General features: G+C 53.2%; 53 protein-coding genes, 1 tRNA gene and 2 pseudogenes (2 of these 56 only partly in view). 25 read left to right on the top strand and 31 right to left on the bottom strand.

Going from position 1 to position 57,038, the window contains the following annotated elements:
• From AB1A64_RS00635 to AB1A64_RS00620, 4 genes are all read right to left on the bottom strand, one after another.
• A protein-coding gene (locus AB1A64_RS00635; protein WP_366549616.1) for a hypothetical protein crosses the window boundary here: on the bottom strand, window positions 1-1,007 show its 5' portion. Its footprint begins 28 nt before the window's first position; 1,007 of the gene's 1,035 nt are visible here — the first part of the coding sequence; its start codon is at window positions 1,005-1,007; its stop codon lies off the left edge, out of view.
• Between the two features lie 567 nt (window positions 1,008-1,574).
• Window positions 1,575-2,204, bottom strand: a complete 630-nt coding sequence (locus tag AB1A64_RS00630; RefSeq protein ID WP_366549615.1) for a polysaccharide biosynthesis/export family protein — start codon at window positions 2,202-2,204, stop codon at window positions 1,575-1,577.
• Window positions 2,205-2,303: 99 nt separating this feature from the next.
• On the bottom strand, window positions 2,304-4,712 hold the full coding sequence (locus AB1A64_RS00625; RefSeq protein ID WP_366549614.1) for a tetratricopeptide repeat protein: 2,409 nt from the start codon (window positions 4,710-4,712) through the stop codon (window positions 2,304-2,306).
• A gap of 87 nt (window positions 4,713-4,799) precedes the next feature.
• A complete protein-coding gene (locus tag AB1A64_RS00620) occupies window positions 4,800-5,483 on the bottom strand; it encodes a sugar transferase (protein ID WP_366549613.1) in 684 nt (227 codons plus the stop codon).
• A gap of 766 nt (window positions 5,484-6,249) precedes the next feature.
• On the opposite strand from AB1A64_RS00620, the gene AB1A64_RS00615 reads away from it, so the two are divergent.
• From AB1A64_RS00615 to AB1A64_RS00600, 4 genes are all read left to right on the top strand, one after another.
• Window positions 6,250-7,026, top strand: a complete 777-nt coding sequence (locus AB1A64_RS00615) for an AAA family ATPase (RefSeq protein ID WP_366549612.1) — start codon at window positions 6,250-6,252, stop codon at window positions 7,024-7,026.
• 130 nt (window positions 7,027-7,156) lie between these two features.
• Window positions 7,157-8,569 carry a lipopolysaccharide biosynthesis gene (locus AB1A64_RS00610; protein ID WP_366549611.1) on the top strand — a complete coding sequence of 471 codons (1,413 nt, stop codon included), beginning with the start codon at window positions 7,157-7,159 and terminating at the stop codon, window positions 8,567-8,569.
• A gap of 31 nt (window positions 8,570-8,600) precedes the next feature.
• Window positions 8,601-9,425 carry a CpsD/CapB family tyrosine-protein kinase gene (locus AB1A64_RS00605; RefSeq protein ID WP_366549610.1) on the top strand — a complete coding sequence of 275 codons (825 nt, stop codon included), beginning with the start codon at window positions 8,601-8,603 and terminating at the stop codon, window positions 9,423-9,425.
• On the top strand, window positions 9,406-10,290 hold the full coding sequence (locus AB1A64_RS00600) for a glycosyltransferase (RefSeq protein ID WP_366549609.1): 885 nt from the start codon (window positions 9,406-9,408) through the stop codon (window positions 10,288-10,290). Before AB1A64_RS00605 ends, AB1A64_RS00600 begins: the two co-directional genes overlap by 20 nt.
• Window positions 10,291-10,430: 140 nt before the next feature.
• Here AB1A64_RS00600 and AB1A64_RS00595 read toward each other — a convergent pair whose 3' ends face one another.
• Complete coding sequence (locus AB1A64_RS00595; protein ID WP_366549608.1) at window positions 10,431-11,129, bottom strand: histidine phosphatase family protein; 699 nt, start codon at window positions 11,127-11,129, stop codon at window positions 10,431-10,433.
• A gap of 210 nt (window positions 11,130-11,339) precedes the next feature.
• On the opposite strand from AB1A64_RS00595, the gene AB1A64_RS00590 reads away from it, so the two are divergent.
• Window positions 11,340-12,653, top strand: coding sequence for an MFS transporter (locus AB1A64_RS00590; RefSeq protein ID WP_366549607.1), 1,314 nt, complete (start codon window positions 11,340-11,342; stop codon window positions 12,651-12,653).
• 190 nt (window positions 12,654-12,843) lie between these two features.
• On the opposite strand, the gene AB1A64_RS00585 is transcribed toward AB1A64_RS00590, so the two are convergent.
• Window positions 12,844-13,026: an SH3 domain-containing protein gene (locus AB1A64_RS00585; protein ID WP_366550238.1), complete on the bottom strand. Its 183-nt coding sequence runs from the start codon at window positions 13,024-13,026 to the stop codon at window positions 12,844-12,846.
• A gap of 273 nt (window positions 13,027-13,299) precedes the next feature.
• On the opposite strand from AB1A64_RS00585, the gene AB1A64_RS00580 reads away from it, so the two are divergent.
• Window positions 13,300-14,031: a sulfotransferase gene (locus tag AB1A64_RS00580; RefSeq protein WP_366550237.1), complete on the top strand. Its 732-nt coding sequence runs from the start codon at window positions 13,300-13,302 to the stop codon at window positions 14,029-14,031.
• Between the two features lie 145 nt (window positions 14,032-14,176).
• Window positions 14,177-14,720 (top strand): annotated as a pseudogene (locus AB1A64_RS00575) (tyrosine-type recombinase/integrase); the annotation flags it as partial.
• Between the two features lie 179 nt (window positions 14,721-14,899).
• Here AB1A64_RS00575 and AB1A64_RS00570 read toward each other — a convergent pair.
• Window positions 14,900-16,207: an aminotransferase class I/II-fold pyridoxal phosphate-dependent enzyme gene (locus tag AB1A64_RS00570; protein ID WP_366549606.1), complete on the bottom strand. Its 1,308-nt coding sequence runs from the start codon at window positions 16,205-16,207 to the stop codon at window positions 14,900-14,902.
• 141 nt (window positions 16,208-16,348) lie between these two features.
• Between AB1A64_RS00570 and AB1A64_RS00565 the strand changes: the two genes are divergently transcribed.
• From AB1A64_RS00565 to AB1A64_RS00555, 3 genes are all read left to right on the top strand, one after another.
• Complete coding sequence (locus AB1A64_RS00565; protein WP_366549605.1) at window positions 16,349-17,188, top strand: LysR family transcriptional regulator; 840 nt, start codon at window positions 16,349-16,351, stop codon at window positions 17,186-17,188.
• 189 nt (window positions 17,189-17,377) lie between these two features.
• The gene (locus AB1A64_RS00560) at window positions 17,378-18,853 is read left to right on the top strand and encodes a D-aminoacylase (RefSeq protein WP_366549604.1); all 1,476 of its coding nucleotides are present in this window, start codon (window positions 17,378-17,380) and stop codon (window positions 18,851-18,853) included.
• Between the two features lie 11 nt (window positions 18,854-18,864).
• Window positions 18,865-19,719 (top strand): D-amino acid aminotransferase, encoded by an 855-nt coding sequence (locus tag AB1A64_RS00555; protein ID WP_366549603.1) that lies wholly within the window; start codon window positions 18,865-18,867, stop codon window positions 19,717-19,719.
• A gap of 499 nt (window positions 19,720-20,218) precedes the next feature.
• Here AB1A64_RS00555 and acdA read toward each other — a convergent pair whose 3' ends face one another.
• Complete coding sequence (gene acdA, locus AB1A64_RS00550; RefSeq protein WP_366549602.1) at window positions 20,219-21,424, bottom strand: 3-sulfinopropanoyl-CoA desulfinase; 1,206 nt, start codon at window positions 21,422-21,424, stop codon at window positions 20,219-20,221.
• Between acdA and AB1A64_RS00545 the strand changes: the two genes are divergently transcribed.
• Window positions 21,406-22,407, top strand: coding sequence for a LysR family transcriptional regulator (locus tag AB1A64_RS00545; RefSeq protein WP_366549601.1), 1,002 nt, complete (start codon window positions 21,406-21,408; stop codon window positions 22,405-22,407). The two genes, acdA and AB1A64_RS00545, sit on opposite strands and share 19 nt — an antisense overlap.
• A gap of 152 nt (window positions 22,408-22,559) precedes the next feature.
• Entirely contained in the window at window positions 22,560-24,023 is a 1,464-nt protein-coding gene (locus tag AB1A64_RS00540) for a DASS family sodium-coupled anion symporter (RefSeq protein ID WP_366549600.1), read from the top strand.
• A gap of 66 nt (window positions 24,024-24,089) precedes the next feature.
• Here AB1A64_RS00540 and AB1A64_RS00535 read toward each other — a convergent pair whose 3' ends face one another.
• Together AB1A64_RS00535 and AB1A64_RS00530 are read right to left on the bottom strand one after the other, a co-directional pair.
• Window positions 24,090-25,640 (bottom strand): class I adenylate-forming enzyme family protein, encoded by a 1,551-nt coding sequence (locus AB1A64_RS00535; RefSeq protein ID WP_366549599.1) that lies wholly within the window; start codon window positions 25,638-25,640, stop codon window positions 24,090-24,092.
• 739 nt (window positions 25,641-26,379) lie between these two features.
• A complete protein-coding gene (locus AB1A64_RS00530) occupies window positions 26,380-26,535 on the bottom strand; it encodes a DDE-type integrase/transposase/recombinase (RefSeq protein WP_366550236.1) in 156 nt (51 codons plus the stop codon).
• Between the two features lie 325 nt (window positions 26,536-26,860).
• Here AB1A64_RS00530 and AB1A64_RS00525 point away from each other — a divergent pair, with 325 nt between their 5' ends.
• Complete coding sequence (locus AB1A64_RS00525; RefSeq protein WP_366549598.1) at window positions 26,861-27,070, top strand: DUF1127 domain-containing protein; 210 nt, start codon at window positions 26,861-26,863, stop codon at window positions 27,068-27,070.
• A gap of 443 nt (window positions 27,071-27,513) precedes the next feature.
• On the opposite strand, the gene AB1A64_RS00520 is transcribed toward AB1A64_RS00525, so the two are convergent.
• From AB1A64_RS00520 to AB1A64_RS00505, 4 genes are all read right to left on the bottom strand, one after another.
• The gene (locus AB1A64_RS00520; protein ID WP_366549597.1) at window positions 27,514-29,112 is read right to left on the bottom strand and encodes a GMC family oxidoreductase; all 1,599 of its coding nucleotides are present in this window, start codon (window positions 29,110-29,112) and stop codon (window positions 27,514-27,516) included.
• A gap of 55 nt (window positions 29,113-29,167) precedes the next feature.
• Window positions 29,168-29,575: a sugar dehydrogenase complex small subunit gene (locus AB1A64_RS00515; RefSeq protein WP_366549596.1), complete on the bottom strand. Its 408-nt coding sequence runs from the start codon at window positions 29,573-29,575 to the stop codon at window positions 29,168-29,170.
• Window positions 29,576-29,794: 219 nt separating this feature from the next.
• On the bottom strand, window positions 29,795-31,342 hold the full coding sequence (locus AB1A64_RS00510) for an amidohydrolase family protein (RefSeq protein ID WP_366549595.1): 1,548 nt from the start codon (window positions 31,340-31,342) through the stop codon (window positions 29,795-29,797).
• Between the two features lie 157 nt (window positions 31,343-31,499).
• Window positions 31,500-32,102, bottom strand: a complete 603-nt coding sequence (locus AB1A64_RS00505; RefSeq protein WP_366549594.1) for a TetR/AcrR family transcriptional regulator C-terminal domain-containing protein — start codon at window positions 32,100-32,102, stop codon at window positions 31,500-31,502.
• 117 nt (window positions 32,103-32,219) lie between these two features.
• Between AB1A64_RS00505 and AB1A64_RS00500 the strand changes: the two genes are divergently transcribed.
• Window positions 32,220-33,206, top strand: a complete 987-nt coding sequence (locus tag AB1A64_RS00500) for an alpha/beta hydrolase (RefSeq protein ID WP_366549593.1) — start codon at window positions 32,220-32,222, stop codon at window positions 33,204-33,206.
• A 136-nt stretch (window positions 33,207-33,342) separates the two neighbouring features.
• A complete protein-coding gene (locus AB1A64_RS00495) occupies window positions 33,343-33,822 on the top strand; it encodes a hypothetical protein (RefSeq protein ID WP_366549592.1) in 480 nt (159 codons plus the stop codon).
• A gap of 126 nt (window positions 33,823-33,948) precedes the next feature.
• Here AB1A64_RS00495 and AB1A64_RS00490 read toward each other — a convergent pair whose 3' ends face one another.
• Window positions 33,949-34,431 (bottom strand): luciferase family protein, encoded by a 483-nt coding sequence (locus AB1A64_RS00490; protein WP_366549591.1) that lies wholly within the window; start codon window positions 34,429-34,431, stop codon window positions 33,949-33,951.
• 83 nt (window positions 34,432-34,514) lie between these two features.
• Here AB1A64_RS00490 and AB1A64_RS00485 point away from each other — a divergent pair, with 83 nt between their 5' ends.
• The gene (locus AB1A64_RS00485) at window positions 34,515-35,417 is read left to right on the top strand and encodes a LysR family transcriptional regulator (protein WP_366549590.1); all 903 of its coding nucleotides are present in this window, start codon (window positions 34,515-34,517) and stop codon (window positions 35,415-35,417) included.
• Window positions 35,418-35,528: 111 nt separating this feature from the next.
• Complete coding sequence (locus AB1A64_RS00480) at window positions 35,529-36,614, top strand: ABC transporter substrate-binding protein (protein WP_366549589.1); 1,086 nt, start codon at window positions 35,529-35,531, stop codon at window positions 36,612-36,614.
• A 303-nt stretch (window positions 36,615-36,917) separates the two neighbouring features.
• Here AB1A64_RS00480 and AB1A64_RS00475 read toward each other — a convergent pair whose 3' ends face one another.
• Window positions 36,918-37,901, bottom strand: coding sequence for an NADPH:quinone reductase (locus AB1A64_RS00475; RefSeq protein ID WP_366549588.1), 984 nt, complete (start codon window positions 37,899-37,901; stop codon window positions 36,918-36,920).
• 103 nt (window positions 37,902-38,004) lie between these two features.
• Entirely contained in the window at window positions 38,005-38,424 is a 420-nt protein-coding gene (locus AB1A64_RS00470; protein WP_366549587.1) for a nuclear transport factor 2 family protein, read from the bottom strand.
• Between the two features lie 162 nt (window positions 38,425-38,586).
• On the opposite strand from AB1A64_RS00470, the gene AB1A64_RS00465 reads away from it, so the two are divergent.
• Window positions 38,587-38,919: a helix-turn-helix domain-containing protein gene (locus tag AB1A64_RS00465; protein WP_366549586.1), complete on the top strand. Its 333-nt coding sequence runs from the start codon at window positions 38,587-38,589 to the stop codon at window positions 38,917-38,919.
• Here the strand turns inward: AB1A64_RS00465 and AB1A64_RS00460 are convergent.
• The 4 genes from AB1A64_RS00460 to AB1A64_RS00445 all read right to left on the bottom strand — a co-directional run bounded on the left by AB1A64_RS00460 (window position 38,908) and on the right by AB1A64_RS00445 (window position 41,117).
• Window positions 38,908-39,252 (bottom strand): TfoX/Sxy family protein, encoded by a 345-nt coding sequence (locus tag AB1A64_RS00460; protein WP_366549585.1) that lies wholly within the window; start codon window positions 39,250-39,252, stop codon window positions 38,908-38,910. The genes AB1A64_RS00465 and AB1A64_RS00460 overlap by 12 nt on opposite strands.
• A gap of 86 nt (window positions 39,253-39,338) precedes the next feature.
• A complete protein-coding gene (locus AB1A64_RS00455) occupies window positions 39,339-39,959 on the bottom strand; it encodes an NAD(P)H-dependent oxidoreductase (RefSeq protein WP_366549584.1) in 621 nt (206 codons plus the stop codon).
• A 101-nt stretch (window positions 39,960-40,060) separates the two neighbouring features.
• On the bottom strand, window positions 40,061-40,564 hold the full coding sequence (locus tag AB1A64_RS00450; protein WP_366549583.1) for a nuclear transport factor 2 family protein: 504 nt from the start codon (window positions 40,562-40,564) through the stop codon (window positions 40,061-40,063).
• 154 nt (window positions 40,565-40,718) lie between these two features.
• Window positions 40,719-41,117, bottom strand: coding sequence for a nuclear transport factor 2 family protein (locus AB1A64_RS00445; protein ID WP_366549582.1), 399 nt, complete (start codon window positions 41,115-41,117; stop codon window positions 40,719-40,721).
• A 145-nt stretch (window positions 41,118-41,262) separates the two neighbouring features.
• Here AB1A64_RS00445 and AB1A64_RS00440 point away from each other — a divergent pair, with 145 nt between their 5' ends.
• Window positions 41,263-41,604 carry a helix-turn-helix domain-containing protein gene (locus AB1A64_RS00440; RefSeq protein WP_366549581.1) on the top strand — a complete coding sequence of 114 codons (342 nt, stop codon included), beginning with the start codon at window positions 41,263-41,265 and terminating at the stop codon, window positions 41,602-41,604.
• Between the two features lie 332 nt (window positions 41,605-41,936).
• Here the strand turns inward: AB1A64_RS00440 and AB1A64_RS00435 are convergent, their stop codons facing one another.
• The 3 genes from AB1A64_RS00435 to AB1A64_RS00425 all read right to left on the bottom strand — a co-directional run bounded on the left by AB1A64_RS00435 (window position 41,937) and on the right by AB1A64_RS00425 (window position 44,619).
• Window positions 41,937-42,749, bottom strand: a complete 813-nt coding sequence (locus AB1A64_RS00435; protein ID WP_366549580.1) for a nucleotidyltransferase domain-containing protein — start codon at window positions 42,747-42,749, stop codon at window positions 41,937-41,939.
• A gap of 548 nt (window positions 42,750-43,297) precedes the next feature.
• The gene (locus AB1A64_RS00430; protein WP_366549579.1) at window positions 43,298-43,729 is read right to left on the bottom strand and encodes a hypothetical protein; all 432 of its coding nucleotides are present in this window, start codon (window positions 43,727-43,729) and stop codon (window positions 43,298-43,300) included.
• Window positions 43,684-44,619: a hypothetical protein gene (locus tag AB1A64_RS00425; RefSeq protein ID WP_366549578.1), complete on the bottom strand. Its 936-nt coding sequence runs from the start codon at window positions 44,617-44,619 to the stop codon at window positions 43,684-43,686. The genes AB1A64_RS00430 and AB1A64_RS00425 overlap by 46 nt, the downstream gene beginning before the upstream one ends.
• A gap of 930 nt (window positions 44,620-45,549) precedes the next feature.
• Between AB1A64_RS00425 and AB1A64_RS00420 the strand changes: the two genes are divergently transcribed.
• A complete protein-coding gene (locus AB1A64_RS00420) occupies window positions 45,550-46,254 on the top strand; it encodes a hypothetical protein (protein WP_366549577.1) in 705 nt (234 codons plus the stop codon).
• A gap of 164 nt (window positions 46,255-46,418) precedes the next feature.
• Here AB1A64_RS00420 and AB1A64_RS00415 read toward each other — a convergent pair whose 3' ends face one another.
• The 3 genes from AB1A64_RS00415 to AB1A64_RS00405 all read right to left on the bottom strand — a co-directional run bounded on the left by AB1A64_RS00415 (window position 46,419) and on the right by AB1A64_RS00405 (window position 49,662).
• A complete protein-coding gene (locus AB1A64_RS00415; protein ID WP_366549576.1) occupies window positions 46,419-47,063 on the bottom strand; it encodes an RloB family protein in 645 nt (214 codons plus the stop codon).
• 15 nt (window positions 47,064-47,078) lie between these two features.
• Complete coding sequence (locus AB1A64_RS00410; RefSeq protein WP_366549575.1) at window positions 47,079-48,341, bottom strand: ATP-binding protein; 1,263 nt, start codon at window positions 48,339-48,341, stop codon at window positions 47,079-47,081.
• 577 nt (window positions 48,342-48,918) lie between these two features.
• Complete coding sequence (locus tag AB1A64_RS00405) at window positions 48,919-49,662, bottom strand: hypothetical protein (protein ID WP_366549574.1); 744 nt, start codon at window positions 49,660-49,662, stop codon at window positions 48,919-48,921.
• 422 nt (window positions 49,663-50,084) lie between these two features.
• On the opposite strand from AB1A64_RS00405, the pseudogene AB1A64_RS00400 reads away from it, so the two are divergent.
• From AB1A64_RS00400 to AB1A64_RS00390, 3 genes and pseudogenes are all read left to right on the top strand, one after another.
• Window positions 50,085-50,677: pseudogene (locus tag AB1A64_RS00400) on the top strand (recombinase family protein).
• A 243-nt stretch (window positions 50,678-50,920) separates the two neighbouring features.
• The gene (locus AB1A64_RS00395) at window positions 50,921-51,178 is read left to right on the top strand and encodes a hypothetical protein (protein ID WP_170787592.1); all 258 of its coding nucleotides are present in this window, start codon (window positions 50,921-50,923) and stop codon (window positions 51,176-51,178) included.
• Window positions 51,179-51,490: 312 nt separating this feature from the next.
• Entirely contained in the window at window positions 51,491-52,444 is a 954-nt protein-coding gene (locus AB1A64_RS00390) for a tyrosine-type recombinase/integrase (protein WP_366549573.1), read from the top strand.
• 100 nt (window positions 52,445-52,544) lie between these two features.
• Here AB1A64_RS00390 and AB1A64_RS00385 read toward each other — a convergent pair.
• The 4 genes from AB1A64_RS00385 to AB1A64_RS00370 form a co-directional block, all read right to left on the bottom strand.
• A tRNA-Arg gene (locus AB1A64_RS00385) sits at window positions 52,545-52,621 on the bottom strand.
• 65 nt (window positions 52,622-52,686) lie between these two features.
• Window positions 52,687-54,072: a HAMP domain-containing sensor histidine kinase gene (locus AB1A64_RS00380; protein WP_366550235.1), complete on the bottom strand. Its 1,386-nt coding sequence runs from the start codon at window positions 54,070-54,072 to the stop codon at window positions 52,687-52,689.
• A 15-nt stretch (window positions 54,073-54,087) separates the two neighbouring features.
• Window positions 54,088-55,506, bottom strand: coding sequence for an FAD-dependent oxidoreductase (locus AB1A64_RS00375; RefSeq protein WP_366549572.1), 1,419 nt, complete (start codon window positions 55,504-55,506; stop codon window positions 54,088-54,090).
• A 4-nt stretch (window positions 55,507-55,510) separates the two neighbouring features.
• Window positions 55,511-56,242, bottom strand: a complete 732-nt coding sequence (locus AB1A64_RS00370) for a TVP38/TMEM64 family protein (protein WP_366549571.1) — start codon at window positions 56,240-56,242, stop codon at window positions 55,511-55,513.
• Between the two features lie 297 nt (window positions 56,243-56,539).
• Between AB1A64_RS00370 and rpmH the strand changes: the two genes are divergently transcribed.
• On the top strand, window positions 56,540-56,674 hold the full coding sequence (gene rpmH, locus AB1A64_RS00365) for a 50S ribosomal protein L34 (protein ID WP_005980833.1): 135 nt from the start codon (window positions 56,540-56,542) through the stop codon (window positions 56,672-56,674).
• 25 nt (window positions 56,675-56,699) lie between these two features.
• Window positions 56,700-57,038 carry the 5' portion of a ribonuclease P protein component gene (gene rnpA / locus AB1A64_RS00360; RefSeq protein ID WP_366549570.1) on the top strand. It continues 87 nt past the right edge of the window, so the window shows 339 of its 426 coding nt (coding positions 1-339); its start codon is at window positions 56,700-56,702; its stop codon lies off the right edge, out of view.

Genomic DNA, 57,038 nt, shown 5'->3' with positions numbered 1-57,038 from the left:
AGGGTCAAAAAGGCCGAGCTTGAACTTCCGGTAAAGCCGCTCCGCTCATCCCTTTCGTATTGATACCCAATGTTCATCGCCCAATCCCTTGTGATTGCGCGGCTATAAGAGGCGCTGAACGTCCCCCGGGTACGTGGGTTGGATGAGGTTGAGCCTTCTGTTTCCTGATCAACGACGTCGACGCTGAACGACAGGGCCGAGATGGGATTGATGAAATAGTCATAAGTCAGAAAGGCCAATGTCTGGCGTGTTTCCTGGCTGTCGGTACTGGTGCCAACCCGGCGTTGGATTGTCGCTCCGATCCGTGAACTGGGCAAGCGGTACGAATAGTTGATCTGACCGATCGGAGTTATCTCGTCAAATGGTCCACGGGTAAAACCGACATCCACACTCAGCGTCCCGTTGGTCCGCTGGAAGAAACGTCCGGCAGTTGCGTTTAGCCTGGAACCGTTTACTCCGAATATTTGATTGATCCGTACATCGGCGTTTCCGTCTGACAGAGCTTTGTCCCAAGTAAAATTCCAGACGAAGTCTTCGGTGACGTTGTTCGTATTTGTCGCGCGTTGCGTATCGTCGACCTGACTGTAACCAACATCTAACGATACTGATGTGGTGGAAGAGAGGGTATAGGCTCCACCCGCTGAAACGGTTGTGGTCTGCGTTTCTGTTCGCGCGTTGTCTTCCGCCTTAAAATCTTCGTAATTGACGCTCAGATTTCCATCTAAAACCGGAGAAATCCTGAACAGCAGGGCTGCACCGAAAATATCTGAGCTATTCTCGATCAGGCCCGGGTCGAACGCGTCCTTATAGCGGCGTTCCCGGTGGCTGTAGTCGAACTGGAATCCCACGGGGGCGTTCAAACCCACAGCCCAGTTCAGATTCGCACGGGTGCTGATCTGATCTCCGGCGGTGCCGATCACGTCGGCAGAATCGATGATACCGTCCAGATTGGTGTCTGTCAGAGACCGGTTAAAGGCCAAATCCCGTTCGGCATAATCCAGGAGCACGTTAAGGTTGCTGTTCAAGCGGGAGCGGTCATACAACAATCTTGCGGTTGGATCGGAAAATGACGATTCAGTCCCAATGATCGGTTCGTTGGCAATCCGGTATAGACCCGACAAATCGATAGCCAAAGTGGAATCGTTTGCCTGCTTAAGGATGTTCAGGGCAAGTGTGTTTTCCCACCAGGTCGTTGACCCAAGCGATGGGTCCGTCAGTCTTAGATTGTTGTCATGCCGCAGCGAGGACAGATAATCCAGCGTAATTGTTAAGTCGGTCCCAGTAGCGCCCGTTTGGGTAATCGTAGGTGTACCAACCTGTCGGGCTGGGTTCTGCAGGGCCTGCTGTGTAATCAGCTGTTGGCTGGGCGTTTGTTGAACAACTGTTGATTGGATGGTCGTCTGCTGCGGCGCTGTCTGCGCTGCAGCAGTTGTCTGTACCGTCGTTTGCTGTATCGGCGGTGGTGGAAGTGGGTTTTGTTGACCGACCGCTGGCGTCAATGATGCACCAAAAGCTACCCCGCACCCCAGCGTAGCGGTCAGCTTGTTCCTAAATTTTCCCACCTGTATCAGCCCCTATTCGAACAAGCGGCGTGCTGGAACAACAACAACGTCTCCGGGTTTGAGCAAAGTATTCCCCTGGATGCCACCGCCCGAGCCTTTATAGTTGTAGGTATATCTGTTCATCACGCCTGTTTTAGTGTCGGGCCGACGCAATTCGATGCGTTTTCTGGCCGCGAAATTGGTCAAGCCGCCAGCCTGAGCCAAAATCTGAAGAATGGTTGTACCCTCTGTTGCAATATGTTTCCCGGGTGCATTGACCTCACCCATTATGAAAACGTCGATCGTCGGCCCAGTTGGGACCAGCGCGCCCTGCAATGGAGGCGGTGCCAGCGATGCCACCGAGATAAATACGGTCGGCGGCGTGTTAAAGTTAGAAGACAGCGCCGACGAGAGAGACGAGCTTAGCCCATTGGTGGATTGCCCGGCTGCGCGAAGCGAGCCAACAAGTGGGAAGTTAATGGAGCCGTCCGGCAGAACCAAAATGGTTCGGTTCAACGTGGGATCTTCCAGTACTTCGACCTGAAGCGCATCACCTGGTTGGATTTGATACGAGCCTTGCGCCCACGATGCTGATGCCGCGACCATGGCGAAGACTAGAGTAATCAATGCTCTAATAACTGTTCGCATATGAAAATCTTTCACTTTTCCCTCCCTTTTTACCTTTACGTTATTTGCAAAACAATCTGTCGGGTATTTGATAGGGGCATAGTGCGGCAGAAATGCAGCGCTTCCGCCCCTGCGTTATTGTCCAGCGATATTTGCTGCGTTCAATTGCTTTATTTCATCCTCCAGCGTTGGAAATATATCTAATGAAACCCCGGTTTCTTGTGCGGCCCTAAAGGCACGCAACGCGTCTTGTGGCCGGTCAATTGCGGCATAAGTCTTGCCCAGATGGTAAAGTACCAAGGGTTGATCTGGCAAAGCTCTGGCTGCTGGTTCAAGGTATATGAGCGCCTCTTGATAGCGGCCCAGTTGATAGGCAACCCAGCCATAGGTATCCTGAAATTCGGGTATTCTTGTCCCGAGCAGCCGTCGCGCCAGATGCGCCGCTTGTTGCAGGCTTTCGTCGTCATTGCGGTGACTCGTCAGCAGGCTTGCCAATTTGTTGGCCACGATCTGAGACTGGTTGCTGAGAGGGTACAGCTTTTCATAAACCGCAATCGCCAGGTCCAGTTCCCCAGCCCGTTCATGTTCTTTCGCTCGCAGCAACAACAGATCCGGGTTCTGTGGCGCAGATGCCAATGCTTCATTCAATATGGCTTGGGCCTGTTCAGGCTGAGTTTGAAGTGCAATCAGGCTGACCCAGACACTGGCTGCATCCGGGTGATCTTTGAGGATCGCGCGGTGGAGTTGCCGGGCTTCGTCAAGCTTGTTTTCTCCGGCCAGAACGCGAGCTTTCATAAAGCGCAGGTACAGCGATCCGGGGTTTTCTACCAGCAATTCATCAAGGCGGTTGGTGGCGCCGATCACGTCGCCCTGTATTAACATCGTGCGAATGAGTGCAATGTCTGCTGAAAAGCCAAATTCAGGATCATTTGCCAATTCGTTTAGAAAAGCCGCCAGCTCATCCATGCGATGCTGAGTCGACAGCATTTGCGCTCTGAGGTCGTCTAACCTTTGACGTACGGCGGGGTCGTCCAGATTGAGAAGTGTGTTCACTACCACTTCGAGCCGTTCCCAGTTTTGCAGTTTGAAATACACACTGGCCAGAGCCAGCAATAATTCTGAGTTCTCGGGGGTATGGTAAAGAGCGTCGATCAATACGCGTTCTGCAACTTTTAGGTTTTTCTCCTCAATCAAGTGCCAGGCATAGTTCAGAGTTTCTTCCGGTGCGTTCCGGGACACTTCCGTCGCAAGTGCCAGCATTTTACCCATCAGTTCCCGATCATCGTTGCGCTCATGCGCGCGGGCCATCAAGGTCATAAGTTGCGAATCCCGAGGCGTGACATCCAGCGTTTTGCGCAACAGCACGATTGTGTCGTTGATTTTATCTTCTTCTATCAACCACGCTGCCTTCAATTTTACAGCTTCAGTGTGTGTTGGGTCTTCGACAAGGGCGCGCTCAATCAAAGCTCGGCCTTCCTTGGTCTCGCCGACATCCAATAGCATCCGGGCGAACTCCACTTCGCTGTTGCGGGTTTGCGTGGTCCGCTTTGCATTCGCAAGCAACTCCCGCATCTCGCCAAGTGCGGTTTGCGTGTCCCCGATCTGGAATTTCAGCACTGCCCGCATGGTTTTGAATCGCGGCGTATCGATTGTGTCCAAAGTAATGATCTGATCCAGCTCGGCAATTGCCACGTCAGGGCCGCGGTACTCTGCCAGAAACGCGATGAGTTTTTGCGTCGAAAGGGGGTCCTGCGCCTCCTGCTTTGTTTGTTCACGCAGAAAGCCTTCGGCGGCATCCAGTTTCTTTTGGCTGATATAATGTTCGAAAAGACTTTGCTGAATGCTTGTGTCCTCGGGGAAGACTTGCTGCATCTGCATCAGCTGTTTTTCGATTTCCTCGGGCTTTTGTAGTTCCTGCAACGCGCCGAGCCGTATGGCATGCAACTTGGCCTGCTGTGGCGCAAAGCTTAGGGCAATATCGGTTTCGCTTAACACAGTTTCCCAATCCTGAGAGCGGACCAGATCGTCGATGACGATCTGTCGAGCGGATAACAGGTCGGGGCGGTCCTTGAGGATGTCATGGGCGATGGCGACGGTGAGTTCTGCCTCGGCTGTTTTCTTGGTGTTGACGGCCTCGGTATAGGTCAGCGAGTTGTTGAGGGATTTGATCTCGATGTCATCGGGGGCAAGTTCCTTTGCAACCCCGGCATAGCGGCGCAGATCTTCCCAGTTCTCGGTTTCCAAAGCCATCTCAGCCAACGCGCGATGTCCTTCGAGGTTGTCCGGGTATTGCTCGACCAGTAACAGAAACTGGCTGTAAGCGATCGAGGTATTGCCGCGTTCACGTTCCAGCCGGGCAAAGATCAGGCGGGCTTCTTTGTGTTTGCTATTCAGTTTAAAGACGTTTTTGAATTCGTTCAGCGCGCTCTCGACATCATCCTTTTCAAGGAAGGCTAGACCAGCCTGAAAGTGTGCCTCGGCCCGTTCTTCGGCCGTGTCACATGCGCTCAGCATCAGAGCCACGGCCAAAAGTACAGCCGCCAATCTGTTGCCAAAGGATAAAAAGGTTACACGCAACGCTGTACTCCCGCAGAATCTACGAAAGGTACCCACCGTGTGGCGTGCCCTGCCTCAGCAGCCAGTGCCGCGCAAAACAACGGAAACCGTCCTGATCAGGATGGAGAGATCAGTGCCGAACGACATACTCTTCCAATACTCAGTATCATGAAATGCACGCTCGGCAAAAGTAGACTGGTTGCGTTTGGAAACCTGCCACGGCCCAGAGATGCCCGGTCGCATGGAATTGTAGAAATCGCCGGGATACAGTTTTTGCTGGTTTACCATCATAGGGCGAGGGCCGACCATGGACATCTCGCCTGTGAAAACGTTCCAGAACTGCGGTAGTTCATCCATCGAGGATTTGCGCAGAAACGAACCGAACTTGATGATGCGCGGATCATTGAGGAGCTTTTGATTGCGATCCCACTCTTCCCGTGCGCCTGGGTTGTTTTCCAGATGCTTTTTGAGAACTGTCTCGGCGTCATGCACCATGGTGCGCAGCTTAAGCATTTTGAAAATCTTGCCGTCTTTGCCGACCCGTTCCTGCCGATAAAAAGGCGTCACACCCTGGCAGGCCAGAAATACGGCCAAGATCAAAACCATGGGCACAACAAACGGCGCTGCAAGCAGCACAAAGACGATATCAAAGGTGCGTTTTCCTACACTTCTGTAAATCCCCGGGTAGGTCGCCAGGGCAGGTGCAACAGAAATATTAGAGTAGCCAGTATCGGCTACGTCCTTCGAATGACTTGTCACTATTTAAACCCCCAGCACAAACAAAAAACCAAGAACCACTTACCCAACTCAGAATCTGACTACGCTCAACCTCGTCACGTATTAAAGAAATATTGTTTTATTATGTTTCAGAGCATTGCCGTTTACATACACGATACCAGCTTGCTCTACCACGATACCAGCTTGCTCTACTCGCAAAGGTTAACAAATTCTGGTCATCTTGCAAAACATTAATCCTTATAGCTTTGTGCGTGGAACCTGAAAAGAGGGGGTATTTCAGCACAGTTTGCAGTTTGGACGTGCCAGAACTGATCAGGGGCATTGTGAAAACTGTACCCAATACTGCAACAATTTATGCAAAAATTGGTTTTTGGTGCCCAATCTTGTATTGTAGGGCGGCGCGGAAATTTTCTTTGCATGGCAATTCTTTGGTCTCTTTGCCGCTTTTCTGCACAGTCTTCTCAAGTGTTTGATGGGCATTGCGACAGATTCCACCTGGGATTGAGGTGAGCGAGCGCCAAATCCCCAAGTGTGAAATTTAGTGCTGATTGCTATTGTGATTTTGTGGCAGAGTAGTCCCCAACTGCATTTGATTTATGTAATATGTATATCGTGTAAGAGGTTTCTGGTGGTTCAGGGTATGAGTGTGGGTAATCTCCGGGGGGCCAGTACGAGGTTTGACAAGGCGGAAGGCAACCGTGGTGCAATGGCGTCCAGTAACGGGTTTTATTTAGAATTCTTCGGGCTGGATCGGCGCCCCTTCACGCTGCTTCCGGACCCTGGGTTTATGTATTGGTCACCGCTGCACAAACGCGGTTATTCGGTCCTGCAGTTCGGGATCATGAGCTGCGCGCCGATCACGCTGCTGACCGGTGAGATCGGAGCCGGAAAGACGACCCTGGTTCAGCAACTTCTGAGTGAAATGGAACAGCAGATCACCGTCGGGCTGATCTCGAACGCACAGGGAGGAAGAGGAGAGCTGCTGCAATGGGTGCTGCATGCGCTGGGTTTGCCGATTAATAAGGATGCAACCTACGTGCAGCTGTTCCGGGCGCTGCAGGATTTTCTGGTTTCGGAATATGCCGCAGGGCGGCGAGTAGCTCTGATATTCGACGAAGCGCAGAACCTGACGGTCGAAGGGCTTGAAGAAATCCGGATGCTGACCAACATCAATGCTAACACGGATGAGTTGATCCAGCTTGTTCTGGTCGGACAGCCCGAATTACGTGATTTGGTTCTGAACCCGAAAATGCGCCAGTTGACGCAAAGGGTGGCTGCAAGTTTCCATCTGGAGCGGATGGATGAAGCTTCGGTTGAAGCCTACATCCGGCACAGGATGAAGACGGCCGGTGGCTCAGGCGAGGAGTTCACGGGTGACGCCTGCGCGCTGATTTTTCAGCAGACCCGCGGCGTTCCGCGCTTGGTGAACCAGTTTTGCGATTTCGCCCTGATGTACGCTTGGACCAACGAAGTTGAAAAAGTTGACGAAGATGTTGTCAATCAAGTGGTCGAAGATGGTGTATTCTTCGGGGGTAATTCACTTGAAAAGGAGGCAATAGTCTGAAATGGGCCCGGTTCGTTACTATTCTTCCATTTTTCTGAGACGGCTCCCGTATTTCCTTGTTGTGTCGTTGGTCGTTTCGGTGGCTTCCGTCATCATAGCGATCACCTTACCGCCGTCATACGAAGCCCAGATGCGGCTGATCGTTGAATCTCCTCAGATTCCGGCGCACATGGCATCCAGTACAGTCAACACCTCTGCTGGCGAACAGCTGCAGATCGTTGAGCAGCGCCTGCTCACGCGGCCGGTTCTTTTGGACATCGCGCGAAAGCAGTTGGTTCTGGAAAACATAGACAATGCAAGCCCCGATCAGATTGTCGGTGTTATGCGCAACAACACGGCGATTCAAATCAATGCTGGACAAAACCAAGCCAGCCTAATGACGATTTTCTTCAATGCGCGGTCGGGTCAGATCGCTGCCGGGGTGTTGAATGAATATCTAACCGAGATTCAGAAGCTTGATGTGTCTTATCGCAAAAACCGTGCGTCGGATACACTCAGCTTTTTTGAAAAAGAAGTCGAGCGTCTTGGAAAAGAGCTTGATAAACGCAGTTCCCGGATACTTGAATTCGAACGAGAAAATTCCGAAGCCTTGCCAAGCAACCTGCAGTTTCGGACCGCACAACAAGCGGCATTGCAGACCAATCTGGAACAAACGGATCAGCAGATTTTCTCGCTTAAAAGCCAACGCGAGAAACTTTTGCAGATTTATGGTTCGACCGGCCAAATCGTGGGCGTGACGCCGCAAAACAGGACACCTGCGCAGGCACAACTGGATCAGTTGCGAAACGAACTCGACTCGAAGCTGGCAATCTATTCGGAAACCAATCCGCAGATAAGGCTTCTGCGTGCCAGAATTTCCAAGCTGGAAGAAACTGTCGTTGCTGAACAGGCAGCCAATACTGCGGCGACAAACCCTCAGACGGGCAACTCGACGCTGGACCTGCAATTGGCTCAGTTTGATTCGCAGATTTCGGCTCTTGAGGATCAGAGAATTTCAATTGTGGATCGCTTAGCCAAGCTGACGCTGACGATCGACCAGACCCCCGCCAACGCAATTGCCCTTGCGGAGCTGCAACGGGATCATGACCACATCCAGGCCCAGTATAACAGTGTTGTTGATCGATTGGCCGCGGCATCGACCGGCGAACGGATTGAAGTAACAGCACAGGGTCAGCGCATTTCGGTGATCGAATATCCTGTCGCACCAGCTGCCCCAACAAAACCCGACCGCATGATGGTTGCAGCAGGGGGAACTGCCTTTGGAATTTCGCTGGGCTTGGCTTTGGTTGTTTTGCTGGAACTCCTGAACCGAACCGTGCGTCGTCCAGAGGATCTGATCAACAAGCTCGAAGTGTGGCCGATCGCAACCATTCCCTATTTGCCCTCACGAGGAGAGATAATCAGGCGCCGGATTGGCTGGAGCATGGTTGTCCTGGCTATTCTGATTGGTGTGCCCGCAGCAGTTTGGGCTTTTCATACGTATTATTTGCCGCTGGATTTGATTGCAGAACAAGTGATCGAAAAGTTGGAGGTCTATTGGTGACTTTTGTATTTACTAGATTGGACAGGGTGTGATGGATCGTCTTCAAGAGGCAATTCGCAAAGCTCGCAATGAACGCGAAAGCCGCCAAGCAGAACCTGTTCTGCATCCCGAAGCTCTGCAGCCTGTTCCAGCTGATGACAGTCAAGATGCCTGGCGTTCTTTGCCCGAGTTGCAGATTGATCAGAATTTGATCGTTCGTAATCGTCTGATTGCCTATCACGGCGGGCCTGAAGCCGCTGCTTACGATATGTTGCGGACAAAGATGATTCAGCAACTTCAGTCCAACGGTTGGCGGCGCATCGCCCTGACATCCCCGTACAGCGGATGTGGTAAAAGCACGGCGGCCGCCAATCTTGCCTTTAGTCTGAGCCGACAGAAAGACCTGCGTACAATCGTCATTGATTTTGATATGCGACGCATGGGGTTGGCCGAAATCCTGCGGCAGACCGGCAATCACAGCATGTCCGATGTCATTAATGGAAACATTTCGTTTGAACAGCATGCGCTGCGCCATGGTGAAAATGTAATCTTTGGATTGAACTATTCGTCGACACGCAATCCAGCCGAGATTCTGCAAAGCCGGGCCATGATCGAAACATTGGAACAGATCGAGGCAGAGTACCAGCCGGATATCATGCTGTTCGATACTCCGCCGCTGATGGCCAGTGACGACAGCCACGGGTTCCTGAAGAACGTTGACTGTGCCTTGCTATTGGGTGCCGCCGAAGAAACCAGTGTGGACCATATTGACGTGGCCGAACAGCAACTGGCAGAGTTGACAAAGGTCATGGGCATCGTGCTGAACAAATGTCGCTATATCAGCGAGGCTTTCGGCTATGAGTACGGCTCGTATTGATCCGGTTCCGGCGGATGCGGTCATTATTCCCCATTACAACGACCCTCATAGACTGGAACGATGCCTGCGGGCGTTGATGGAGAACGACACCACCGATACAGAAATCGTGGTTGTAGACAACGCGTCTCCGGTCTCGTTGGACGAGTTGAAGCAGGCCTTTCCTGATGTGCGGTTCATCACCGAAACCCAGAAGGGCGCGGCGCATGCCCGTAACAAGGGTATTGCCGAAACCACAGCGCCGCGGTTGTTTTTTATTGATGCCGATTGCGTGCCAGCGCCTGACTGGCTGACGGTCGGTCGCGCAATCGCCGACCGGGCTGACCTTGTCGGGGGACGGGTTGACGTCTTTGACGAAACCCCACCACCGCGCAGCGGGGCCGAGGCGTTCGAGGCCGTTTTTGCATTCAATTTCCGAAGATATATCGAGGTTCAGGGGTTTTCCGGCGCAGGCAATCTGCTGACGCGCCGCGACGTGTTCGACGCGATCGGCGGGTTTATACAAGGTATTTCGGAGGATCAGGAATGGACCATGCGTGCTGTCGCGCGGGGCTATAGTCTGGTGTACGAGGATCGGTTTCGCGTCAAGCATCCCTCTCGGCAGGATTGGTCCGCGCTCAGGACGAAATGGCGACGCATGACGCAAGAGGCGTATCAGTTGAACGGAACCGGTGGCAAAGCACGTCTGAGATGGGCAATCCGGGGATTGGCAATGCCTGCCAGTGCGATGGTGCATACGCCAAAGGTTCTGACCAGCAGCAGGCTGAATTCGATGGGTGAGACCTTGCGGGCCATTTCCACTCTAATTCGTCTCAGATGTACGCGCATGGTTTGGATGTTGCGTCAGGCTGCCGGCGGCTCCATCTGATTGTGGTCAGGTAAGAGAGTATAGCTTTATTTACCATAACATTGATTCCGCGCTTCAAGACATGCGTTACAACTGAATGTCGGAATACGTAAATAGTGGGACAGAATTATTGAGACTCGCCTCCCATTGAATTCAACACCTTAAGATTTTTGCGCTTTTTTAATATTTCGGCGGTTCAAGCGCTTCAAGTTTACGTCAAACAGAAAACTAATGAGCCTCTTCGCAACCTGGAAACCGGCACTGAGTGTCTTGCTAGGACTTGGTTGATCGGGCGGAATACCCTGCCCCAGAACAAGGCCCTTACCGGACTCTGACCATACCAACTGGTGCTGCACTGCAGCTTCCCGGAAGCGGACACTGAAAACACATCCACAACACTTGCAGTTGTCGAGGCAAAACTGTGGTCTATGCCTTAACTCGTGAAGCAATGTCGCCCCCGTCATTGATCCATGCACAGGCCATTTTAGGGGCCGTTGAGGACGTCGGAAATTCCAGAGACCGGTCGCGAATGGATAGTCGATCTGAGAGCGAGTTTTGTCGCGCGTGGCGCCTTCCCATTTTCCAAAGTCGATTTCCTGCAAGCGGTCATCATGCATCAGATCGGCATCCGCACCCAAAGCGAGACGTGCTGTATGCAAGGCTCGACCCTGCGGGCTACAAATGTACTTCGAAGGGAGATCGCAAATGGACGCCAGCAAAGACTGTTGATGCAGTGCTTGCGCCTTACCCATTTTAGTTAGCGGCAAATCCATACGCCCCTGAAACTTACCCTTTAAGTTCCACCACGTTTCGCCATGCCTCAAAATAGACAATTCAGAATGCTTCGTTTCACAATCCACCGATGAAGGTCTGTTTAGGGCTCTCAGCGGACATTGGATAACCTCACTGGCGCTGCGGCGCGGCGCTTCTCTAAAGCAGTCATTCGACACCTTTGGTCAGCGCTGTGAAACCGAACCCGCCCGTCAAGAGGTCCGTGGTATTTCTTGGCAAAGCGCTTTAGCACCGTCTAAACTCCGGAAACGTTGGAAGATACTTGGCGAGGCAACGTCATGACCAATGCATTTATTCCTGCAACCCGATTTCGCTGGACCATCATAGTACTTTTGTTTTTGATCAACACGATTAACTATGTTGATCGCTCTGCGATCTCCTACGCGGCTCATGTCATTCAAAGTGAGTTTGGCCTGTCGTCTTCTCACTTAGGACTGGTGCTGGGCGCATTTGGCATCGGATACTTCTTGACCACGCTGCCCGGCGGCTATCTCGCAGACCGTTTCGGAGCTCGCATAACATTTACAATCGCAGTTTTGTTCTGGTCGGTCGCGATTGGCTTATCGGGCGCGGCGACGGGGTTCGCGATGCTATATTGCGCGCGTATGGCGCTCGGGCTCGCTGAAGGGCCGTCCTTTCCAGCACACTCTCGTGTTCTAGAGCGGTGGCTGCCACCACATGAGCGGTCCACAGCGATGGGCGCTGCTTTGGTGGCGATCCCGCTCGCGCTGGCCGTTGGCGCACCTATGGCAACATACGTAATCGTCGAATTCGGATGGCGCATCATGTTCTTTGGTCTTGCTGTGCTGGGCATGCTGTGGCTACCCGCTTGGCTGTGGCTTTCCAGCGATTCACCTGAAACATCACGCTTCGTGAATGATGCCGAATTGGATTTCGTCAACGAAGGGCGCAAAGATACGGATGCACCCGCCAATGTTAGCCAGGTTTCGGGCGATGACTTCTGGATCTTACTAAGGACGCCAACTCTTTTGGCCAGCTATTGGTCTTATTTTGTGTTCGGGTATCTCATATTCTTCGTGATGACCTGGCTGCCTGAATTCCTGCGAACAACCTATCACTTGGACCTCAAACAAATTGGTTGGGCTGCTGCCGTTCCGTGGGCTGCCGCCGCGATTACCTTGTATTCCGTTGGGCGTTTATCGGACTGGTTGCTGGTCAAAACAGGGACACTCCGGATCGCGCGAACTTATCCTATGGCGCTCTTGCATGGGCTTGTCGCGCTGGCAGTACTCCCGCTCGCCTTTGTGGACAATTTCACGCTTGCCCTGATCTGCATCTCAATCGCCGTATCCGCAGGGCTTGGCGCAAATCCAATCTTCTATGCAGTCATTGCCGATATCATACCGCAGCGCGCGGGAACCTGCATGGGCGTCATGAATAGCGGCTTTGCTTTGGCAGGCTTTCTGGCACCCGTCATTACTGGCTTCGCCCTTGACGCAACCGGTACGTTCACGGTCGCATTCGGGTTGATCGCCTTCTTCGCAGCGTCGTCGGTGATTGGCCTGCTAGTCTGGCACCATCCGGATGCCAGTGTTGTAGCTACAAATATTACGGATGGCAGAGCTTTGTAACGTCGGTTCGAGTTTTGCTCGTAAAGCTGTTCAACGCGGCTTTTGGCTGCTCACGCCCGTAGCCCAAAATCGGACTTGCAATTTCATTGTTGCCGAAATCAAGATTTTTGGTTGCCGTCTATTTGAATTGACTGGCATTGGTCGCAACCCGACCCAAACCCGCCATCTACTCAAAGCAACTAGTGTTGGCTTATATTTTTCGCAAATAGGCCCAAGAAACAAATCCTTTCAGCCCACGCGCACGTTTCAGGGAAACTCGGCACCAACGAGTGCCCCCGGTCTGTTCGCAGCTGTGAACTCGCAACGCGGTTCCATTTGGAAGGCCAGCGATAACGTTGAACCCAATTCCTGGCCCGGCGCGCAATTTCAGCATGTCTCCGTCTTCAACGCCAAAAACCTCGTATTGTCCAAGTGAAGCCGCCGCTGCTGATTCAACGTCGATGATCGTGCTCAAGAATAGTGCTGTTATCGGTAGGAAGATTAAACGTCGCATCTGTTAGCCCGCTTGTTGCCTCAACTCCGATCATAGCGATTCTGACCAACAAGAGGAACTGGCAGAAATTGGAAACCCGCAGAAAGCGGACGCTGCAAAACGAATTCTCATGACGCCCTAACCTGACATTCATGTTACCCAAACGTCGACCTTATCGCTTTCGCGAACGGGACTGCCAACGTTCCACAGTCGGTTAAATCCACAATTGGTGGCAAACTGGCGCAGAGGGCTCAGGACTATTTCGACGCGTTAAGCCTACACGCTCCGGATGCGCCCCACTTCGTCGACAAGATACCGGCCAACTTTCAGCTTGATGGTCTGATCCAAGGCCTCATGCCCAAAGCCAAAATCGTTCACGTGGCGCACAACCCGTTCGACACCTGCCTGTCCTGCTACACGCGTCTGTTCGAGAGGCGCCAGCTGCGCAGCTATGACCTTGTAGAGCTTGGCCGCTATTACAATAATTACTCCCGCATTACGGATCACTGGCGCGACGTTCTGCCGGAAGGTGCATTCCACAACGTGCAGTATGAAGCGTTGATTGACGATTTCACCTCAGAAACACGCCGGTTAATTGAATATTGCGGTCTTGATTGGGATGCCTCCTGCCTTGAGTTCCACAAGAGCAATCGTCGTGTCCGAACCGCCAGCGTTCAACAGGTCCGACAACCGCTATATACTTCATCCAAAGAGAAATGGCGGTACTATGAAAAGCAGCTAAGCCTGTTGGTTGAGACGATCACTGTTGGCCAGGTGTTTGAACCCAAGGTTTATGGTGTGATCCTTTCTATGGAATGGAAGGACGCAATGTGGGACAAGCTATTCACTCATCCTTCGTCACTCTGGGCTCCTTCTAGACCTCGGAGGTATCACAGCGTGTTGTGATAAAGTGTTCCGGTCAACGTCGGGTTGTCGTTCTGGGAGGGCATGGCGGATCGGTGGGTCAGTCATGGAAGCACTAAATTTACCTGCCATTCGCGCTCTCCGCCCCGCTTGGAACAAAGGCCGGATCGTCGGCTAGAAGCGACCATTGAAACCAAAGCACGTCTCGGCAATCCGAGTTCGACTTGAATTGGCCCAGAACAATCGCGACCTCCCGCTCTTCAACATGACAATCGATAGTAAGCTCCGCGGCTGTGATCTGGTGAAGATGAAGGTCGCAGATGTCATCGGGTCAGATCAAGGAACGGGCTTCAGTATTTCAAAGAAAGACGCAGAAACCTGTAAGCTTTGAGATATCCGAAGGCACAGGAGCCTCTGTTGAGAAGTGGATGGAAGACGATCTAATGGTCGGTTCTGAGTACCTGTGGCCGGGCGGATTTCATGAACGCCTGCACATCTCGACACGCCAATACGCACGGATTGTCCGCGACTGGATCACGTCGATCAGCCTGGAGGACACCGCCAAAGGCACGCATTCACTGAGGAGAACCAAGGTCAATCAGATCTACAAGAAAATCGGAAACCTTCGAGCTGTTCAGCTTCTTCTTGGCCACACCAAGATGGACAGCATTGTCCGATACCTGGGTGTAGACCTCGAGGACGCCTTGGCCATCGCCGAAACCATTGAAATCTGGGTTAGAGGGCCGTCCGAGAGGCGGCCCAAAGCGATCATTCAGCGAGGTGCAGAATTGCTGCGCGCACAGCCCGTATTTCTGACATTCGCAGCACGAGCAATTTTGATAACCACCAAAGTAACAGATCCCGGACACGGCCAATTTTTGCGAAATGCAATCCAACGACTGGTGTGCCGCTAATGCACAAAACACAGCTTGTTGAAAGTTCGCCTCCAGCTAGACACCTCGGCCCCCAACCCGGATTCCGTCAGGCCGCGCTTTATCAAATGCGCCAATTGAGAAGCGTCGCCTGCGGCCATACCCCAACGAACCAATTCAGGCGTCCCAATCCTCAAACCATTCATGTCGCCTGCAACAGCCGCGACGGGCAATCCGATCCCGCACGCCAGGAACCCGTTGTCTTTTAAGATCTTGGACGCGGCTTGACCGCCTCCATATGCAGAAGCTTCGACGGCGAACTGATGAGAATTTGTAAAGCCTTCGGCACCAGCAAAGACCGGCACACCAATGTCGTTCAAGGTCGAGGCCAGCGCCTGAGACAGCGCAATCATCTCTTTTGCATAGGCTGCACCAAACTCTTTCCAATCCAGCATGGTCACCGCCAACGCCGCGGTTTTAGCTGCGTCAAAATTCGCCGTCATGCCGGGAAATGCAATGGCGTCGAGCGCCTTGGCAATGTCGGAGTCGTTGGTGACGATCAAACCGCCGGCGGGCCCGCCAAGGCTTTTATAGGTGCTCATCGTCATAAAATGGGCGCCCTCAGCAAGCGGGTTGGACCAGGCTTTGCCCGCGATGATCCCACATTGGTGCGCTGCATCGAACATGACTTTTGCACCGATCTCATCCGCGATCGCGCGCACCTCGGCCACAGGGTGTTCGAATAGGTTCAAACTGCCGCCAACGGTGATGAGTTTTGGGCGTTCGGCCAGGGCTAATGCGCGAAGTTGATCGAGATCGACTGTGTAGCCAGCGGCGTGCACCGGAGCCTCGATCGTGCGCAAACCAAATAGTCCGGCACATCCCGCGAGATGGTGCGTGACATGCCCGCCAATCGACGCAGGCGGCGCGATAATTGTATCCCCTGCTTTGCAGGTCGCCATAAAACCATAAAGGTTGGCCAGAGCACCCGAGGGGACGCGAACCTCAGCAAACTTAGCTTCAAACACCTCAGCACAAAGCTGCGCCGCGATCACCTCGATCTCTTCAATGGCCTCCAGTCCCATTTCATATTTGTCACCTGGATACCCTAAAGAGGGCCGTGAGCCGATGCCGGAGGACAAAAGCGCTTCGGCCTTTGGGTTCATCACATTGGTGGCCGGGTTGAGGTTGAAACACTCTTCTTCGTGGATCACGCGGTTCTGTTCGGCAAGGCCCTCTATTCGGGTCAGAAGGTCGGCAGATGCCGCGCCAGCGGCCTTTTGCGCAATGTCCTGAACCCGCGTTTCGCAGATTGCGGGCACCCAATCTCGTTCCAAAAGCATCATACAATGTCCTCCGTTTGCCAAAGTGTTCCCCTGAATGCGGTGACAGCGCAATTCAGAAATGCTATTTCTTGGCGTAGAAAAACTAAGGCTATTGTCGTGAGTGTTATACCCAAACGCCCCAAAGGTCCCCCCCTGAACGCCATGCGCGCCTTTGAAGCGGCTGCAAGACATGTCAGCTTTGTCGCCGCTGCAGAAGAATTGAGCGTCACGCCCGGTGCGATTTCGCAGCAAATAAAAACGCTCGAAGGTTGGTCAGGCACGGCTTTGTTTCGTCGCAACGCACAAGGTGTAGCGCTCACGGCCGCTGGATCCGATCTACTGCCAAAATTCACCGCCGCTTTTGACGGATTGGCGGACGCCACACACGCGCTGCGCAACCTAAGACCAGATACTGATTTTCACATTGCGGCCCTTCCGTCCCTCGCCCAGCTTTGGCTACCCAAGCGCCTTGCTAAGATCAGAGCGCTGTTCCCCGAGATCAATTTCTCAGTCACAGCGTTGGAAACCTCACCCAGCTTAACGCGCGAGCTATTCGATTTGTCCATTTTCATCGGCGTTCCGGATCCTGATCAAAATCAGATCCGGATTTGCCCCGACGAGATCGTTCCCGTATGCGCCCCTTCGGTTTTGAAGCGTTTTGAGGGTTTCGATCAGAGTGCTTTGTTACACGATCAGACTTGGATCGACGATTGGCGGCTTTGGTCGGAAACCATCGGTGTGACGGTGCAAAATCCTCAAAGAGGTGCACAATTTTCACTGTATAGTCTTGCGGTGGAAGAGACGAAGGCTGGCGCAGGCATGTTGATGGGACATTTGCCGCTGATCGAGGAGGCTTTGGAGACCGGCTCGCTTGTAAAGGCAGACGAGCGATCGTGCAAAACTGGCCGTTTCATACTTGTGAATCTTCCATATGCCTCTCGTCAGCGTCCTGAAACGCAACAGATCGCCGCGGCGCTTTCCGATGAAACCAATCAAAGCTGACGCTCGTGCAAAGCGCAGCATTTGTCACTTCGGGTTCGAACCAGTGTCACCTACATCCTCTCATAACTTGTCGCGACTGGATGACGCTTAGTCGAAGATATTTGCTCATTTGCGACCAGATATTGTGCATTTGAAGCCTCCATTGCGGCGGGATTGGCAATAGCCTGGAGGAAACCAAGGCGGGTCGTTATGCCAGAATATGTCCAAAAAACTACGTTTGAAGAATGTGACCTTCTGATCCGCAATGCCTCGGTAATTGACGGTACAGGCGGCCCGATCAGTAAGGCGGACGTGGCGGTGTCAGGAGACGAAATAGTCGGCGTAGGGCTTCTGAGCTGCATTAATGCGCAGGTGGAAATCGATGCGACGGAGCTATGCCTGGCCCCCGGATTCATCGATGCGCATACCCACGATGACTGGGCACTTTTACGAACTCCAGACATGCGGTTCAAGGTGACGCAGGGAGTTACCACGGTTGTCGTCGGGAATTGTGGGATCAGCGCCGCTCCGTTCCGGGCGCAAGAGGGTCTGCCAGACCCGTTCAATGTCACCCCAGAGGTGCTGTCATCCAGCTTTGAAACCGTCACCGATTATCGACGCGCGATCAACGATAAGGCCCCTGCCATCAATGTGCGACTGCTGGCCGGACATTCCGCCCTACGCGCCACTGTGATGGGGCCGGATTTGGCGCGTGCCGCTACTGGTGAGGAAATCAACCAAATGGCGGAAATGCTCGACAAGGCTCTGACCGAGGGGGCCGCGGGGCTGTCAAGCGGGCTAGACTACCCCGCCGCGATAGCGGCCCCGATGGAAGAAGTTGTGACGTTGGCCCGGGTGCTACGCCACCACCCGAACACCGTTTACACAACCCATGTTCGGGATGAAGGTGATGGCGTGATCGAAGCCATCAAAGAAGCCCTTGCCACAGGACAGCGCGCCGATGTTCCCCTGATCCTGTCGCATCACAAATGTGCAGGCGCTCGCAACTTCGGCAAAAGCAAAGCGACGCTTGCCATGATCGACGCGGCCCGCATGCAAGGTGAGGTCGCGCTGGACGTCTACCCCTATACCGCGTCGTCATCGGCGTTGATGGAGCGTTTTATCGGCGCGGCTAAGGATGTGCTTGTCATTTGGTCCACCCCTCATCCAGAGTGCGGTGGACGGACACTCAATGACATTGCCGCTGGTTGGGATGTGTCGCGGGAAGAGGCTTGCGCTGAGTTGAAACCCGCTGGCGCGATCTATTTCGACATGGACGAACAGGATGTGCAGCGCATTCTGCGACATCCGGCAGCCATGATTGGATCGGACGGGCTGCCCGGCACCGAAAAACCCCATCCGCGGCTTTGGGGCACGTTTCCGCGGGTCCTGGGGCATTATGCGCGGGATCTGAAACTGTTCTCTTTGGCAAAGGCGGTGCAAAAGATGACCGGCCTGACCGCCGCGAAATTCGGCCTGATCGATCGCGGAGAAATCTCGGTCGGCAAAAAGGCCGACCTTGTTTTGTTTGATGCAGAGGAAATCTCGGATCTGGCTGATTTCGACGCCCCGGAACAGCCTGCCAAAGGCATTCATTATGTGCTTGTTAACGGGCAGATCACACTGTCTCGGGGGCGCCAAACCCGCACGCGCGCCGGTCGCTTCCTCAGCAGCCAATCACAATGACGGAGAAACACATGAGCAGAACGGTCTGGTTGAATGGCGTTTATTTACCAGAACAAGAGGCACATCTGTCGATCTTCGATCGCGGCCTGTTGTTTGCCGACGCGGTATACGAAGGCTTTGGTGTACTGGACGGGCAGATCATCGATTTCCCCTATCATATGCAACGCCTGAACCGGTCGCTGGCCGAACTGGAAATGCAGTCACCGATGAGTGAAAGCGCATTATTTGACGGTTTGATGGGTTTGATTTCCCGCAACAAGGTGGAAGAAGCATTTCTCTATTTGCACGTCACCCGGGGCGCACACGATCGCGACTATCTCTACCCCGACGGCCTGACGCCAAACGTCTTTGCCTTCACTCAGCCACTTCACGGAGGGCTGGCTGCCGATCCACCGCAACCTTTGCGGCTGGCAAGCGCGCCAGACATCCGCTGGGCACGACGGGATATCAAGACGAGCAACCTTCTGGGCCAAGTTCTTGCGAAAGAGATTGCCCGCAAAGCAGGTGCGGACGAGGCGCTGATGATTGCCCCCGATGGCACAGTGACAGAGTGCGGTGCCATGTCGTTTTTCATCGTTCGAAATGGATGTGTTCACGCCCGCCCCCTCAGCCGCGATATTCTGCCTGGGATTACCCGCCAGACCATGCTGCGCGTTGCCGATCGTCAGGGGCTAAAGGTGATCGAGGCCACCTTTACGCTGGACGAAGTCTTCCGGGCGGATGAAGCTTTTGCTACTGGCGCTTCCAGTTATGTCCAACCGGTGCCCGAGGTTGATGGTCGACTGATCGGCAATGGTGAGACCGGCCCTGTTACAGCATTGCTGCGCAATGAATATCTCAAGGCTGTGCGGGCATCCTTCCGGTAATATGGTGAAATTGTTCAAACGCATTGGTTCGCCCGATGGGTATAGTCTTACGCGTTGAACCGACAAGCTGAATGCGCCGGTATTGTTCTGCTTAAAGACTACGTCAGCAGTATCTGGTGAGACTCTGTTGAGAATGTAGATGAAAAAGTGGATCTTTCTATCGGCCAAGCGCGCATCGAGAAACAAAGAATGTATATCTTCTACTTGTGCCGGGCGGCCCCGGTCGTCCGCAGTGCTGGACCGAATAGTTGATATCCGTAATTTGATACGCAGCCGCCTAGAATTGTACCACGGCAATCGTTGTGTTTACTAAACAGGACGACCAGTTGCGGCCCATAGCGGCCACTCGTTGCGAGGCTAAAATTCCGCAGTCGCACCCACTTTGCTGCCATTCGCTGCATCTGCAAAATGGGACCGAAGTCAGGCTCGCGTTTGACATGGTATCTACGCCAGGCACCTCATGACGCCTAATACTCGCAATCGCAGCGGCCTGAGGCTATCAACCCCTAGCCAGCTTCGTGTATCCGTCTCTGGTTTGCGGCGTTTTAATGCCCAACAAACTACCTGCGACCTGAGTTTTCAGAATCTGCGCAGTTCCACCACCGATGGTAAACATGCGCACGTCGCGATACATGCGCTCGATTGGCTCCTGCGCGCCATATCCGCGCGCACCAAAAATCTGCAGGGAATCGTTGACAACTTTGATCGCCTGTTCAGACGCAAAGGCCTTTGCCCGAGCTGCCATTGTCATGTCGGGAAACCCAGTCGAACCAAGGGTTCCAGCGGCTTCGTGCAACATCAGACGGGACGCATGGACCGCCGTGTCCATGTCTGCAAACATCCATTGAAGACCCTGAAACTCCTGCAAGGGGCGACCGAACTGATGACGCTCGCGCAGGTATCTTTTCGCATGCTCTAGCGCGCCCGCTGCAATTCCCATGGCCACCGTTCCCGCCCCGACACGCTGACTGTTATAAGCGGTCATCAGATCGGCAAAGCCACGTTTTATTCCCGATGGGGTGACCAGCGCGAAACGCTCATCAACTTCCAGATCGGTAAAACGAAGCTCAGTTTCCGGCATTCCGCACAGTCCCATGGTCCGTTCGCGACCGACCACATCGAACCCTTTGGGGGCGATACCGTTTTCGGGATCGTAGTGAACCAGAAAACCGGTGATCCCCAGATCGGTTCCGTCCTCATCCAGAACACGCGCAAAAATTAGGTAAAGCTTCGAAACGCCGCCGCCCGTGATCCAGTGTTTGCTGCCGTTGATCAGATATTTCCCGTCAATGCGCCGGGCTGTTGTCTGCATCTCGGTCGCCGCGCTACCGGCGTTGGGTTCAGTTATGCAGATTGCAGGCTTGTCCCCCGACAGGACCAGCGGGGCCACAAAATCTCGTTGCTCATCTGTGCCATAGGCCATGATCGCGCTGATGCCACCCATATTGGCCTCGACGACGATCCTGGCACTCAACGCGCAGGCTTTGGCGATTTCTTCGACGGCCAAAACCACGTCAAGGTATGAGGCGCCGAGCCCTCCGAACTTGGGCGGGATTGTCATGCCCATAAGTCCGGCGTCGGTCAGTTCACGTACGTTTTCCCAGCAATAGGTTCGGGTTTCGTCCCAGTGACCGGCCCGGTCCGCAAATCCTGGAGCAAGTTCGCGGGCGATTTCCTGATACGTCTTTGTTCCCTGATCAAGCATTGGGTCATCCTCTCTACTCACAATTATGTGAGAGTCCGCATGTTATTTTCAATCGAATTTACATTGTGATTAAATTAAGTTTTATTGAACTTATGCAGATTTCAGCTTTTGAAACACTGGTTGCGATTGCGCAGCACAGCTCATTTTCTCGAACCGCAGAAGTGCGCAACATGACACTGTCTGCTGTCAGCATGCAGATGAAATCGCTGGAAGAAGAGCTTGGCACAGCGTTGTTTGATCGCCGGTATCGGCCGCCCAAACTGACGCCACTCGGAGTGAGGGTTGCTCAGGACGCCAAGACAATAGTTGATGCCTACTCAGTACTGAAATCAAGATGTGTGCCTACCGATCAACTGACCGGAACGTACCGGGTCGGGTTTGTCCCCTCTGCTGCTGCACGCATCCTGCCCTTGTTTCTCAGAAGCTCAGCGCAGTTGGCTCCAAAAGCAATGTTGAACACGAGCACCGGATTGTCGGAAAATTTGTGCGAACAGGTCCGAAATGGTCAACTGGATGCGGCAATTGTAACTGAAATCGCGGACGCAACATTTGACCTTTCCTGCGAAACCCTGCTCCGCGAAGAAATGGTGGTTGCCGCACCAATACTTAGCAAAGCCGGAGGGTTGGAGGAATTATCTATGACCCATCGCTTTCTGCACTTCATACCATCCTCGGGCATCGGAAAATTGATCGCCCAATACCGCGATCAGATGCAATTGAAGTCGAAGGAAGTGATAGTTCTCGACAGTATCGAAGCCATCGTAAACTGCGTAAAAAGCGGGATCGGATACGCGCTTTTACCGAAGACGGACGTATTGCGGTATGGGGCTGATCAGGTTCTTGTCCTTCCTTGTGAACCGCAACCGTTGTTTCGCAACATCTCGCTGGTGACGCGCGAAGACGCTCTGACCGAAACATGGCGCCCAAAGCTGAAGACACTGCTCAAGGCCAGCATAACTGGTCTGGAAAACGCGAACACTTAAGCTGCTCAAATCGTTTGGTGCATCGCCTGCTACACCCGAACAAGAAACCTGCAGATGACATTTCCAAGATGTTTGCCCTAGTCTGGCAGAAAGCGCGGCGATGAGTGCTGCGTATGCATATCGTCGGGATTGTTACGCCGAAGGTTGGTATCATGCAGGAGCTTCAGGTCCAGACAGTCCGTTCCCGTTGGCGCGTAGTCCTGTCGCTCTTGTCGGGCCCAATACTGTTTTTCCTCGTTCGTTCGCTTGATACTCCGCCCGGAATGTCTGAGGCGGGTTGGACGTTGCTGGCCTTGCTGGCGTGGATGGTTGCATGGTGGCTTTGTGAGGCTATTCCCCTAGCCGCTACTGCACTACTGCCGGTTATCGTCATGCCTCTCGCAGGAGTTGCCGAAATTGGTACGGTCACACAGGCTTATGGTCATCCCCTCATATTTCTGTTTCTGGGTGGGTTCATGCTGGCGATGGCAATTGAAGCTGTCGGCCTTCATCGGCGCATCGCGCTGGCCATCGTTTCAAGGGCCGGTACGGGGCCACGCAATCTGACGCTGGGCTTCATGATTGCCACAGCATTGCTTTCGATGTGGATCACAAATACGGCCGCAACAATCATGATGTATGCCGTTGCGCTGTCCGTCATCGACTTCATCAAAAGCAAAATTGCGGCCTCGGATGAGCTGCGTCGGTTTTCTGTCGGCCTTATGCTTGCGGTGGCCTACAGCGCATCGATTGGGGGAATGGCCACGTTAATCGGGTCGCCCGTCAATGCTTTGCTGGCGACGATCATGTCCGGCGAATACGGCATAACGGTCGAGTTCGTTGACTGGCTGATGATCGGTCTTCCGGTGACAATGGTGATGTTGTTCATCGCCTGGGCATTGTTAAGTTATGTCTTGTTTCGGTGCGATGGCTTAGCGGACAACGACCTTGCTGACGCGGTTCGCATTGAACGGGAACGGCTTCCGCCGATGGGCCGCGCGGAAAAAACCGTTGCAGCTGTCTTTGTTCTGGCCGCAATTGGTTGGATTTTCGGGGACCAGATTACGCATGTCACCGGATTGCCAATCACGGATACCGGCGTGGCGTTGACCGCAGCTTTGTTGCTTTTCGCGACCCCAGTGAACGCAGATATGACGAAATTCGCGCTGGATTGGGAAACCGCTGTGAAATTACCGTGGAGCGTGTTGATCCTGATCGGAGGTGGGCTCGCCGTGGCTTTGGCGTTTCAGATCACCGGGCTGGCAGATTGGATCGGGGAACAAGTGTCAGGAATTGACATCACGGTTTTCGCCATGGTGTTCCTGGTCGTTGCGATGATGGTCTTTCTGACCGAGATCATGTCAAACCCAGCCTCGGCCGCAACGATACTTCCGGTGGTTTCTGCCGTTGCCGTCGGGTTCGATTGGAGCCCGCTATTATTGGCAGTGCCGGCTGCACTTGCAGCCAATATGTCGTTCATGATGCCGGTCGCAACGGCTCCAAATGCGATCGTGTTTTCGAACCCCGATCTTAAAATCACCGATATGGCGCGGGCAGGGTTTTGGCTCAATTTGTGCGGTATTGCCCTGTGCACTCTGACGGTTCAGTTCGTCTACCGACCCATTTTGGGTTGGTAGTAACTCAGGGATATAGCGGCCCGGAGCGGACACTCTACAGACAGGGTTCCGTTGTCGCTTTTACCCCTAGCTGTGATCGTGCGCTTCTTCTGCCATTCGTTTCAAGGTCACTCGGTCAACCTTACCGGTGGGATTCAGGGGCATATCTTCAAGAAACCTGATCTCTTCGGGTGCCTTATAACCTATCTGTTCTCGTGCGAAGGCGATCAGTTCAAGGTCACTCGGCACGGCACCCTGTTTGGGCACGACATAAGCACGCACGTTCTCTCCATGTACTAGGTCATGCACACCAATCACCCCGGCAAAGGCAACGCTAGGGTGTAGTAGAAGCGCATCTTCGACCTCTTGTGGGAAAATGTTCAGGCTGTTGTGTATGATGATCTGCTTCTTGCGGCCACGAAAGTACATGTAGCCGTCTTCGTCCGCATGCATAATATCGCCGCTGTCGAACCAGTCGCCATCAAAAACGCTTGCCGTAGCCTCTGGGTCACGCCAGTACCCAAGCATTCGGCTATTTGTCCGCATCCAAACAACACCGGGTTCGCCTGGGGGGACTTCGTTGCCGTTCTCGTCGCGGATTGAGATGTCACAGCCTGGCACCGGACGACCGGCCGAGCCAGGGATGATCCGAGCGGAAGGCGGGTTCATAGTTGCCATTCCCGTCTCGGAACAGCCATATCCTTCGTCTATCGGGATGCCCGTCAGTGCCAGAAATTCACTCTCGAGTTCGAACGGAACCTTGTCGCTTCCGGAGCGTACCAGTCTGAGCGACGAAAAGTCTTCATGCGTCGCATGTCCATCCCGGATCAGGTTGAAGAGCGCGCAGGGCAACATGCACAAGACGGTTGGTTCTTCCTTACGCAGCAGAGGAACGATTTCATCGGCCCCATAGGAGCGAGCGACTATGGCCTGACCTCCGAGCGACAGCACAGAGAAGGAAAAAAGGATACCGCCAATGTGTGAGAGGGATGAACCGGGTAGGACCCGGTCCTCGCTCGTCATTTCGAATCCAGCGCCACCGCTTGCAAAAATGTAGGACATCGATTGCCGACTATGCGTGACACCTTTGGCGGGGCCGGTGCTGCCTGATGTAAATAGCATGAACACCGGGGCGTGGGTTGGATGATTTGTCGGTATCGCCGCATTAGCTCGCTCATTGATCCAGTCTTCAAAAACCGGGTAGGGACTTTTGCCTTGCCATTCAAAGCTCAAAAACCCCGCCATCTCGAGAGACTTAGTTGCCTCGATGACGTCCGCCTCACGTTCTGCATGAAAAAACACGAACTTTGCGCCGCTCGCTTCAAGCGCATGTTCGATCTCGACCGGCGTGTTTCGATAATTGAGTGGCACGGCAATCAGACCAGCTTTGAAACACGCGACATAGTGCACAAGAAGCGCGCCGCGGTTCGGCATAAGAGAGGCGATGCAATCACCTGCCTTCAAGCCGCGATCGAGATACTGAGTGCACAGGTTGTCGCTGGCCCGCTCCAACTCACGAAAGGTCCATGTCTGCTGCAGCGATACCACAGCCTTTGAGTCCGGCCTAGTCGCCAAGCCAGCATCAAGCAGGTTTTCCAACGAGACGACATTTTTGAGCGGACCACCGAGAATAGGCATTGTGCTTAATAACTCTTTTCGTTTTTGAATGGGCGCAAAAACTCCTGCAATCTGTCCGAAATTAGTCAGAACGCTAGCTATTCTATTCTGGCGCAGCGAGCGGGTCCCTGTCCAGGTTTACCGAAGTCTGGGGACAAGATGTGACTCCAATATGGAAATGCGCAATTATTGCGGCAGTTTTAAAAGGGAATTCGCGAACTCTGCAATGACTCCAGCTTTGCCAATAGCTATTCTGCTGACCCTCACAGCCTTCTCATCAGGAGCGCAGGAACTCGTTCCTCATAGCAAAAATGAGGATTGTTTCAGACCGGAATGTCAATCGATAGGCCCCTTCTTTCCCGGTCCTCTGGGTCCTATTCCTAATCCTGGCCCCCCTGCCAACATTTGCGTGGTACTAGAAGGATACTGCATTTTACCTGGTCCTGAACATCCTGGAGCCGCGTGTTCTTGCTTTAACGGACGTTCCGGCTTTCCTATTCAAGGCAGGGCTTTCTATGATGAAGGCATTACCAACTTGTTGGAGAATGATTGAGGAAAGGCAGCGCCTTTTTCGTCAGGTTGTCAATTCATGGGCATAGTCGATCTGATTATTGAGTCCCTTGTGCGCCCAGCGGTCGGCGAGCAATGCCAAATCGCGAGCCGTTTTGGAGAAACTGCGTAACTTATCGGTGCTGATAAGGTGTGGCACTCTAAACCCGGTGATCAATCGCCTCATTAAGCGCTTGGCGGCATAGGCGTTTCACTGCTTTTGTACCAGCTTGTCGAGTAGAATTCCATTCACATAAACCGCTCGCCAGAGCCAGTAATTCTCACCGTCAATTGGGATAACAACTTCGTCCAGATGCCATTGTAGGCTGAACCCGACCGATTGCGCTTGATGCAGCGGCCAAATCACGGCCAAATCGGTTGACCCCAAGCCATAGGGTTTCCCAACTGACGATTTCGCCCCTCGAAGCCAATAGGCCCTTCACGTCTGCCGTACTCAACGCAATGCGGTTGCAAGACCAAACCGCTTTAGAAAAGTTGTTGCGTAGAACCCGGAGACCATTGAGGCGACATCTCGGCTGGGATCTTCATACCCGCGCCTAGCTCACTGTAAATGCGCAATCAAGTTGGCAACTCCAAAGCTGAACCGAAGTTAATATTCTCTTCAGGAATGGTTCCTTCCCGCCGCCCATATAACAGTTCACGAAGACATTTTCAGTGAGGAGGAAGTGCAAATGGCTTATGCTGATACAACGACCCAAGGTGGGTTTTTTTCACGTTTTTTTTCCACTCCGGAGGAAAGAAAAGCCGAGCGCGCCAAGCGCGCAGAGTATAATAGACAACGACGTGAATTGATGCGGATGACGGATCGGGAACTGCTTGATCTCGGCTACTGCCGAATCGACTTGGAACAAAAACTGCATCGGCACCATTTTGGAGACTGATGAACTGTTGGAACGACACTCATGTTGGTCACTAGATCCACTTGATACTTATCAATAGGACGGGCGCAGTTGTTGTCACATAAACTAGGGTTCGATTGCTCATGCCCGAAGTTGGACGTAGGTGACATCGATGAAATCATCGTTAACCAGCTACAAGCGTCATCGGTTTACACTCCACGGGTCCAAACAATAGGGACAACTCAAGTTGGGGTGATGTTGTCACGTCAAATGGGGCCGTCAAGCGGGAGATATGGGGCGCAGGAGCCAATCGAGCGCATGTATCGCGATGTGAGTATGTTCACAATCAGTGGTGGAACCGAGCGGATCCTGAAAACACAGGTCGCTGGTAGTTTGTTGGGCACTAATACGCCGAAAACCAGAGACGGGTAACCAGCACAGAAAAACATCTTGGAAAGCAGGTTAAAGACGTCGGCGAGTCGACTCTAATCCATTTGAGCCAGTTGTGCCGAGATGGCTTCCGATGCCCGCAGCGCCAAGGCCGCAAGTGTCAGTGTCGGGTTGGCCGTGCCGCCAGTGGGAAAAACAGCAGACCCCACGACGAAAAGATTACGGGTATCAAAGCTGCGTAAATCTTGATCCAACACCGCGTTCTTTGGATCAGTTCCCATCCGCACTGTGCCCATAATGTGGCCCGCACCTTTTGCCTCGGGATCGTGGCCAATTTCTGACGCGTTCATCGCGCTAAAGATGTCTGTGTGCGCAGCTTCAGCCGCTTTGAGCCCGGCTTGGGTGTAGGGGTCGATGCTGAAATGGATACTGACTTCGGGCATCCCGTTTTCGTCACGACGGTCTAGATCCAAGGTCACACGGTTCTCAGGGATCGGCAGCTGTTCGACCATGGAAGATATCTCGATTTGTCGCGAGGTTGCGTCAAAGATTGCCTGATCCAACGCTGCGCCCCTCAAACCCTGAGAAATGAGATGCTTCACATTTGAGACAGGGGCGTTCTTAGACCAAGCCTGTCCTTGGTTGCCAATTTCAATCAAAAGCGCGGCGTGATCAGTGCGAAACGTCCCGTCTCTCAGTGTGTCACAGGTTGAGGTGATGAGCGGACCTCGGAATGGCCATATGGGCTCCGGCGCCATGGCCCAGCTGAGTTTCACCGGATGGTCCATCAGATTTCGGCCAACCAGATCGGACGAGTTGGCCAGTCCACCGGGGGCACCCTCTTGCGCAGAGTTCAGCATCAGCCTCGGCGTTTCGATTCCGTTGGCGGCGAGGACGACAATCTTCGCACGCGCGTGGCCGCTGGTGCCGTTAGAACGCCGAAACTCGACCGTCTTGAGAGTCCCAGCCTCATCAAGATGAAGCATCGTCGCCGTTGTCTCAGGAAAAAGGACCGCACCGGCGGCTTCGGCTTTGGCAACATGGACCGTCGCATCATATTTGGCCTGCACCGGGCAAATCGGGATGCAGGATGCGCTACCGCAACAGGTGGGCCGGTCGTCACGAGAGATGGAATTTCGAGCCTGTGGTGCGGCCAAAAACTCATAGCGGCTGCCCGTCAGTGCCGCCGCAACTTTCTGGTCAAGGTGGGACTGCGGGATCGGCGGCATTGGATATGGGGTAGTACGTGGCGAACCGCGATCATTCTCACTGTCGCCGGACGCCCCTAACTCGCGCTCTGCCCACCCATAATAGGGTTCCAATGCCTCGTAACTAAGCGGCCAATCCTCTCCCAACCCATAGGTCGTTTGGAGCTTGAAGTCTTGCGGCAGGAACCTTGGGATGCTGCCCAACCAATGCCAAGTGGTACCGCCCACCGCCTTGAGATAGTCTGATTGGAATGACTGCGGGCCAGTCTGGCGGTAAATCGTCTCTTGTCCCGCGTCGTTTTTGTAAGATGGGGCTGCTCCTGCGGGATAAGGGCTGGCCAAGTCTTTCACGGCAGCGCTCCGGAACTTGTCGTAGGCGTCACCGCGTTCGATACGCGGACCTGTCTCAAAAATTACGACGCGCAGGCCCTGAGACGCCAGCTCAGACGCCGTAAGAGCCCCGGCGACGCCAGAGCCGATGACCAAAATGTCCGCTTCGATATCGACCGCAGTAGCGACGGGGCTTCTCCTTTCATTGCGCTTAGAGCACGGGAGCCTCGCTCCAATCTTCAACAGCGCAGAACCCGGGTGCTTTTGTATAGGACATGGCTTGCCATACCAGCGCAGACCCGTAGGTCACCGCTTCGGGATTTGAGGGATCGGGGGACAGCCCCGTGTACCAAGCAACGAGGATTCTTTCCTCAAGCTCCGGTTGCGGCAGACCCTCTGCAAGAGCATTCAGGGCCTCCTCATCACCCATTGCCAAGAAACCTTGCAAAAACTTCGCAGCGGCTTCAGCGTCCAGATTTTCGCGCTGCAACAGCTTTTTCGATAGCGCCAGAAAGCCATTGGCATCAATGCTCGGCGCAGCATGTAGGCGCAGCCCGCTCCACGAAGCCAAGACTACCACCCCACAGAACACAAAGCCACGTCGGCCAAGCAATACCATCGAGCCTCCGTTAGATACAATCGCCACAATGCGTCATCTCACTCACTATAATTGCGGATGGTCCGCATAGAAAGCTTCGAAGAAGCACTGAAGCTTTAACTCGTATGCGTCAAAGGAAATCCAGACATTCAATGTTCTCACTCGAATGTCTGTTTTGTCCGCGTTGCAGACACTCAGCAAATTTATGCGAATGTCTGCATCGAGCCCAAACCAGTCATGTTATTTTTGAACCCCGCGGCGTATCGCTTCACCTGAGTTAGCGTCCAACACCAGGACACCATCACCAACGACTAACGTGCCGTTTACGAGAACGGCTTGCACCCCAACAGCGGGTTGGTTTGCGTTTTCGTAGGTGGCTAGATCCGCTACTGTCTTGGGGTCAAAGACGACAACGTCAGCATCCATTCCAACTTGCAGGCGCCCTTTCTTTCTCATTTGTGGAACGAAGTCCTCCAGTGTTTGAGCTGGCATCAAGGACATCTTGCGAATTGCCTCCTCCAGTGACAATAAGCCTCGTTCGCGCACATAAGATCGAAGGATTTTGGTAAACGCTCCAGCCGACCGCGGGTGACTAAATACATTGTCGGGAAGTGGCCAATCACCACCTTCATAATTCAGAACAGCCCCGCTTTCGTCGAAGTAGGACCAGAACACCGCATCCGACGCAATCATGACTGCTGGGTGGGTAACGGATGCATCCAACAGAGTGAGCGCTTCCGGATCGTTCTCGTCCAGAAAATGCCATGTGACAAAGGTTCCCGGCTCGTTGTCCTGGTATTCGGCGAGCTCCTCTTCTGTCATGCGATCTGCGCCCAATTGAAAGTTCTGAGCCGTAGAGCTCATGCGTTCTCGCCATCCGTCGCCTGAGAACATCGCGGCTCCTACAACGGTGTTCGCGGCGCCATAAGGATAGGCCTCTACCGTGATGTTAATGCCTTGAGCCCGCGCACGTTCAACCAAATCAAGGGTGGCGTGGATGTCTTCCAATGAAGAACTGTTGATATGACAGATATGCATGTGTGCGCCTGTAAGCGCGGCGTTCGCAATCAGTTCTTTTATTGCCTCAAAAGACCCCTGCGGTTCCAAATTCGAAGCGTATCGCACGTGCGTATAGGTGGCCACGCCGTAGTCGGCGGCCATATTCGCCAAAGCAAAGTACTCTTTTTGACCGTATCCAGGCGCGTATCCTGCGTTAACGCCTATACCCAATGCCCCCTCTTTCAATCCTTGCTCAACTAAGTCCAACAACTCCACCATACGAAGCGGATCGGCGATTTCTGTTTTCCAATCGTCGAACCTCTGCGCATCTTGAAAATAGGATAGTTCGGCAACAGGCCCTTTACCTGTGAACGCAGCTATTCGGCCAAACGTCCAAGCCGCAGACGCCCCATAGTTCAGCGGTGTCTGCTGCCGTTCCATTTCTGCATACCAATCTGCAATAGGGAGGATACCGGACTCCAATTCCAGAACGGTTGTTACGCCTTGCATCGCCTGCATGCGCATATCGCCCAAGTTCATGCCGTGTGCATGCAAATCGATGAACCCCGGCGCTACAACAAGATCAGTTGCATCGATCTCCAACGAACCTTCCATAGCGAACTCGGAAATGGCGACAATTTCGCTGCCAGTTATCCCTAGATTTCGGATGGAGTCCAAACCTGTCTCTGGATCGATAACCCGACCGTTCGTTATGACTATTTCGTAGTCCTGCGCAGAGCAGGTCGTGGCAATGGCCACAAAAATTGCAGAAACGAATGTGCGGTACATGACCTGATCCTCCGTGTCTCCAGCGTACGGCGATCAAGGAACAGATCAATTCAATACTTTGCCTAAGTCTGTTTAGTTCGCACTGCGGTCGTTCATCTGAACTCGTCGAACGACCGCTTAGAGCCCATTTTGCCGAATGCTGCACGGCGATTGAATGTCAGGTTTTGGTATCTGCCCGATACTTGGACAAGAACATGTCGACGCACTCTTCAATGATCTTGCCCGACCCATCCAAGCTTTCCGCACCGACAAGAAACTTCGGCCAGAAGAAGAACGCCTTTGCGCCCGCAGTAAGGAGTTCCGTTGCGTAGTCAGGTTTTACGTTTTTGAGCTGTCCCGACTTCACGGCAGCAGCCACGATGGAGCGCACCGGGTTATTGCTCATCTCGGCGCGGGCAAACACACGCCGTGCCAGTTCCAAGTCTCGTAGATACTCTGTCATCGCCATGCGATTGAGACCCAGATACCGCTCATCCGTTATGGCCGCGATGTAATCCTCAAGGCTCTTGATGAGCTGTTCCCGTACAGGTTTCTTTGGATCGAATGGCTCGGAGCTGATGGCACCGGTCTCGGCGATAATAATTTCAACGATTTCGTCGAACAACGCCTCCTTCGTCGGGAAGTGGTTGTAGAGTGTGCGACTCGAAACACTCGCAGCTTGAGCGATTCGCGTAGTGCGAGCACCCTCAAACCCGTACGTACGGAATTCTTCGACCGCAGCGTCGATGATATCTTTTCGTTTCTTTTCAGTGCGTTTCACGATTGTCAGCCCAAAAGTAAGAATACGTGTTTACATTTCTGATCTCGCGCCATAAGTAAACTGTATAATTTACTTTTGCAAGGCCAAGAGGCCGACCAACCCGAAAGAACCAAAGACATGCTCGACACACCGAAATCAGAAAACCGGACCATCATCCCGCAGCCGTTGGATGCGACCACGCTGAAAGCTGGCGACAACAAAGTCACTTTCGTCTCAAAGACGATGGGTGGGGATATCATGCTGGCTGGACTGCTCTTCCTGCCGGAGAACTTTGATCCTGCGCGCACATATCCAACTGTCGTTCTGACCGGCGCTTTTCAACAGGTGAAAGAACAGACCTGTGCCGTCTATGGCCGCAAGTTCGCGAAGCAAGGCTACGTCGCTCTTGCCTTTGACCACCAAGGTTATGGCGATAGCGAAGGCTTCATCCGCCACTACGAATACACACCTGCCAAGATTGAAGGCATTCAAGACGCGATCAGCTTCCTTTCCATGCAAGGCTTTGTTGACCGCGAAAGGCTCTTTGGAGTCGGCGTTTGTGCTGGTGCGACGCATATTGCCATGACGGCTATGACCGACAAGCGTTTGAAGAAAGTTGCGCTTGTGGGCGGCATGTTGATGAACACCTTTGTTCACTTCACAGCCAATGGTCGCAAGAAGACGGCCGCCATGCTGCACGGGGCAAACGAAGCTCGGCAGAAGTGGTACGAATCCGGTGAAGCTGTCCCTTTCGACGCCTTGGGAATGGATGACGGCACGGCCAAAAACTCAAAGATTCAAGATCAGCTCGAAGGTTATGACTACTACATGACGGAGCGTGCTGGGGCCATGACCAACCCCAACTACACCCATCTAACGCCAGAGTTCTTCGTTGAAGACAACGCACGCCACAGCGCGCGCTCTATCGCGAAGTACTTGCGGACACCGGCGATCACTATTCACGGATCGAAAGCCAGCACGCGCATCTTCTCTTGGCTGTTCCATTGGTCCAAGCGCGGCCCGAAGAAGCGGGTAGTGATCAAAGGCGCAACGCATGTCGACCTCTATGACCGTGACCAGTACGTTGATCAGGTGATCGCGGCCGCTGATGCATACTTCAAATAATGCACTCGGTTCGGGCGGACCGAAACCCGCCCGAACTTCAATCCGGAAAGATGAGATCAATGAAATGGTATCACTACCTTGCCGCCTTTGGGGCGGGCTTCTCTGGCCCGCCTCTTCCCGCCCATGAGGCCGAAAAATGAAACAACCATCGACACTTCAGGTCATCCTCGGGCTGCCCAAGCTCCTCTGGAACTATGCGACCAATCCCCTGAAGCGGGCGCTCTTCAAGGCGGCTCCAACACCTAGTACACAGACAGACTTGGTACGGCTGGTCGAAAAGACCTTCCACCACGAAATCCGTGCGGGCTATGAACACCGCTTCATCCGGCTGATGTTCGTCACCGTAGAAAACCGCGTGTTCTGCCGCCAATACCAATTCTCGCAACGCTCATGGCGTGATGTGTTTCCGTCCAACCCGGAAGGGCAAGTTCGTCTGGACAACACCATCGCCAATATCAACGCCCGCAAGCCAAAGGACTACGACCAGATCATTCCAGCGGTTGATCAGGCATATGCAGAGGCTCTTCGCAAGATCGGGGCAAGCTTCCTGCTGATGGGAAGCATTGAGCCGAGGGCACAGAAAAGCACGATGGAAATCACATTGGCGGTTCTATAGCAGCCATTGGCGCAGACGCAGCGAAATGGAGGTTTGTCCCGCATAGCCGACGGTCAGTTGAATCAAGCGAATGACAGCACCGAGCCCAAATTTCGCATACACAGCGTCTCAAACGAATGACGGCTATCAAACAGCCACTCCTTGACCCGTCGCAAATTCATAAGACCGCGCGACGATCTTTTTTGCAGTATCCAATTCATCTTCATCACGGGGTGAGTAGATCATCACCAGACCGATCGGCCATTGCCCTTGTGTCACCAAATAGTGGTCTTCACCCCAACCTGTCCGTTTAACCTCGGCCACATCTTCGACCGGCAAAACGAGGTGCATGCTTCCATTGTCCGGCTTCGGGTGGATGTGAGCAAACTCTCGCCCGATCATAAAGGCGGCTTGGTTTCCGGAAACACCATCGTGCAAAACAAGGGCGCGCGATCCCGGGACGGATATTCCGCTGTCTTCTTTGTTGACGTTCGGTAGCGCAAAACACCATGCATGAAGCGCGTCAATGATCTCGTCTGGGCCGTGCTGGGTCAGCTGCGAATGAGGGAGTTGACCCTGTGTTTCGGGAAGCGGGCCAGAACGTTTAGGTAAGGTCAAAGGCGTGCTCATTATTTGCTCCATTCAGTTGCATGGGTCAAAGTTAAGCGTGTATCCTGGCAAAGTAACTGCGAAAAACTGCAAGTGAGCTTTGCATGAAAGCACAGAGATCTCGGGCAGATCAAAATCTGGAATGGGCGGATATGCCCTTCCTTTTGTCGGTGTGTGAGGCCGGTAGCCTGTCCGGTGCTGCACGGCTATTGGGTGTCAACCATTCGACCGTGTTCCGTCGAATTGAGGCGGTGGAAGCGCGTTTGGGCGTCCGATTATTTAAGCGCCTTGCACGCGGCTATGTCATGACAACGGCCGGGGAGCGGTTTTACGAGCGTGCGATCCTTCTTTGCGAAGGAATGGATCAGATTGAGCGAGACTTAGGCGGGCAAGATTTGCGTCTTGAAGGCCAATTGACGGTCACGACAACAGACTCGCTGCTTCATTGCCTTACACCGGTGTTTGCCAAGTTCCAGCAGGCACACCCGAGTGTTGAACTTCGTCTTTTATCAGATGTACGTGCCCTGGACTTGATGCAGCGGGATGCGGATATCGCGCTTAGGCCGACCAACGCACCGCCTGAACACTGGGTGGGTCGAAAACTGGCAGAACTTTCTTTTGCAACCTATGCGCACCGCGACTATTGGCAGGTTATTAAAAACAATCACGACGAAACTCATCACTGGGTCATGCTTGGCGACGACCTGAACCAATCCCCGATGAGCAAAATCACGCAACGCCGAAAAAATGAAGACGCGAAATCCACTGTTGTTAACACAATGATGAGCGTATTCGACATGGTGAAATATGGCTTCGGGATCGCTGCAATGCCGTGCTATCTCGGCGAAAAGCACAAAGATCTCGTGCGTGTGCACGACCCGGATCGCAGCGCCAACTGGAATCTATGGCTCTTAGCCCATCCAGATGTTCGACGCAGTGCAAGGGTGAACGCCTTCTACGATTTTGCGACACGACACATCACCGACGATGTCTTGGGGACACCATAAGAATCCCGAGCATATCTGTGTCATTTTGCAAATGTCGCTTGCGTGCTTTGGGGATTCTATCTGCGCTCATGCAACCCACCTTTTTGGCAGTGTTCAAAAAGGAGGACCCCAATGTCTATCACAAGGGCTGCAATCGCATTGAGCCTCGGTCTTTTTGCCGGGACCGCGCATGCTTTGGATATCGAAACCAGAACGCTCCATGAACTTTACGCCGACGCCTTGGCCGAAGGTGGTGAGTTCGTTCTGCGCGCTGGTGGTGATGAGCCAACGCAGATCGATTACTATCTTGATCGCTTCAAAGCGCGGTTCCCAGAACTCAAGGTGACCCATAGCGTGGATGTTAGCATCAACCATGCCCCACGTTTCGACAATGCTCGCGCTGCAGGTGGTGAGCAGAACATACCGGACGTGATCCAATTCCAGACCTTGCATGATTTCAATTACTACATGGAGCGTGGGCTTCTCGAAGCCTACAAACCGGCGAATTGGGATAAAGTCTATCCAGATCACAAAGACCCACACGGCCGTTGGACGGGTCTTTATGGCGTGACGTTCAGCAACTACGTAAACCTCGACATGGTGGACCCTGAGAACCCACCTAGGGATGCCTTGGATTACCTTGATCCAAGTCTGAAGGGGCGGATCATTTTGACCTATCCCCATGATGATGACGCTGTGCTCTATCAGTTCTGGAACCTCAAGGAGGCGTATGGCTGGGACTATCTGGAAAAGCTGGTGGCGCAGAAGCCGGTCTGGACACGCGGCACCGCAATGCCTTACCACGCCATCAACAACGGCTGGTACGCGGCGAGTTTCACAACATTCTGGGCGTTTGAAAGCTTTCCGGGCTTGAACACTGAATTCATGCTGCCAAAGAAGGACTACTTCCTGACTTGGTTCCAAAGCGCCGGCATTCCAACCCAAGCCAAAAACAAAGCCGCAGCAAAATTGTATCTGAACTGGATGTTGTCCGAAGAGATGCAGGGCACTTGGCTTCAGTTTCCCGTGCGTATGGATATCGATGCGCCGGGCGACTACGGCTCAGTTCTGCGCCACAACACATCACCGGGCGACTTCCACCGATGGATGTTGAAACGCCCCATGGTGGAGCGTTTCCGCGATCAAATGCGCCAGCTGATCGGCCCCGCACATGGACCCGAAGCCATTGATCTGGACTACTCAATCAAGCCTGAGTGATTGTTGTGCAAGTGTGGGGCATGGTTCTGCCCCACGCCACAGCAGACATTGACGTTTCGCCTTGGAAAGTCGAGTTTGTCCCGCATAGCGGAAGTCTTCGAACCGTGTCTCGAATGGCAGTTTTCTGCAACCCCTGGATGATTGGCAACGCCACAACAAAGTGAGAACATCGCTGAAGGGGTGTTATGTGAAGCGATCTCTGGTTGAGTGATGGCCGTTCAGTGGAACAAGTACGAAAGGCAGCCTCGCGGGACAAACCGGACTCAAGCAGCTGCAGCTATTGCTGACGCAGCATTCCTTTGCCTAGCTCAGAGATACGACAACGTTCCCGACGGTAGACTTTGCGTCAACGGTATCGTGGGCTCGTGCAATTTGCTCCAAAGGGAAGTTCGCATGGATGGGTGCACTGATCTGATTGGCTTCGAGCATTTTGGTCAGATCGTCCGTTGCCGCGTTGATCACAGCGCGTGGAAGCATGAAGACGATGAAGAAGCCGAACCGCATCTGTTGGATAACAGCACCGACCATAGGGAATGCTGCCTCAAAGTCGTCAGACCCGTAAGCAGCAACAAAACCGCCATTTTTGATGAGACCCGGCAGAAGCGTTGCGTTGGCGCCAAGGTTGACTTCAATGATGTGGTCGACGCCCAACCCATTCGTTAGTTCCTGGATGCGTGAGACGAGATCTTCTTTTTTGTAATTGATTACATGATCTGCTCCCGCCGCTTCAGCTGAATAGGACTTGGACAATGAACTGACTGTTGCGATCACCGTTGCCCCTTTTTGCTTGGCAATCTGGATTGCGTAGTTGCCAACGGCACCTGCGCCGCCCTGCACCAGAAGAGTTTTCCCGGCAACCGGTCCATCCATCGTAACCGCATGATAGGCTGTGAGCAGAGGAACGCCGAAGGTTGCTCCGGCCGCAAATGATACGTTGTCCGGTAGCACAACGGCATTCTCTTCCGGTGTGACGGCGTATTCTGCTGCCGTTCCATCCGCACCGCCCCATTGTACGGAGTGCAGCCAAACCCGCTGGCCAATCCGATCTTTGGAGACACCCGCGCCCACAGCTTCGATCACACCAGCACCATCATGGTGCGGCATCACGTGAGACCACTCACCCTGGATTGGGAAAATCCCGGCGCGGGTCTTGGTGTCTGTTGGGTTTACGCCAGAGGCGTGTAGTTTGACCAGAACTTGCCCGTCAGCGGGTGCAGGCTTGTCCCAATCAACTATCTTCAAAACGTCCGCAGCCGAGCCTGTTTGCTGATATATCGCGGCTTTCATCTCTCTTCCTTTCAAGGTTGTGCAATCCGCATGACAAGGCTGTCCGGGCAAGTGCTGTTTCGCACTTGCCCGCCTCATGTCTCGGATAGTGAGGGGGTGGTAGTTAAGAAAAATCTTCGGGTGTTACGTCAGGCGGCGTGTTGTCCATGTCAAACAACAACTTCCACTCACCGGCATCGTTGCGGCGGTAGGCAAGCGCCACACGCCCGGTCAGATGCGCATCTTCTGGTGGCGTGACACCGGCGGGTGGCTCGAAGTAGTAAGCGCCCAATAGAAGTGCCATATTGCCTTCGATAAAGGCCGCCTCTTCTTTGTGGTGCAATGTGCCTTCGACCATTTCGAATGCCTGTTGATACCAAGGCTTAATCTGATCAACACCGCGCATCAAAGCCGCCCCGGCATTGGCATAGATGCTTTCTGGATCGTAGAGCGTGAAGAGCGCATCAATATCCTTGGCGTTGAACGCCGTCATCCACGTGTCCAGGTTTGCGCGCACCTTGTCGAGTTCTGTGTTATCCAACATGAAGACCTTTCTATTCTTAGACCTGACGAAGGTCAGATGCGGTGCAAGTGCGACTCACGTCGCCGTTTCATCATCAAAATAGCAATCTGCGAAAATGCTTTCTACATGCAGGCTTGTGTGCTACTTACACTTATGTGAGTGGTTTCAGCGGAGACTTGATGAATGTCATATGACTTGGAATTAGACACCCCTATCGAGGCGTGCCCCGTGGAATTTGCTGTGGGTATGATTGGTGGCAAATGGAAGCCGATCTTGCTGTTTCATCTCATGCCGGGTGCAAAACGTTTCTCTGAGCTTCAGCGCCTCGTGCCCCATGCGTCAGATCGTATGTTGACGCGATCTCTTCGCGAATTGGAGGCCGATGAGCTTGTGCATCGTGAAGTCTTCCCTGAAGTCCCTGTTCGGGTCGAATACTCCCTCACCACGGATGGGAAGGCACTTTATCCAATCCTGGCTGAGATGAGCAAATGGGGCGAAAAACGATTAAGCGCCTGAGCTGCTTTTCTTAGGCGGTTTTCTATTTCGCAACGCAGCTTCAAGCGCCCGTCGCGTCCAAAGGTGCAAGCTATCTTCATCATCAAAGATGTCGTCTGGGGCGCGGTAATAAGGTAGTGGCACAGGTTTTTTCTGCAGTGGATAGACGTACTGCTCAGCGCCAGCTTCTTTGAATGCGGCCAGAGTTTCAGCATCAGCTTTCAACCACAGCTCGTCATCTGCGACGATTGCGAAGAAAAGCCCATCACAATAGATGCCGCCCGCACCAAACATTTTCAGCGTAGTGATGTTTCCAAATGGTGCGAATAAGTCTTCGTAGAAATCGGATTGCATCGGTTGCGGCTTTGTAAGTGGGATCTGTAGTGTCGCCTCTGCCCCTTAGAGCGTTCAACACCACAGATCCTCCGGGGGGTTAGAGCTTATGCCGCGAAAACGGCTTGAATTTTTTGCTCCGCCGCATCGATCCCAGCAGCACGCGGCTCATCGCCCATATCCAGGCCATTTGCGGCAATGATATTGACCGACTGAATACCCATGAACGCAAAAATATGGCGTACATATCCGGATTGAAAATCCGCCGGGTGTGGATTATCCGCAGCTCCGTCGCCATAGTCTCCACCGCGTGCCGAAATGACATAGACAGGTCTATCTTTCAAAAGTCCTTCGGGACCTTTCTCGCTGAAGCCAAATGTTTTGCCTGCCCTGGAAACATGGTCAATCCATGTTTTGAATCCGCTGGATATCGTGAAGTTGTGCATGGGAGCAGCAATCACGATCATGTCCGCCTGGTGTAACTGCTCTATCGTGGAATCAGAGGCTTTTACGGCCTTTGACTGATAATCGTTCAGAGTTTCGGGGTTGCGAAGCAATGCTTGAATCAATTCACCATCAAGATGGACAGGAGGGTTTGCGCCAGCATTCTGGCGCAGCACAGTTCCGTCAGGATTGGCTTTTTTCCATTCAGAGACAAACTTCTCAGTGAGTTGACGGGAAACAGACGTTGGATTTGGGCTTGTATCAATTACAAGAAGGGTGCTCATTGTTGTTGTCCTTTCAAGGTTTGGCAATCCAGATGACGAGGCTGTTCGGGCAAGCGCGATTGCGCGCTTGCCCGCCCCGTGCCTCGGATTGTGAGTGGTGGTTAGCCGCGGACCGGCTTAGGCACGCTGATCGGGCAGTCGATGAAGTAGGTCCAGCCACCGTTAGGAAGCTGCTTGGCGACTTCTGTCGAGGTGCCGCCACCCATAGGCGTGCCGTCCTGGCCTTCCATGGTCCAATCGCCCTGAAGGAGCGCCATGTCGCCATTGATCATCTCGCCGGTAACGCGGGCTTTGAGGATGGCGCGAGCTTCACACGGACCGGCGAAAATCTCGCGCACTGCGTCGTGGCCGACAACCGGCTCAGCGTTGTCGGGATCCAGTGCGATGCGGACATCTGGGTGGAACATGGAAACCACGCCTTCGAGGTCTCTGTTTGCCATAAATTCCGCGACGCGCTCGACAATCTGGTGAGGGCGTACTGCGATTTTGCGTGTTGTTGGGGCAGATTGCGCCAGTGCAGTCGTTCCGGTTGCTCCTGCAAATGCTGCGGCACCTAGAGCCGAAATTGCGTCGCGCCGTGTCATAGATAGTTTTGGCATGGTCATTGCATATTCTCCTTTCACACTGATTAGAGTTTGAAACCGCCTTCAACTTTGATGGCGGTGCCGGTTATGAAGCTGGCCTTTGGTTCACGGAGGAAGGCAATGAGCCATGCATCAAGGTTAGCGCGAGCCATATCCCGGATTGAGAGGGGGGCGGTTACCTGCGAACCGGCTTTGGTACGCTGATCGGGCAGTCGATGAAGTAGGTCCAGCCACCGTTGGGGAGCTGCTTGACGACCTCTGTAGAGGTGCCGCCGCCCATTGGGGTGCCGTCCTGGCCTTCCATGGTCCATTCGCCCTGAAGGATAGCGTGGTCACCATTGATCATTTCACCGGAAACGCTGCCTTTGAGGATCACGCGGGCTTCGCAAGGACCTGCAAAGATTTCACGCACCGCGTCGTGGCCCTGAATAGGCTCAGCATTGTCGGGGTCCATTGCGATGCGCACATCTGGGTGGAACATGGAAACCACGCCTTCCAGGTCTCCGGCTGCCATAAACTCTGCGACGCGTTCAACAATCTGATGCGGGCGCTCAGCAATTTTGCGTTCTGTCATGATTTTCTCCTTCGAAAGTGAGGTGTGTTGAGCGACTCATATGAATGTGTCATGATCACAGGTAGCAATCCGCTAGACAGCTATCTACATGCGGATGTGTAAGCTACTGACAAATATGTAAGTGCACCTTATGGAGGCGCAATGAATGCCATTCAATTTTGACTCGGAAACCAGCTCGGAGGACTGTCCAGTGGAGTTCGCCGTTGGGTTGATCGGCGGCAAATGGAAACCTGTGTTGCTATTCCATCTGATGGTGGGGGCAAAGCGCTACTCAGAGCTTCAGCGCCTAGTATCCTATGCTTCAGATCGTATGTTGACGCGATCTCTTCGCGAATTGGAAGCGGATGGGCTCGTGCATCGCGAGGTCTTCCCCGAAGTGCCTGTTCGGGTCGAATACTCCCTCACCCATGATGGCGAGACGCTTTACCCGATCTTGGCTGAGATGAGCAGATGGGGCACACAACGGCAACAAGCTTTAGCTTCCTGAGCTTCGAAGGGGGTCTCATTGCCAACGATCTAAGAAATGTGCAATCAACCTTCCAGTGCCGACAACCAATGACCGCTCTTCCCTCGATTGGGTGATGTTGATTTTCCGCGATGGTGGCGACCTCTGTGCTGCGAGCGCACGCAGCGAGAAACAGCAATGACCGCCTTGGGCTCCTTTGAGACATTCGCCGCGTCCCGCATAAGTGTCAGGTTTTGGGTTCTAGGAGGGAAGGCCTTGGATAAAAGCCCCTGCACATCGCAGTTTGGGTGTTATATGCACCGGTCTCTCGTTGAACGCCCGATCTGCTGTCACATGCCTTCGATATTGGCATTTCAAACCTCGGCAAATTTCTTAACGATGTGCCTCAGCAAATTATTACCCTCGGCGATGAGATCGAGGCGATCTTCGTTCTTTTTCACCACGGCTGCCCACGCCATTTGATCTTGTATGAAATCGTCAATGATCGCTATGCGCTGCCCACGGCCCATTTCCTTGGTTTTGCTTTTCAGCGCCAACAACTCGTCAATATGCCCGAGTAGGTTGGGAGAAAGTTCCTGATCTTTAATGAGATCATGCAAGTTCATCGGCGGTGGCGCGTCGGGTATCTGCCTGATCCAGGAGATCGCCAAGGCGGGTCTCAGCATGTAGAAATACGTTTTGAAGCTCACCTCCTGGCTCTCACCAACATGCTTGTCCCACTGTTTCTGTGCCAGGTTGCGATAGTGGTGCAGACAGGCTTCGCCGTAGGTTGTCTTGGCTGCGAAAGCAATCAGCTGTTCGCATATCGCGTCATTCCATCTGTACCTGATAGGACTGGATAACCATTCCAACATCACAGGGTTAGGTTTGATCAACAAACCAAGCGCTTTGCGAATATCCCACCCGTTTATGTCCCAATCGCCCTCAATGGGCAGTTCGATGACATCGCGACCGGGCTCAATACTCAGATACCAGGCTGGCCGATGTACATAGATGAAGCGTACATCGTAATCACTGTCGGGAGACGGGAAACCCCATGCGCGGCTGCCGCTTTCAATGGCGAACAACACTCGGACATCATAATCCGCTTCTAAAGCGGTAAGCTTAGATTGGATGACCTGCTCGATCTCAGGCGAAACGCTAGAGGTGAAAGTTGGACGGGTCATCGTGTTTCTCGTGGTGTCAAGACAGCCATCTGGGATGTTACAACATAGTTTTTGTCAACAGGACCTAGGGAAGAAATCGCGGAACTATGGCCGTCGGAGGCGGCATTATCATGTCCCAAACCTTACTATTGTTGGTGAGCATGCGCGGTAGAGCATCTGGCCAACTCCGCCGCGCACTGGTTCAAATATCCGTCGAGACCACCAAGTCAGATTAACTCGTCACTCTGGTCGCTAGTTCCCGAACCACGTCCCGTGTCTCGTTCGGGTACGCACGAACAAACCCAGCCTCGCAGGGGATTGTCTCAACTTCTCTGCGATCCAGTGCCGGACCCAAATGGATCGCGGCGATCTCAAACTGCTCTGCCATTTGTCCCAGCGTTACATAGTGTTTTTCAAAAGCCTGAATACTCTCTTCAGTGATGTAGCAACGATAATGCTGCGTGTCCGGGTTTCGCAGCTTTACCTGCTTAAGGTATCCACAATCCCGCAAGAGCCGGATTGACCCGATACTAATTCTCAAGCGCGCCGCTGCATCCAGAAGCGACAGATCACCAGAAAACACGCGCTTCGATCTCAAACTCGGCGAATGGCTTGTGCGACCAGACATTAGCTGCCCTTCGTAACGTCCCTTCTGCGTTTTTGAATTTTGCGGCGGCGGTTTCATAGTCCAAAATTGTATCATCAAGTTTTAATGCCTTGATTGCGCCCGGAATGATCACTGCCAACAAGGCAAGGCCCGCTACTAGAACCTGATTTTCCTCGCTTTGCTTAAGCACTGTGCTCGCTGCGCCAGCTCCAGAAGCGGCGGCAAGTATCCAGAGTGCGCCACGCATGCCTTTCAACCATTTGAGCCAGATGTAGAATGTAGTGGAAGTGTAGATCGTATTACGCGCTTGCTCCGCGCATTCTGCCACCAAGGCTGAATGTGCCGCGGTCAAGTCACCATTTCCGGGATCACATTTCCGAATATCTTCTGCCATTCTGCACCCGCCGAAAGGTTCATATTGTCACGCTCAAAGCTACAGGCTTTCTCCGCACGCTCATAGGCCGTCCAAGCCTTGCTCCGCCAATCATCACCGAGGTCAATCCACTCGAGGTACCGGCCAGGCATATAGAAACCACCGCCTGCTCTGCCCCACATGTACAAAAAAGTATCTCGTATGATCCAGTCGAACCAAAACTCGTTGCTTCCGCCCCAGCCCATTTGTGCGAGGGCCTCTTGAACTAGCCGTTCGATATGGAATGACTTGATTGGTACATCGCAGTGCTGCTTCCACTGCTTTACGATCCGGGTGATTTTCCGAACGTTCCCGTTGAACGACTGATCAGAGCAATCAAGGTGATAAATCTCTGCGTTAGGATCGATTGATTTCCATCGTCCGCCATCATTTGTGTCGCCAATAACTACACCACCATCTTGCCCGTGAAAGGCGGGAACTACTTCGATCTTGATGCTATTGAATTCAATGACGACAACTTGGCCATCGCCACGTATCCGCGTTTGTGGATAGGTCGTGCCCAACGAACCCCTAACATGTTGCAGCAATTGCGAAGGTTTGTTTCCTTCTCGCACATTAAACTGATGAAAAACCTCCGCAGGAAGGAAGCATAGTAAATCTATATCCGAAGGCGGGTGAATGGCAGTACGCTTTCCCCAAGAGCCGGCCAGCATGTAGTATCCTACACAGCTTTCGTTGCGATAGGCTCGATTAACAGACCGGATTACGCCGCCCAGTTTGGTCTCAGCATCTTCAACCTCTTGTGGGAGCAGACTCAGATTTGATTGAATGCTTTTAAATCGGCGCGTGACGTATTCCCACTGCCGGGAGCCTACAGAATTTGAAAAGAGGCTTGGTTGACTTAGTAGCATTTCTTCAAGGTAGGGGCTCTAGGTTTAGATTCCAAGATCGCCTCAAGCACTACATGTGTGAATTTTTTGGGTCTGATAAACGAATTGCACAAAGGTCTGCTTTGGCGCCCCTTTTGACTTTGCAAAGTCTGCTTTCCTGCGCACAGCCGCCGCTCTTGAGGCGCAGTGCTGCAGACGCGGCGAACAGCAACTTGGTGGCCCTATTACTTTTTGAAGTTTGACAGAAGGGTTCGATCGCAAATAGCGGTAAGCCCTCTTTCCCATCACCTTCCTTTCGTGGGCCAGCGGGATTTGGACAAGCAAACGCCCTTGGCCGTCAGGGCGAGGGCGCGGCCCTCCCCCTCGGGCAACGCTATTAGACAGGACCGTGTCCTCGGCCGTGCCTGCGGGCCGCACCACCCCTATCGAATAGCATTGCCTCGCCCCCTCCCGCGTTCGCCACGTGGCAGATCGGCAGAATCAGGCAGCTTCGCTGTCTGATCTGCAAATCAGCCCTGATTTTCCATAAGGGAAGCCAGATCAAACGAAACTGTCTGCAGGAGCCTTAAAATGGGATATTTGGGTCAGTTTAAGACGCGAAGGCCAACATCAATTGATGTCCAACATCGGGGGTGCCTTCCGGCGTCGAACGTTCACCCCATTTCTGGTCCAACTGTGACGGTTGGGTCAGGTTCGTGTGACGTTCAACACAGATACCAATGGCGGACCGAGGAGGATTCGAACCCCCGACCCCTTGATTCGTAGTTCAATGAACTCAGTATGTGCTAACTATACTTGTGATTCCATACCACAATTTTTCAATACCTTACAGGAACACCCTGAAGACGAAGAGTGGAAACACACAACATGTAGCCAGCACATTTTCAGGCACACCCCTCTTCGCCCCCGATAGAACGACACCCTACAAAAACTACCAGACCGCAAAAGAAAATGACCCTACCCAAAGCCCGGAACTGCCCAAATTGCGGCCTAGAGTTCCAGCCCCGACGCCGCAACCAAAAGTACTGCCAACCCAACTGCCGCAAAGGTGCCTATCAGCAGAAAGACCGGAAGAAGAACCCGGTAAATGCCAAGTCTAGCCCCACCAAACGTAGAGGAAACACAGAGTTCTTTGAGCTCGCCAACAGACTGGCAGAAGACATGTACTCAATGAAACCCTCCGAGAGATTGGGCTTTATGAAGGACCTCGTTGATCAAGCTAGGAGTGGCAATCAGAAGATCAGGGAAGTCCTGACCAACCAGTTCATTTTGTACGCCACAGTTGATGAGTATCCATGGCTGTTCCACCGACGCTCAAGATCATTCCAGAACATTACGCAAGCGGCGAATGCCTACTGCAGAAAATTCTGGGGGACAGGCGTGTTGGAGATCATTCTCGAGGATGTGCCAGAACCTGAGACTGGTGAGGTACCAACCGAAGCAAATGGACTCTCAGTTGACCCGGCTAACCATCCGGATCGCCAAAACGTCGTCACCATATATTGTAATGCCAAACCTAAGTCTGGATTAGTCGAGACCAAGGAAACACCACTGGTACGTGTACCAATTGCACTAGGAGAACTGAAGAGACAGCTAAGAACCATCCCTGATTACTCGCGAAGGCTGAAGGAATTTTCGACCCCGTTGGCGGCATAGGCAAACCAGAACTTTTATACAGCCATCCGAGTGTATTAGGTTTGGGACCGAAAGGTTACCTAGCCATCATTCACTGTAGATGCAACGCGAGCTGTTTCGAATGGGCACAATACTCCGGAAGCGTGCAGGAACTTAGCTTTCTCTTGTTTCGGCTGATTAGAAAATTACCTTGCTCTAAGGATTTCGGTCAATTTGAAGACAGTTGTCGAGGGATTACCCTCTTGATCGCCTTCCTCCTCCCGTCGATTTTGTTGCGTCTTGGCTCGCTCTTCTGCTTCATCACAGGCCTCGACAATGTCTGAGAAGTCAGCAGTTTTCCCAGATTTTGGATCATAATCGGCAATAAGTTCTTTGGTCCTCTTCTGGGCTTGATGACGATCACAGGGTGCATCACACATTTCGAAGTGTAAGTTAATCCAGTGCTCAAAACATGGATCAGAGTATGCGTAGTTTAAACCCGCGTCTTCACAAACTTTTTTTGCTTCAGCATATCGAGATACTTCATCATCATCTCGGTCAAACACAGCCCAAACTTGATCTCGCTCTTCGTAGGAGTTTAGTTTCCTTCGGCGGCGCGCTTTGATCAGACCGTTTTCTTGCGCAAAAGAAACGGCAGCAGATGCAACGCTATGTGCGACACCGTTTGGTCCATGGATTCTTAGTATCTTTGTGCCTTTGGCGTGCTTCGCCAATACGGCTCTTAGGTAATCCGGTTCGGTGTTCTTTCCCTCAGAAAACAAATGGATTGTCGGTGGCGCTATCCGCTTAGCAGGCTCTCGCCTATGCGAGTTTCGAGGTCTTCTTGGCATGAATAATTTGTCTTCTTAAATGGGAACCGCGCCAAAGCGCCCTTGCAGATACCCGCGTTCGATATCATCACTCAGCCGAGTTTGAATGTCCGTAAGCGGGTAAATGTGTGTTGAGCCAATCTCATCTTTTTCAACGAACCACACTTGGTCTCTTCTCAAGCATTTTCGTTGAAGCAAATTCGTGTCATGTGTGGTGGCTAGAAGTTGAGCACCATGTTGATTTGTATATGGACTAGAAAACAACTCCAGTAGCAGCTCGGCAGCGTGAGTGTGGAGGCTAAGGTCTAATTCATCTACTATCAGTACGCCTCCAGTTTTTAGCACTCCGAATACCTTTGGCAACGCAGATAACAGCCTGAGCGTACCAGCGCTCTCTAGGTAAATTGGAAAGTAGTGTTGTTGTTCGTCGGCTCCTCGGTGAGCCAATTCAACTACTTTGTCTGGCAACTCTCCAGTGTCAATTTCAATGTCTGCATCGACTTCCTTCATAATGGACTGCACTGCAAGGCCAAGTTTTTCCGTAATCTTCTTTTCTTCATCGGAAACTTGTTTGTCTTTGACTCTGTAGCCCACCACACCGGTATTAATTTTTTTCAGGAAATCGATAACTTCATCGCTTATTACCCAATGATGGTCGTCCTTGATCCGCCGTTCAGCCGCTGCACCCGACATGCTGAGACTTGTTTCGACTTGAATGGAGTCAAAAAAGTCAAAGATAGGTGTCAGAATCTCATGGCCATTTTGAGCCGCTGCTGACAGAAAAAGGCTGTTATTTCTTGTAAGTTCGGAAATCACTGCATTCTTTCCAGTAAGGAACTTACCAAACGAGAAATCCTGGCGGTTTCGCTCAAATAGCTTTCGGGCCTTTCCGTAAGGAAAGGAATACAACCACTCGCCCTGCACGAAATCTTTCTGCAGGTCGAAACCATAGTTGTAGCGGACCCCATCGACGATGAAATTACATTCAAAAGTCGTGGGCACAGCATTCGCTTCGCTATGCAAACGGAATGGGTTCCGGGTTGGGATCGCCCCTTCCGGCTTACCACGCGTCTGAGAGTATAGAATCGTTTTGATCATTGCGTGCATCGCTTTGATCATGCTTGTTTTGCCCGCTGCGTTTCCGCCATAGACCAATGCGACAGGAACAAGACGCTCGTCTTTTAGGGCTTGAGTAGCGATCAAGCCATGCTCAGGACCCTTCAGGTTAGACGCAACAAACGAGATTTCTTGACGTTCGTATATGGAGCGGTAGTTCTCCATCTCAAATGAGATAATCATTTTTCCCTCGAAGGCAGACTATGCCCTTTTGAACTCCAAATATGTCAATATTTTGCAAATATCCACAAGTAAATGCACATCACGCTCTATTTCATGGTTATTTTTACTCCGTACTTACAGGTGTTTTTGTTTCGTTCTTCGTTGAGTGACCACGAAATGCGACCCAACTAGGTTCAGATGTGAAGTTGGCTTTCTCTTGCCGGAAAGCACTGTCAGGTATCTTGAGCGGCGCGCCACGAAAATCACACTCCCATGATGGTTTAGCACTCAAGCCAATGCGTTAAGAATTCCGACTACGAAACAACAACAAAAACAACTCTCTAAACCCCCTGTATTTTGAAGCCACTTTCCCAACCCCTCGCCCCCCCACTAAACCTTGGAAAATCTTCAGGTTTCACACTCTTCGCCCAGCGCAGAAGGGCATCCAAGCACCTGTCAATAGACTTTGCCCAATTGGCAGACACAGCGGAAATGCTGTCACTGAGAACTTCGAGTTACCTAAGTGTGTCTGCGTCGTGTGGCCATCGGATTGACTGAAAAGCGGACAAAGCGGCAGTTCGACAATCGAAATTGATGGTCAGATTTTAGCTTCCAACGACCAATCTTGCGCTTTGACCTCAAGGGCTTCGTCTCGCAGATAGAAATGAAAATGCCGCGCTCCAAGGCCTTCCATCCTGATCCAAGGTGTGGCGTCCATGTCGTCTCGGGTATTGCCAGAAATTTCGTAGAACTCGCCCCATGACGGTGCAAGCCCGCTAAAACGGCATTGGCCCCCATACCAACCATGGTCATTTACTGGTGTTACACGATACCGCTCGCAGCCTTTGAAGCAGACTGTGATTGCAGGTATGTTCTCGTATTCACGATAAACGTATGGGTTTGGCCGCATATGGGCCAATAGCGTTTGACCATTCTGATCAATCTTGAGGCCGACATTGTTTGGATGCGCGTTCCAATCTTCATTGAGGCGCGTAAATGTCGGCAGATCGTTAGTTTGGAAATGCCAAGGCAATTCGTCTTTAGGGATCCAAGTGACGAAAAGACGATCCGGACGCCGTGCCAATGGCTGTAGACTATCCGTCGGTTCGTTGATTAAGACGGCAACACTGCCCCGCCCTGCCATCTTCCAGCCCGTCAGGCAATTCCTTATCCGCCGACCATCGACCTGAGTAATCGACAAGTTTCGATCTGCAACCTGCAATACGTCTCCTGGATCTGGAACATGTGTGAGCTGATCCAACATCAGGATAGTGCGAGGATTCCCAGCTTCATCGTCTGGCAGATTAAATACATCGGTCAGGCGACCCTTGGGTTTGCGCACAAAGTTACTCCAAAAAATTCAAACTGATCCTACCAATCATGGGGAACCTTTGGAAGCGGACGCTCGTAAACCGCACAACATTAGCGAGATATGGGATCAATGCGGTCACCAGATCATTGCCATCTGTCTTCCATCCGATGTGTTGTGAGGTGGCCAACTTCCAAACAACAACAATAACAACACTTATAACCCCTACTTTTTGAAGTCGCCTTCCGAACCCCCCACCCCCTCTTCGTTCTGAAATGAATTCTCTCTGGCCAACTGCCCAGCGCAAAAAGGCTTCCTGACCTCTGCCGATAAACCTTGCCCGTGTGTCAGCCTCAGAGCGTGGCGCAAATGTCTGTCTATGGAGTCAGTTTCGACTTTTGGCAGACCCTTGCCACAACTTCTAAAACATCATTGGCAGACAAGGAGACCATCACATGATGATCGGATACGCTCACACCTCGACATTGGAACAGAAAGCGTCCCTAGAGGCACAGAGAGAGTCCCTGAGGGGCGTTGGTGCGAGAAGGTGTACGAGGAACAGATAAGCTCTGTGGCCCTCAGGAAGTCCCTCAACGCCGCTATGGAGTTCTGCCGGGAAGGTGACGTTTTGGTTGTGACCAAACTGGACAGCCTAGCCCGGTCTGTGAAGCATCTCGGGGAGATTGTGGACGACCTAGAAGCTAGGAATATTGGCCTTCGGGTGCTGAACCTAGGCTTAGATACGTCAAATGCTACCGGGAAACTGATGCTGAATGTTCTGGGTTCCGTTGCTCAATTCGAACGGGAGATGATGCTGGAACGTCAGCGAGAAGGCATCGCCAAGGCCAAGGCGCTGGGCAAGTACAAAGGCCGGAAGCCGACGGCACCTATGAAAAAGAATGCGGTGCTGGACCACTTGGCCCTAGGTCACAGTAAAAGGGAAACCGCAGCACTACTAGGGCTTTCCGAGCGGTCCGTTTATCGAATTGTCGCTGAAAACCAAACTCGGGGTTTGTGTACGGAGAATGCCGGTCAATCAGTAATTTAGTGGAGAGTTAGCTTGGTAGACGCGCAGCCCTTACCTATTGCCTCACCTATGACGTGTTCAGACTACAATCGAGCAGGATATGTTAGATACATACTAGGACTTACAAAACTTCTCTGCGATAACACTGCGAGAATAGATGGAAGAATTGAGATGCTCTCGGAAAAGCGAAAAGAGAAAAACAAAAGCAATCTGGGAAAGCGCCTCAAAGACGCAAGAACCGCCGCAGGGTTCACCCAGAAAGCAATGGCTGATGAACTTGGCATCGAATACTACACGATGGTCAGTCAAATGGAGTTGGGCTACATCAGCATCCCTGCGACGCTTTGGGGGCCGATTGCTGACGTTCTGAAGATGGACAAGTCGGAGTGGGTTTTGCTCTGCCTGAACGAGTACCAACCAGAACTCTATCGTGCATTGTTCGAAAATCGCAGTCGCCGTGAAGTTACCAAGTTCCTGACATTGCTGCGAAAAGGGCAACTAGAGAACACCCTGTCCGACTAACAACATACGTGGCCGAACAAATCGGCTTGACCATTATGTATGGAGTTACTAAACACTCCATCCGAAACTAGCGACGAGGATGAATGCCACCAGAATCGAACAAGATACAAGAGTATTGCCAACAGAAAGTATGGAGTTACTAAATACTTCTCCTGAAACAACCAGCACGCATCACGCCGCAAATAGAAAGATCATCCGATGCAAATCTACAAAAGGCCCAATTCAACCTTCTATTACTACAGATTCATAGTGAACCATCGTGAGTATAGAGGCTCAACCAAACGTCGGGACAAAGCCGGGGCTAATCGCGTCATGATGGCCGAATACCATCGCATCATGGACATACGTCAGCATGGAGAGAAACCCGAGGTCACGCTTCGTGACGCGTTTCAACATTGTGTGGACAGCGTGAAAGACAAGGCCAAGGCAACCCATGACAGTTATCAGAACAGCATGAACAAGTTGCTGGGGCTGCGAGAGCGCTTCCAAGGCTTGTGGACTTTGGATCAAGGCAGGTTCATGTCCGACCTTTCTGATGACGATCTGGAAGATCATCTTCAAGCCCGATTGGACGAAGGATTTAGCCAGAACAGCATCAACATCGAAGTTCGGTTTATGAAGAGAGCATGGAACCTCTGCCGGAAGAAGCACAAGGTCAACCACGACATAACCTTCGTGTTGCCTAAAGGCTTCGTCAAATGTCGCTCCCTGTCAGAAGCAGAAGAACGAACGGTCATTGACTACTGCATTGCCAAACAGACCGAATTCCCCGAAGCCTCGGCATGGTCGAAGGCCCACGACCTATTCATTTACCTGATTGATACAGGGGTTCGCCTTCGAGAGGCGACACTGGTCGATTGGGGGGCTATCGACATGCGGGAGCGCTATATCGACAACTACAACTTCAAAACCAAGAAGGAGGTCTTTGTTCCCATTTCTGACCGCCTGTTTGAGGTTTTGTCCTCGCTGCAAAACCAACCCCAGCCTTTCGTCAGTATGGACAGGGCCATCAAGAACCTAAGGCGAGCCATCACTGAATGCTGTCCTTCAAGCCCCCGTGTTTTGGTTACCCAAGGCAAGGCAACGATCCACTCCTGCCGGGACACTTATGCTACGCGGATGCTGAACAACGGCATGAGGCTGGAAGAAGTCTCTCACCTTCTGGGTCATGCAACCATTGTCCAGACTCAGAAGTACGCCAAGTTCGCCAAGAAGGAAGTAGCTGATAAAGCACGGCAAATGCTCAACGCACGTAAAGTCGCCTGATCAAAAAAGACATGGCACACTATCGGGAACAGTATGGAGTTACTATACAACCAATGGCACTCAAAGCACCACGTAAGTTACTGATTTTGTTGGATACCAATGGCGGACCGAGGAGGATTCGAACCCCCGACCCCTTGATTCGTAGTCAAGTACTCTATCCAGCTGAGCTATCGGTCCGCGTTGGTGAGGCGGTATGTAGACCCACGTCAGAGGACGTGCAAGCCGATTCTTCAAAAAACTTTTTAAAAAGTCACGTCGCCCTGCGGCAGCCTGATTTCAAAGGTTGTTCCCTCGGGACCAGTCTGGGTCAGAACCAAGTCGCCACCATGCCCCCGCACCAGTTCTTGCGAGATGGCAAGCCCAAGGCCCGACCCTCCTTTGCGCACCCCGCCTTGAAACGGAGTGAACAGGTTTTCGCGCGCTCGTGGGGGCAATCCGGGGCCGTTATCTCTGATCTCAACACACCAGTCATTTTCGTGTACGCAGCCAGAAATCGTGATCCGGCCCGGCTTTCCGGACGTCACCAGCGCCTGACGCGCGTTGCGCACAAGGTTCAACATCACGCGGAAAATCTGCTCAGGGTCTGCACGCGCCACGAGATCTTCAGGAACTTCGTTTAAAATCTCGACGCAGGCATCGGCAACGGCGAGCTTTTCACTTGCCACAACATCCTCGGCCACGTCGCGCAAAGGCACCATTGTCAAGGTCGGTGCGGGCTCTTCCGCCCGGCCAAACGCCAGCGTATTTTCACACAGGGACACAGCCCGTGTGATCGAGTTGACCAGCTTCGGCGCCATGCGCCGCACCAGCGGGTCATCGCTGGCCTCGATCCGATCAGTGAACAGCTGCGCCGACGTCAGGATGTTACGCAGGTCATGGCTGACCTTGGCCACAGCACCACCCAGCTGCGCCAGTCGTTCGCGCTGTTTCAAAGCTTGCGTCAGTTCGGTCTGTAACTGCTGAAGCGCCTCTTCAGCTTCGCGCAACTCGGTCACCTTTGAATTGGGCGAGATGATCCCGCGGGCATCTTCGGGGGCGCTTGCATAGCGCTGCATGTACCCCACGACGCCTTTGATCGGTTTCACCAGAACAACGCGCACGGCAAGGAACAGGAAAAACGCAGTGATAATCGAAATGACAAAGGACAGGCCCAGAATACGCAGGCCATAATCGGTCATCGCCATCCGCAGCGGCTTGCTGTCGATGGTAACTTCGATTAGCAGCCCCGCGTCTTTGACCGGCTCACCGATTACGCGAATGACTTCGTTTTCCGGGGTGAACAGGCGTGACATGGCGTCCCGGATCAATATCCACGGCCCGGCGTCACGCAGATCATAGGTATTGGCGATCTGTTCGGGGATCGGAGAGGACAGCATTAGCTGCCGAATTTCGTCGCGCCGCAGGACAACATTGTATACACCTGCATTGACCAGCAATTCGGCCTCAAGGTCTTCGGCCAGCATATCATCGGCCAGCAATGCCAGCGAGGCGATTTGCGCACGCTCCAGCCGGTTCAGCAGGAAATCTTCGCGAAACCGCGCGATCGAGGGGACAAAGATCAAGATTTCGGCCAACATGACGAAGACCGTCGTCAGGATCAGAAATCGGCCCGACAGCGAGTTCACTATACGCTCCTTTTCCGGTCAGGGTATCCAGCGCTGGACGAATCCGACCACTCGTTTAACCATTTGATTCTCAAACAGCCTTGGCGTGAAATAGGCACCTGCCACGCGTTTGTTAAGCTCTCCGATCGTCGGATAGGGCGAAACCATCGCGGCGATCTGCCCCATCTTCAGGTTATTGGCCAGCGCCAGCGACCACAAGTTGATCAATTCGCCCGCCTGATGACCCACGATTGTGGCACCCACTGGGCGGCCTTTTACGACCATGACCTTAATGAAGCCTTTCGTCTTGCGTTCGGTTATGGCGCGGTCGTTGTGGTGATATTCAAATCGCGCGATCTCGACCTTATCGCCATGCTGGTCGCGGGCTTGCGCCTCGGTCAGGCCGACCTGCGCCAGCTCCGGGTCCGTATAGGAGGCCCAGGGTATATGCGTCGTTTTTGCCTTAGATGGCAGGCCAAACAAGGCCGAGCGGATGATGATCCCGGCGTGATATCCGGCCAAATGTGTAAATTGCATCCCGCCCGCCACGTCGCCAATGGCATAGACCTTACGATTCGTGGTGCGCAGCGAGGCGTCCACCTTGATCCCGGTACGGGTTGGTTCGATCCCTGCGGCTTCCAGATTAAGGCGGTCGGTATTGGCCTTGCGTCCGGCAGCGACCAGCAAATGCGAGCCGGTGTAGATGTCACCATTCTCGGTCACGACATCGACCAGCCCGTTATTGTCCCTGATTTGGGCAACCATCGCCTGTTCATGCAGAGCAACACCCTCGGCGCGCAAAGTGTCCAACACAACAGCTGCCGCGTCAGGGTCATCCTTGCCCAGCGCCTGCATGCCTTCGATCACGGTCACTTCGCAACCAAGCCGGATATGGGCCTGTGCCATCTCAAGCCCGATAGGGCCACCACCGATGATCAGCAGATGCTCGGGTTTTTCACGCAGCTCGAATATGGTTTCGTTGGTGTAATATGGCACCTGATCCAAACCCGGGATCGGCGGCACCAAAGGCGACGACCCTGTGGCAATCACCACCCGCCGCGCCTTAATCAGGTGATCGCCCGCCTGCACCTGCGTCGGGGAAACAAAGCTGCCGAATTCGCGGATCACTTTGACCCCGAAGCCTTCAAAGCGTTCCTGGCTGTCCATAGGTTCGATCTGGGATATCACGTCACGGACGTGGTCCTTGGCGGCGGCATAATCCACTTGCGGCACCACGTCTGCCACACCCATGGCTGCGGCATGGGCCTGCCCGTAAGCTGTCTTGCCGCTGGCGATCAGCGCCTTGGAAGGCACACAGCCAAAATTCAGGCAGTCTCCGCCCATCTTGTGACCTTCCAGCAAGATGACGTGGGCCCCCATCTGACTAGCCCCGGCAGCAACAGACAAGCCACCCGACCCGGCCCCGATCACCAGGATATCCGTCTTCAGTTCTTGCATGAGTTCAGGCGTCCTTTTTGCCGCGCAGGGCTTTGATAACTATCGGCAACGCGGCCAGCACGCACAAGCCTAGTATGGGGCCGATTACGAAAGGTTCCCACAGCAACGAGACATCCGGCGTCTCGCCCCGGTCGAACACGCCACCCAAACCGACCCCGATCCAGGTGTACACGATACCACCCGGAATGATGCCCAGCGCTGTGGTGATCAGGAAGTTGCGGAATTTCACCCCAACCAGTGCCGGCACCAGATTGGCGACAAAAAACGGCACGACCGGTACAAGGCGCAGCAGGAACAGTACCGAGATTTCATTCTTGCGCAGGCCATCCTTGAGCTTTTTCACGGTGCCTTCCGAGGCCTCAAGACGTGCGGTCAAGGATTCACCCAGCCCCCAGCGCGCGGCCAGAAAGATCGCCGATGCACCGATGGTGGCCGCAAAGACGTTGAAAACGGTTCCGGCAAAAAGGCCAAACAGAAACCCTCCGGTCATGGACGCCACAGCCGCGCCAGGCAGCGAAAAGGCGGCGATGACAATGTAGATCACCACAAAAGCAGCCGCCATGGACCAATAGTTCGCGTCCCGCCACGCCAAAAGGGCTTCGCGGTTGTCGCGCAACGTCTCGAACGTCAGATAATCGCCCAACGTAAAGAACCCCACCGCGGCCACGGCGAGAATCACCAGCAAAGGTACGTGTCGCGCAAGTCCTTTGCGCGGGGTCTGGGTTGTCTCGCTCATCAAGCTGTCCGGTTTGGTCCGTTTCATTCTGCCCCCAACATGCGCCGCGCAGGACCCATGCAACAGGGACCTCACGCGGCATTGATGCAAATGGCTGGTAATGTGAGGGTTTGAGGCCATAAAACCGCTATTTTGAAACCTTTTGCGTGACGCCGTACCAGAATTGTTGCAAAAGGCGCCAAAACCCCCACCTAGGGGTTTGACTTACCCCCCGCTACCCAGTAGAGGACGGGCTTCGAACACTAGGGCCAGGCGAATCCGCGCCGCACCCGACCGCTATAGATTGGAGACGGAGCGATGAAACGCACCTATCAGCCTTCGAACCTGGTTCGCAAACGCCGCCACGGTTTCCGCGCGCGCATGGCCACCAAGGCCGGCCGCAAGATCCTGAACGCACGTCGCGCACGCGGCCGTAAATCGCTGAGCGCATAAACCGCTCACCGATCAGGTTATGAACATGACGCCGCCGGAGGCCCCTGAGGATGGTAAGAACCAGCCGAGGGTAAAGCCCCCGGCGGCGTCCGTTTGCGTGCCTGAAACACTGACCGTTCTCAAGAAACGATCCGATTTCCTGAAGGCTGCCCGCGCGCGTCGGCAAGGTACCTCGTCCATGATGGTGCAGGCCCGCAAACGTGCAGCGGATGAAGGTACGGGGATTCGCGTCGGATTTACCTGTTCCAAGAAGGTCGGGAATGCCGTGGCGCGTAACCGCGCCAAGCGGCGCCTACGCGAAGCTGCCCGCGCGGTGCTGCCCGCACAGGGTCAGGATGGTTGGGATTACGTGCTGATCGGCCGC

This window comes from Ruegeria sp. ANG10 (assembly GCF_040705255.1).
In the GTDB taxonomy this organism is placed as follows: Bacteria; Pseudomonadota; Alphaproteobacteria; order Rhodobacterales; family Rhodobacteraceae; genus Ruegeria.
The sequence above is the reverse complement of the archived record's forward strand: the minus strand, read 5'-3'. Positions and strand labels throughout refer to the sequence as shown.

What these genes read in the sequence shown, in the direction of transcription:
- AB1A64_RS00615 (WP_366549612.1), top strand. Translation starts at nt 6,250, where the DNA reads ATGTATTGGTCACCGCTGCACAAACGCGGTTATTCGGTCCTGCAGTTC.
- AB1A64_RS00610 (WP_366549611.1), top strand. Translation starts at nt 7,157, where the DNA reads ATGCGGCTGATCGTTGAATCTCCTCAGATTCCGGCGCACATGGCATCC.
- AB1A64_RS00605 (WP_366549610.1), top strand. Translation starts at nt 8,601, where the DNA reads ATGGATCGTCTTCAAGAGGCAATTCGCAAAGCTCGCAATGAACGCGAA.
- AB1A64_RS00600 (WP_366549609.1), top strand. Translation starts at nt 9,406, where the DNA reads ATGAGTACGGCTCGTATTGATCCGGTTCCGGCGGATGCGGTCATTATT.
- AB1A64_RS00590 (WP_366549607.1), top strand. Translation starts at nt 11,340, where the DNA reads ATGACCAATGCATTTATTCCTGCAACCCGATTTCGCTGGACCATCATA.
- AB1A64_RS00585 (WP_366550238.1), bottom strand. Translation starts at nt 13,026, where the DNA reads ATGCTGAAATTGCGCGCCGGGCCAGGAATTGGGTTCAACGTTATCGCT.
- AB1A64_RS00570 (WP_366549606.1), bottom strand. Translation starts at nt 16,207, where the DNA reads ATGATGCTTTTGGAACGAGATTGGGTGCCCGCAATCTGCGAAACGCGG.
- AB1A64_RS00565 (WP_366549605.1), top strand. Translation starts at nt 16,349, where the DNA reads ATGCGCGCCTTTGAAGCGGCTGCAAGACATGTCAGCTTTGTCGCCGCT.
- AB1A64_RS00560 (WP_366549604.1), top strand. Translation starts at nt 17,378, where the DNA reads ATGCCAGAATATGTCCAAAAAACTACGTTTGAAGAATGTGACCTTCTG.
- AB1A64_RS00555 (WP_366549603.1), top strand. Translation starts at nt 18,865, where the DNA reads ATGAGCAGAACGGTCTGGTTGAATGGCGTTTATTTACCAGAACAAGAG.
- acdA (WP_366549602.1), bottom strand. Translation starts at nt 21,424, where the DNA reads ATGCTTGATCAGGGAACAAAGACGTATCAGGAAATCGCCCGCGAACTT.
- AB1A64_RS00540 (WP_366549600.1), top strand. Translation starts at nt 22,560, where the DNA reads ATGCAGGAGCTTCAGGTCCAGACAGTCCGTTCCCGTTGGCGCGTAGTC.
- AB1A64_RS00535 (WP_366549599.1), bottom strand. Translation starts at nt 25,640, where the DNA reads ATGCCTATTCTCGGTGGTCCGCTCAAAAATGTCGTCTCGTTGGAAAAC.
- AB1A64_RS00525 (WP_366549598.1), top strand. Translation starts at nt 26,861, where the DNA reads ATGGCTTATGCTGATACAACGACCCAAGGTGGGTTTTTTTCACGTTTT.
- AB1A64_RS00515 (WP_366549596.1), bottom strand. Translation starts at nt 29,575, where the DNA reads ATGGTATTGCTTGGCCGACGTGGCTTTGTGTTCTGTGGGGTGGTAGTC.
- AB1A64_RS00510 (WP_366549595.1), bottom strand. Translation starts at nt 31,342, where the DNA reads ATGTACCGCACATTCGTTTCTGCAATTTTTGTGGCCATTGCCACGACC.
- AB1A64_RS00500 (WP_366549593.1), top strand. Translation starts at nt 32,220, where the DNA reads ATGCTCGACACACCGAAATCAGAAAACCGGACCATCATCCCGCAGCCG.
- AB1A64_RS00495 (WP_366549592.1), top strand. Translation starts at nt 33,343, where the DNA reads ATGAAACAACCATCGACACTTCAGGTCATCCTCGGGCTGCCCAAGCTC.
- AB1A64_RS00490 (WP_366549591.1), bottom strand. Translation starts at nt 34,431, where the DNA reads ATGAGCACGCCTTTGACCTTACCTAAACGTTCTGGCCCGCTTCCCGAA.
- AB1A64_RS00485 (WP_366549590.1), top strand. Translation starts at nt 34,515, where the DNA reads ATGAAAGCACAGAGATCTCGGGCAGATCAAAATCTGGAATGGGCGGAT.
- AB1A64_RS00480 (WP_366549589.1), top strand. Translation starts at nt 35,529, where the DNA reads ATGTCTATCACAAGGGCTGCAATCGCATTGAGCCTCGGTCTTTTTGCC.
- AB1A64_RS00475 (WP_366549588.1), bottom strand. Translation starts at nt 37,901, where the DNA reads ATGAAAGCCGCGATATATCAGCAAACAGGCTCGGCTGCGGACGTTTTG.
- AB1A64_RS00470 (WP_366549587.1), bottom strand. Translation starts at nt 38,424, where the DNA reads ATGTTGGATAACACAGAACTCGACAAGGTGCGCGCAAACCTGGACACG.
- AB1A64_RS00465 (WP_366549586.1), top strand. Translation starts at nt 38,587, where the DNA reads ATGTCATATGACTTGGAATTAGACACCCCTATCGAGGCGTGCCCCGTG.
- AB1A64_RS00460 (WP_366549585.1), bottom strand. Translation starts at nt 39,252, where the DNA reads ATGCAATCCGATTTCTACGAAGACTTATTCGCACCATTTGGAAACATC.
- AB1A64_RS00455 (WP_366549584.1), bottom strand. Translation starts at nt 39,959, where the DNA reads ATGAGCACCCTTCTTGTAATTGATACAAGCCCAAATCCAACGTCTGTT.
- AB1A64_RS00450 (WP_366549583.1), bottom strand. Translation starts at nt 40,564, where the DNA reads ATGACCATGCCAAAACTATCTATGACACGGCGCGACGCAATTTCGGCT.
- AB1A64_RS00445 (WP_366549582.1), bottom strand. Translation starts at nt 41,117, where the DNA reads ATGACAGAACGCAAAATTGCTGAGCGCCCGCATCAGATTGTTGAACGC.
- AB1A64_RS00440 (WP_366549581.1), top strand. Translation starts at nt 41,263, where the DNA reads ATGCCATTCAATTTTGACTCGGAAACCAGCTCGGAGGACTGTCCAGTG.
- AB1A64_RS00435 (WP_366549580.1), bottom strand. Translation starts at nt 42,749, where the DNA reads ATGACCCGTCCAACTTTCACCTCTAGCGTTTCGCCTGAGATCGAGCAG.
- AB1A64_RS00430 (WP_366549579.1), bottom strand. Translation starts at nt 43,729, where the DNA reads ATGGCAGAAGATATTCGGAAATGTGATCCCGGAAATGGTGACTTGACC.
- AB1A64_RS00425 (WP_366549578.1), bottom strand. Translation starts at nt 44,619, where the DNA reads ATGCTACTAAGTCAACCAAGCCTCTTTTCAAATTCTGTAGGCTCCCGG.
- AB1A64_RS00420 (WP_366549577.1), top strand. Translation starts at nt 45,550, where the DNA reads ATGACCCTACCCAAAGCCCGGAACTGCCCAAATTGCGGCCTAGAGTTC.
- AB1A64_RS00415 (WP_366549576.1), bottom strand. Translation starts at nt 47,063, where the DNA reads ATGCCAAGAAGACCTCGAAACTCGCATAGGCGAGAGCCTGCTAAGCGG.
- AB1A64_RS00410 (WP_366549575.1), bottom strand. Translation starts at nt 48,341, where the DNA reads ATGATTATCTCATTTGAGATGGAGAACTACCGCTCCATATACGAACGT.
- AB1A64_RS00395 (WP_170787592.1), top strand. Translation starts at nt 50,921, where the DNA reads ATGGCTGATGAACTTGGCATCGAATACTACACGATGGTCAGTCAAATG.
- AB1A64_RS00390 (WP_366549573.1), top strand. Translation starts at nt 51,491, where the DNA reads ATGATGGCCGAATACCATCGCATCATGGACATACGTCAGCATGGAGAG.
- AB1A64_RS00375 (WP_366549572.1), bottom strand. Translation starts at nt 55,506, where the DNA reads ATGCAAGAACTGAAGACGGATATCCTGGTGATCGGGGCCGGGTCGGGT.
- AB1A64_RS00370 (WP_366549571.1), bottom strand. Translation starts at nt 56,242, where the DNA reads ATGAGCGAGACAACCCAGACCCCGCGCAAAGGACTTGCGCGACACGTA.
- rpmH (WP_005980833.1), top strand. Translation starts at nt 56,540, where the DNA reads ATGAAACGCACCTATCAGCCTTCGAACCTGGTTCGCAAACGCCGCCAC.